The sequence below is a fragment of the Pseudomonas sp. Irchel 3F6 genome, assembly GCF_900187595.1.
GTDB classification, from domain to species: domain Bacteria; phylum Pseudomonadota; class Gammaproteobacteria; order Pseudomonadales; family Pseudomonadaceae; genus Aquipseudomonas; species Aquipseudomonas siliginis.
The window spans coordinates 170,237-227,907 of record NZ_FYDP01000009.1 but is presented as its reverse complement, the minus strand read 5'-3'; the positions used below and the strand labels follow the sequence as shown (position 1 = coordinate 227,907).

At 60.6% G+C, this 57,671-nt stretch carries 48 protein-coding genes and 1 pseudogene (2 of these 49 running past the window's edge); 34 read left to right on the top strand and 15 right to left on the bottom strand.

The features are described 5' to 3' along the window. The 4 genes from CKW30_RS25310 to CKW30_RS25295 all read left to right on the top strand — a co-directional run. Window positions 1–236: the 3' portion of a 2-dehydro-3-deoxy-6-phosphogalactonate aldolase gene (locus CKW30_RS25310; RefSeq protein WP_095182255.1), read on the top strand. The gene continues 385 nt to the left of window position 1, outside the view; only the last 236 of its 621 coding nucleotides appear in the window; its start codon lies off the left edge, out of view; the stop codon is at window positions 234–236. Between the two features lie 61 nt (window positions 237–297). Next, a complete protein-coding gene (dgoD, locus tag CKW30_RS25305) occupies window positions 298–1,446 on the top strand; it encodes a galactonate dehydratase (protein ID WP_016770960.1) in 1,149 nt (382 codons plus the stop codon). Between the two features lie 177 nt (window positions 1,447–1,623). Then, window positions 1,624–2,934, top strand: a complete 1,311-nt coding sequence (locus CKW30_RS25300; protein WP_056788291.1) for an MFS transporter — start codon at window positions 1,624–1,626, stop codon at window positions 2,932–2,934. Between the two features lie 62 nt (window positions 2,935–2,996). Next, window positions 2,997–3,800 (top strand): IclR family transcriptional regulator, encoded by an 804-nt coding sequence (locus CKW30_RS25295; RefSeq protein ID WP_016770958.1) that lies wholly within the window; start codon window positions 2,997–2,999, stop codon window positions 3,798–3,800. Window positions 3,801–3,809: 9 nt separating this feature from the next. Here CKW30_RS25295 and CKW30_RS25290 read toward each other — a convergent pair whose 3' ends face one another. Further along, window positions 3,810–4,862 (bottom strand): NAD(P)-dependent alcohol dehydrogenase, encoded by a 1,053-nt coding sequence (locus tag CKW30_RS25290; RefSeq protein ID WP_016770957.1) that lies wholly within the window; start codon window positions 4,860–4,862, stop codon window positions 3,810–3,812. Between the two features lie 190 nt (window positions 4,863–5,052). On the opposite strand from CKW30_RS25290, the gene CKW30_RS25285 reads away from it, so the two are divergent. After that, entirely contained in the window at window positions 5,053–5,943 is an 891-nt protein-coding gene (locus CKW30_RS25285; RefSeq protein WP_090288604.1) for an AraC family transcriptional regulator, read from the top strand. Between the two features lie 183 nt (window positions 5,944–6,126). On the opposite strand, the gene CKW30_RS25280 is transcribed toward CKW30_RS25285, so the two are convergent. Beyond that, entirely contained in the window at window positions 6,127–7,791 is a 1,665-nt protein-coding gene (locus CKW30_RS25280; protein WP_016770955.1) for an electron transfer flavoprotein-ubiquinone oxidoreductase, read from the bottom strand. Between the two features lie 550 nt (window positions 7,792–8,341). Between CKW30_RS25280 and CKW30_RS25275 the strand changes: the two genes are divergently transcribed. The 10 genes from CKW30_RS25275 (at window position 8,342) to CKW30_RS25230 (ending at window position 17,770) form a co-directional block, all read left to right on the top strand. Beyond that, on the top strand, window positions 8,342–9,091 hold the full coding sequence (locus CKW30_RS25275; RefSeq protein WP_007908338.1) for an electron transfer flavoprotein subunit beta/FixA family protein: 750 nt from the start codon (window positions 8,342–8,344) through the stop codon (window positions 9,089–9,091). After that, window positions 9,092–10,021, top strand: coding sequence for an electron transfer flavoprotein subunit alpha/FixB family protein (locus CKW30_RS25270; RefSeq protein WP_016770954.1), 930 nt, complete (start codon window positions 9,092–9,094; stop codon window positions 10,019–10,021). It begins immediately after the preceding gene. Between the two features lie 82 nt (window positions 10,022–10,103). Next, window positions 10,104–10,925 (top strand): ABC transporter substrate-binding protein, encoded by an 822-nt coding sequence (locus CKW30_RS25265; protein ID WP_095182254.1) that lies wholly within the window; start codon window positions 10,104–10,106, stop codon window positions 10,923–10,925. A 9-nt stretch (window positions 10,926–10,934) separates the two neighbouring features. Next, complete coding sequence (locus tag CKW30_RS25260; protein WP_038860459.1) at window positions 10,935–11,297, top strand: DUF4398 domain-containing protein; 363 nt, start codon at window positions 10,935–10,937, stop codon at window positions 11,295–11,297. Then, window positions 11,294–12,106 (top strand): OmpA family protein, encoded by an 813-nt coding sequence (locus CKW30_RS25255; RefSeq protein WP_056788304.1) that lies wholly within the window; start codon window positions 11,294–11,296, stop codon window positions 12,104–12,106. Before CKW30_RS25260 ends, CKW30_RS25255 begins: the two co-directional genes overlap by 4 nt. A gap of 201 nt (window positions 12,107–12,307) precedes the next feature. Continuing rightward, on the top strand, window positions 12,308–13,747 hold the full coding sequence (locus tag CKW30_RS25250) for a PLP-dependent aminotransferase family protein (RefSeq protein WP_041478242.1): 1,440 nt from the start codon (window positions 12,308–12,310) through the stop codon (window positions 13,745–13,747). Window positions 13,748–13,825: 78 nt separating this feature from the next. After that, on the top strand, window positions 13,826–14,299 hold the full coding sequence (locus tag CKW30_RS25245; protein WP_095182253.1) for a translation initiation factor 2: 474 nt from the start codon (window positions 13,826–13,828) through the stop codon (window positions 14,297–14,299). A gap of 163 nt (window positions 14,300–14,462) precedes the next feature. Further along, on the top strand, window positions 14,463–14,717 hold the full coding sequence (locus tag CKW30_RS25240) for a YkgJ family cysteine cluster protein (protein ID WP_071173185.1): 255 nt from the start codon (window positions 14,463–14,465) through the stop codon (window positions 14,715–14,717). A 40-nt stretch (window positions 14,718–14,757) separates the two neighbouring features. Further along, on the top strand, window positions 14,758–15,363 hold the full coding sequence (locus tag CKW30_RS25235; protein ID WP_071173184.1) for an START domain-containing protein: 606 nt from the start codon (window positions 14,758–14,760) through the stop codon (window positions 15,361–15,363). Window positions 15,364–15,676: 313 nt separating this feature from the next. Continuing rightward, window positions 15,677–17,770, top strand: coding sequence for an LTA synthase family protein (locus tag CKW30_RS25230; protein ID WP_095182252.1), 2,094 nt, complete (start codon window positions 15,677–15,679; stop codon window positions 17,768–17,770). A gap of 71 nt (window positions 17,771–17,841) precedes the next feature. Here CKW30_RS25230 and CKW30_RS25225 read toward each other — a convergent pair whose 3' ends face one another. Further along, a complete protein-coding gene (locus CKW30_RS25225) occupies window positions 17,842–17,994 on the bottom strand; it encodes a DUF3309 family protein (RefSeq protein ID WP_003183939.1) in 153 nt (50 codons plus the stop codon). Window positions 17,995–18,325: 331 nt separating this feature from the next. Here CKW30_RS25225 and CKW30_RS25220 point away from each other — a divergent pair, with 331 nt between their 5' ends. From CKW30_RS25220 to csrA, 3 genes are all read left to right on the top strand, one after another. After that, entirely contained in the window at window positions 18,326–19,141 is an 816-nt protein-coding gene (locus CKW30_RS25220) for an SDR family oxidoreductase (protein ID WP_076563780.1), read from the top strand. A gap of 63 nt (window positions 19,142–19,204) precedes the next feature. Beyond that, window positions 19,205–19,537, top strand: a complete 333-nt coding sequence (locus CKW30_RS25215; RefSeq protein ID WP_016770946.1) for a YnfA family protein — start codon at window positions 19,205–19,207, stop codon at window positions 19,535–19,537. 133 nt (window positions 19,538–19,670) lie between these two features. Continuing rightward, the gene (gene csrA / locus CKW30_RS25210; RefSeq protein WP_024013891.1) at window positions 19,671–19,856 is read left to right on the top strand and encodes a carbon storage regulator CsrA; all 186 of its coding nucleotides are present in this window, start codon (window positions 19,671–19,673) and stop codon (window positions 19,854–19,856) included. Between the two features lie 5 nt (window positions 19,857–19,861). Here csrA and CKW30_RS25205 read toward each other — a convergent pair whose 3' ends face one another. The 4 genes from CKW30_RS25205 to CKW30_RS25190 form a co-directional block, all read right to left on the bottom strand. Next, the gene (locus CKW30_RS25205; RefSeq protein ID WP_095182251.1) at window positions 19,862–20,089 is read right to left on the bottom strand and encodes a YheU family protein; all 228 of its coding nucleotides are present in this window, start codon (window positions 20,087–20,089) and stop codon (window positions 19,862–19,864) included. Between the two features lie 169 nt (window positions 20,090–20,258). Further along, window positions 20,259–21,449, bottom strand: a complete 1,191-nt coding sequence (locus CKW30_RS25200; RefSeq protein ID WP_024013890.1) for an osmoprotectant NAGGN system M42 family peptidase — start codon at window positions 21,447–21,449, stop codon at window positions 20,259–20,261. A gap of 166 nt (window positions 21,450–21,615) precedes the next feature. Then, window positions 21,616–23,364: an N-acetylglutaminylglutamine synthetase gene (ngg, locus tag CKW30_RS25195; protein ID WP_095182250.1), complete on the bottom strand. Its 1,749-nt coding sequence runs from the start codon at window positions 23,362–23,364 to the stop codon at window positions 21,616–21,618. Window positions 23,365–23,367: 3 nt separating this feature from the next. Continuing rightward, complete coding sequence (locus tag CKW30_RS25190; RefSeq protein ID WP_095182249.1) at window positions 23,368–25,140, bottom strand: N-acetylglutaminylglutamine amidotransferase; 1,773 nt, start codon at window positions 25,138–25,140, stop codon at window positions 23,368–23,370. Between the two features lie 364 nt (window positions 25,141–25,504). Here CKW30_RS25190 and CKW30_RS25185 point away from each other — a divergent pair, with 364 nt between their 5' ends. Further along, window positions 25,505–30,331, top strand: a complete 4,827-nt coding sequence (locus tag CKW30_RS25185; protein WP_095182248.1) for an NEL-type E3 ubiquitin ligase domain-containing protein — start codon at window positions 25,505–25,507, stop codon at window positions 30,329–30,331. A 3-nt stretch (window positions 30,332–30,334) separates the two neighbouring features. Here the strand turns inward: CKW30_RS25185 and mnmC are convergent, their stop codons facing one another. Next, the gene (gene mnmC / locus CKW30_RS25180) at window positions 30,335–32,314 is read right to left on the bottom strand and encodes a bifunctional tRNA (5-methylaminomethyl-2-thiouridine)(34)-methyltransferase MnmD/FAD-dependent 5-carboxymethylaminomethyl-2-thiouridine(34) oxidoreductase MnmC (RefSeq protein WP_095182247.1); all 1,980 of its coding nucleotides are present in this window, start codon (window positions 32,312–32,314) and stop codon (window positions 30,335–30,337) included. A gap of 313 nt (window positions 32,315–32,627) precedes the next feature. Here mnmC and pap point away from each other — a divergent pair, with 313 nt between their 5' ends. Next, on the top strand, window positions 32,628–34,142 hold the full coding sequence (gene pap / locus CKW30_RS25175) for a polyphosphate:AMP phosphotransferase (protein ID WP_041478254.1): 1,515 nt from the start codon (window positions 32,628–32,630) through the stop codon (window positions 34,140–34,142). 103 nt (window positions 34,143–34,245) lie between these two features. Further along, window positions 34,246–35,430 (top strand): thiolase family protein, encoded by a 1,185-nt coding sequence (locus tag CKW30_RS25170; RefSeq protein WP_016770940.1) that lies wholly within the window; start codon window positions 34,246–34,248, stop codon window positions 35,428–35,430. Window positions 35,431–35,533: 103 nt separating this feature from the next. On the opposite strand, the gene CKW30_RS25165 is transcribed toward CKW30_RS25170, so the two are convergent. Further along, window positions 35,534–35,725: a DUF6316 family protein gene (locus CKW30_RS25165; RefSeq protein ID WP_095182246.1), complete on the bottom strand. Its 192-nt coding sequence runs from the start codon at window positions 35,723–35,725 to the stop codon at window positions 35,534–35,536. Window positions 35,726–35,935: 210 nt separating this feature from the next. On the opposite strand from CKW30_RS25165, the gene CKW30_RS25160 reads away from it, so the two are divergent. Next, window positions 35,936–36,889, top strand: a complete 954-nt coding sequence (locus CKW30_RS25160) for a DMT family transporter (protein ID WP_095182245.1) — start codon at window positions 35,936–35,938, stop codon at window positions 36,887–36,889. A gap of 85 nt (window positions 36,890–36,974) precedes the next feature. On the opposite strand, the gene CKW30_RS25155 is transcribed toward CKW30_RS25160, so the two are convergent. Beyond that, window positions 36,975–38,369: a class II fumarate hydratase gene (locus CKW30_RS25155; RefSeq protein WP_056788329.1), complete on the bottom strand. Its 1,395-nt coding sequence runs from the start codon at window positions 38,367–38,369 to the stop codon at window positions 36,975–36,977. 191 nt (window positions 38,370–38,560) lie between these two features. On the opposite strand from CKW30_RS25155, the gene CKW30_RS25150 reads away from it, so the two are divergent. From CKW30_RS25150 to CKW30_RS25120, 7 genes and pseudogenes are all read left to right on the top strand, one after another. Beyond that, window positions 38,561–39,076 carry a DUF2059 domain-containing protein gene (locus CKW30_RS25150; protein WP_016770936.1) on the top strand — a complete coding sequence of 172 codons (516 nt, stop codon included), beginning with the start codon at window positions 38,561–38,563 and terminating at the stop codon, window positions 39,074–39,076. A 12-nt stretch (window positions 39,077–39,088) separates the two neighbouring features. After that, window positions 39,089–39,388 carry a BolA family transcriptional regulator gene (locus tag CKW30_RS25145; protein WP_016770935.1) on the top strand — a complete coding sequence of 100 codons (300 nt, stop codon included), beginning with the start codon at window positions 39,089–39,091 and terminating at the stop codon, window positions 39,386–39,388. A gap of 152 nt (window positions 39,389–39,540) precedes the next feature. Next, the gene (locus tag CKW30_RS25140) at window positions 39,541–40,482 is read left to right on the top strand and encodes a rhodanese-related sulfurtransferase (protein WP_041478261.1); all 942 of its coding nucleotides are present in this window, start codon (window positions 39,541–39,543) and stop codon (window positions 40,480–40,482) included. Between the two features lie 35 nt (window positions 40,483–40,517). Continuing rightward, a complete protein-coding gene (locus CKW30_RS25135) occupies window positions 40,518–41,120 on the top strand; it encodes a DsbA family protein (RefSeq protein WP_177180902.1) in 603 nt (200 codons plus the stop codon). Then, window positions 41,113–42,924 (top strand): annotated as a pseudogene (locus tag CKW30_RS25130) (ABC transporter ATP-binding protein); the annotation flags it as partial. The gene CKW30_RS25135 and the pseudogene CKW30_RS25130, both read left to right, overlap by 8 nt. Before the next feature lie 143 nt (window positions 42,925–43,067). Continuing rightward, complete coding sequence (locus tag CKW30_RS25125; protein ID WP_041478266.1) at window positions 43,068–45,527, top strand: EAL domain-containing protein; 2,460 nt, start codon at window positions 43,068–43,070, stop codon at window positions 45,525–45,527. 79 nt (window positions 45,528–45,606) lie between these two features. Beyond that, the gene (locus CKW30_RS25120; protein WP_166554491.1) at window positions 45,607–46,368 is read left to right on the top strand and encodes a TenA family transcriptional regulator; all 762 of its coding nucleotides are present in this window, start codon (window positions 45,607–45,609) and stop codon (window positions 46,366–46,368) included. A 102-nt stretch (window positions 46,369–46,470) separates the two neighbouring features. Here CKW30_RS25120 and CKW30_RS25115 read toward each other — a convergent pair whose 3' ends face one another. Then, window positions 46,471–47,397: a GGDEF domain-containing protein gene (locus CKW30_RS25115; RefSeq protein ID WP_041478268.1), complete on the bottom strand. Its 927-nt coding sequence runs from the start codon at window positions 47,395–47,397 to the stop codon at window positions 46,471–46,473. Window positions 47,398–47,554: 157 nt separating this feature from the next. Here CKW30_RS25115 and CKW30_RS27150 point away from each other — a divergent pair, with 157 nt between their 5' ends. Further along, window positions 47,555–47,773, top strand: a complete 219-nt coding sequence (locus CKW30_RS27150) for a hypothetical protein (RefSeq protein WP_143498035.1) — start codon at window positions 47,555–47,557, stop codon at window positions 47,771–47,773. Here CKW30_RS27150 and CKW30_RS25110 read toward each other — a convergent pair. From CKW30_RS25110 to CKW30_RS25095, 4 genes are all read right to left on the bottom strand, one after another. Then, window positions 47,760–48,500 carry a YciK family oxidoreductase gene (locus CKW30_RS25110; protein WP_024013876.1) on the bottom strand — a complete coding sequence of 247 codons (741 nt, stop codon included), beginning with the start codon at window positions 48,498–48,500 and terminating at the stop codon, window positions 47,760–47,762. The two genes, CKW30_RS27150 and CKW30_RS25110, sit on opposite strands and share 14 nt — an antisense overlap. Window positions 48,501–48,682: 182 nt before the next feature. Next, window positions 48,683–49,354, bottom strand: coding sequence for an N-acetylmuramic acid 6-phosphate phosphatase MupP (mupP, locus tag CKW30_RS25105; RefSeq protein ID WP_056788340.1), 672 nt, complete (start codon window positions 49,352–49,354; stop codon window positions 48,683–48,685). A gap of 4 nt (window positions 49,355–49,358) precedes the next feature. Then, window positions 49,359–50,057, bottom strand: coding sequence for a bifunctional 2-polyprenyl-6-hydroxyphenol methylase/3-demethylubiquinol 3-O-methyltransferase UbiG (gene ubiG / locus CKW30_RS25100; RefSeq protein WP_007908399.1), 699 nt, complete (start codon window positions 50,055–50,057; stop codon window positions 49,359–49,361). Window positions 50,058–50,115: 58 nt separating this feature from the next. Next, on the bottom strand, window positions 50,116–51,450 hold the full coding sequence (locus CKW30_RS25095) for a TRZ/ATZ family hydrolase (RefSeq protein WP_095182244.1): 1,335 nt from the start codon (window positions 51,448–51,450) through the stop codon (window positions 50,116–50,118). A gap of 108 nt (window positions 51,451–51,558) precedes the next feature. Here CKW30_RS25095 and mtnA point away from each other — a divergent pair, with 108 nt between their 5' ends. The 4 genes from mtnA to pheA all read left to right on the top strand — a co-directional run. Continuing rightward, a complete protein-coding gene (mtnA, locus tag CKW30_RS25090; protein WP_076563766.1) occupies window positions 51,559–52,635 on the top strand; it encodes an S-methyl-5-thioribose-1-phosphate isomerase in 1,077 nt (358 codons plus the stop codon). A gap of 423 nt (window positions 52,636–53,058) precedes the next feature. Continuing rightward, entirely contained in the window at window positions 53,059–55,713 is a 2,655-nt protein-coding gene (gyrA, locus tag CKW30_RS25085; protein WP_095182243.1) for a DNA gyrase subunit A, read from the top strand. Between the two features lie 231 nt (window positions 55,714–55,944). After that, entirely contained in the window at window positions 55,945–57,030 is a 1,086-nt protein-coding gene (gene serC, locus CKW30_RS25080) for a 3-phosphoserine/phosphohydroxythreonine transaminase (protein ID WP_095182242.1), read from the top strand. After that, window positions 57,030–57,671, top strand: partial view of a prephenate dehydratase gene (pheA, locus tag CKW30_RS25075; RefSeq protein WP_016770924.1) — the 5' portion only. It continues 453 nt past the right edge of the window; 642 of the gene's 1,095 nt are visible here — the first part of the coding sequence; its start codon is at window positions 57,030–57,032; its stop codon lies off the right edge, out of view. Before serC ends, pheA begins: the two co-directional genes overlap by 1 nt.

The following is a 57,671-nucleotide window of genomic DNA, read 5'->3' as shown; positions in this document are numbered from 1 at the left end:
TGTTTCCGGCCGAACAAATGAACCCGGCGGTCGTCAAGGCCTGGCTGGCGGTGTTGCCAGCCGGCACGGTGCTGGCGCCGGTCGGCGGGATCACACCGGACAACATGCAGGCCTTTATCGATGCCGGTGTGAAAGGTTTCGGCCTCGGTTCCGGTCTGTTCAAACCGGGCATGACGCCCGAGCAGGTGGCGGTCAATGCCAAGGCCTACGTGGCTGCCTGGAAAGCCCTGCGTTAAGACTTTTTGGCGCTGTGTGCGCTGCATCTAATAAAAGCTGCATTTACAAAAGAGAGCAGAGATGAAAATCACCAAACTCACGACCTTCATCGTTCCGCCGCGCTGGTGCTTCCTCAAGGTCGAAACCGACGAGGGCGTGACCGGTTGGGGCGAGCCTGTGGTCGAAGGGCGCGCGCATACCGTAGCTGCTGCGGTGGAAGAATTGTCCGACTACCTGATCGGCAAAGACCCACGCAATATCGAAGACATCTGGACCGTGCTCTATCGCGGTGGCTTCTACCGTGGCGGCGCGATTCACATGAGCGCGCTGGCCGGTATCGACCAAGCGCTGTGGGACATCAAGGGCAAGGCCCTCGGCGTGTCGGTCAGCGATCTGCTCGGTGGCCAGGTGCGCGACAAGATTCGCGTGTATTCGTGGATCGGCGGCGACCGTCCGGCGGACACCGCGCGTGCGGCGAAAGAAGCAGTGAGCCGTGGTTTCACTGCGGTAAAAATGAACGGCACCGAAGAACTGCAGTTCCTCGACACTTTCGAGAAAGTCGACCTCGCCTTGGCCAACGTTGCCGCCGTGCGTGATGCGGTGGGGCCGAACGTCGGTATCGGCGTCGATTTCCACGGCCGCGTGCACAAGCCGATGGCCAAGGTGCTGATGAAGGAGCTCGACCCGTACAAACTGATGTTCATCGAAGAACCGGTGCTCAGCGAAAACTACGAAGCATTGAAAGAACTGGCGCCGCTGACCAGCACGCCGATTGCCCTCGGCGAGCGTCTGTTCTCGCGCTGGGACTTTAAACGGGTGTTGAGCGAAGGCTACGTCGACATTATCCAGCCGGATGCCTCCCACGCTGGCGGCATCACCGAAACCCGCAAGATCGCCAACATGGCCGAAGCCTACGACGTCGCGCTGGCGCTGCATTGCCCGCTGGGACCGATCGCCCTGGCTGCCTGTTTGCAACTCGACGCGGCTTGTTACAACGCGTTTATCCAAGAGCAGAGCCTGGGCATCCATTACAACGAGAGCAACGACTTGCTCGACTATGTGAAGGATCCGCGCGTGTTCGACTACGACCAAGGCTTCGTGAAGATTCCGAACGGCCCGGGGCTGGGCATCGAGATCAACGAGGAATACGTGATCGAACGCGCCGCCGTCGGCCATCGCTGGCGCAACCCGATCTGGCGTCATGCCGATGGCAGCTTTGCCGAGTGGTGATCTCCTGATTCAGCACTGATCCCTGTGGGAGCGAGCCTGCTCGCGAATGCAATGTCACATCCGCCATCCATGTGACTGACCCGACGCTTTCGCGAGCAGGCTCGCTCCCACAGTTTGATCTCCAGGGAGAGGAGATCTGCGTCATGACCTCAACAAACATAAAAAGAGGCTCTCCTCATGCAAACGCATACCCTCTCCGGGCAGGCGTCTTTAGTCACGCCTAGCCGCAAGCGATTTTTCATCATGGTGTTGCTGTTCATCACCGTGGTCATCAACTACCTGGACCGCAGCAACCTGTCGATTGCCGCGCCGGCGCTGACCAGTGAGCTGGGCATCGATCCGGTTCACGTCGGTCTGATCTTCTCCGCGTTCGGCTGGACCTACGCTGCCATGCAGATCCCCGGCGGCTGGCTGGTCGATCGCGTGCCGCCGCGCATCCTTTACAGTGTCGCGCTGCTGCTGTGGTCGCTGGCCACGGTGATGCTCGGTTTCGTCAGCAGCTTCATCGCCCTGTTCGTGCTGCGCATGGCCGTCGGTGCGCTGGAGGCGCCGGCCTATCCGATCAACAGCCGCGTGGTCACCACTTGGTTCCCTGAGCGCGAGCGCGCCACGGCGATCGGTTTCTACACTTCCGGACAGTTTGTCGGTCTGGCTTTCCTGACCCCGGTGCTGGCGTGGCTGCAACATGAGTTCGGCTGGCACATGGTGTTCGTCGCCACCGGCGCGGTGGGCATTCTGTGGGCGCTGATCTGGTACGCGGTGTATCGCGAGCCGCGCGATTTCAAAGGCACTAACCAGGCGGAAATCGACCTGATCCGCGAAGGCGGCGGGCTGGTCGATATCCAGGCCGAGGCGGCCAAGGTAAAAGCCAAATTCAGCTGGACCGATCTCGGCATCGTCCTCAGCAAACGCAAGTTGTGGGGTATCTACCTCGGCCAGTTCTGTCTGAACTCGACGCTGTGGTTCTTCCTCACCTGGTTCCCGACCTATCTGGTGAAATACCGCGGCATGGACTTCATCAAGTCCGGCCTGCTTGCATCGCTGCCGTTTCTCGCCGCGTTCGTCGGCGTCCTGTGCTCGGGATTCTTTTCCGACTTCCTGATCCGGCGCGGCTACACCGTGGGCTTCGCACGCAAGTTGCCGATCATTGGCGGGCTGCTGATTTCGACCTCGATCATCGGCGCCAATTTTGTCGAGTCGACGCCGCTGGTGATTGCCTTCCTCGCCCTGGCATTTTTCGGCAACGGGCTGGCGTCGATCACCTGGTCGCTGGTCTCGACGCTGGCGCCGGCGCGTTTGCTCGGTCTGACCGGTGGCGTATTCAACTTCATCGGCAATCTTTCGGCGATTGCTACGCCGATTGTGATCGGCTTCCTTGCCAGCGGCGATTCGTTCGCGCCGGCGATCACCTACATCGCCGTGCTCGCGCTGGTCGGTGCCTTGTCCTACGTGCTGCTGGTGGGCAAGGTCGAGCGTATCGAGTTGTAGTGCTCAGCGTCGGGCGACCATAATGCCGCCCGTTCCTTCGCTCAACGGTAAAAAGGCTGGATATGCAGGAAGACGCCCCGGAAAAAACCAAGGACGCCGCGCCCACCGGCACCCAGACGCTGCTGCGCGGCCTCGGTGTGGTGCAGGCGGTGGCCAGTGGCGCGCGTGATCTCAAGGAGATCGCCCGGCTGATCGGTACCACGCGCAGCACCACCCACCGTCTGGCCAGCTGTCTGGTCGACGAGCGTTATCTGCGCGTGGTGCCGCAAATCGGTTATCTGCTCGGGCCGAAGCTGATCGAACTGGGCTTTCAGGCCCGCGAAGAGTTGCCGCTGGTGACGTTGGCCGGACCGTATCTGGATGAGTTGTCGGCGCTGACCGGCGATACCGTGCACCTCGGAATCCGCGAAGGCGACGAAGTGCTGTATCTATTGAAGAACCCCGGGCGCAACGGGCCGGAAATGCGCTCGCGGGTTGGCCATCGCATGCCGCTGGTGCGCACCGGGATCGGCAAGGCCTTGATGCTCGATGATTCGCCGCAGGATTGGCGGCGGCTGTACGACATCAGCCTGCCGGCGGGTGGCAAAAGTCAGTTCTGGCCGCAGCATCCACAGCAGTCGTGGGAACAGCTTGAGCAGCGCATGGGCGAATACGTTGCCGGTGGCTACGCGTTCGATCTGGAAGACAACGAACCGTCGATCCGCTGTGTGGCGGCGCCAATTCGTGATGCGAGCAAGGGCATCGTCGCGGCGATCAGTATCGCCAGCACCGTGCCGTACATGCCGCTGGAAAAAATGGCCGAGTTGATCCCCCTGCTCAAAGGGGTCACAACCCGGCTGTCGGCGGAGCTTGGTTTGAAGGTATAGCCCTAAGGTTTAGGCCTTCAGCGTCGCCATGTCGATGACGAAGCGGTACTTGACGTCACCGGCAATCATCCGCGCGTAGGCTTCGTTGATCTGGCGGATGTCGAGCATTTCGATGTCGCAGGTGATGTTGTGTTCGGCGCAGAAATCCAGCACTTCCTGGGTTTCGGCGATACCGCCGATCAGGGAGCCGGCCAGTACGCGACGGCTCATCACCAGTTTGCCGGCGTGCACGGGCGGGTTCACTGGCTCGATCAGGCCGACCAGAATGTGCACGCCGTCGAAACGCAGGGTGTCGAGGTACGGGTTCAAATCGTGTTGCACCGGAATGGTATCGAGCAGGAAGTCGAAGTAGCCGGCCGCGGCCTTCATCTGCTCGGCATCGGTGGAGACGATGACGTGATCGGCGCCCTGACGGCGACCTTCTTCAGCCTTGCTCGCCGAACGGGTGAACAGCGTGACTTCCGCGCCCATGGCCTTGGCGAACTTGATGCCCATGTGGCCGAGGCCACCCATGCCAAGAATGCCGACCTTGTCACCGGCCTTGACGCCGTAGTGCTTGAGCGGCGAGTAAGTGGTGATGCCGGCGCAGAGAATCGGTGCGGCGCTGGCCAGTGCGAGTTTCTCGGGGATGCGCACAACGAAGTGTTCGCTGACCACGATGCTGTCGGAGTAACCGCCCATGGTGTTGCTGCCATCGACCCGGTCCGGGGTGGCGTAAGTCATGGTCGGGCCTTCGAGGCAATATTGCTCGAGGTTCGCCTGGCAGGCTTCGCAGCTGCGGCAGGAATCGACCATGCAGCCGACGCCAACCAGGTCGCCTACCTTGTGACGGGTGACATTCGCACCGACTGCGGTGACTTTTCCGACAATCTCATGGCCAGGCATCAGCGGATAAACGGCGATGCCCCATTCGTTGCGTGCCTGATGGATGTCGGAATGGCAGACGCCGCAGTAGAGAATTTCGATCGCCACGTCGTCGGCGCGCGGGCTGCGGCGTTCGAATTTCATCGGGGCGAGGGGAGTGGTGGCCGATTGGGCGGCATAGCCGATGGCGGTGTACATGGAGGACCTCGCAAAAACAGTGACAAGTTAGGCGGTGAATTCTGGCCGTCAGACGCGGGTGCGGCCATGACGATTTCTCCGGGTCTCATGCCTAATCCTCCGGCATGCGGGTCGCAGCGGTCGCATTGGCCAGCGGATCTGCGATGATGTTTTCATCCCCTTTTCCGTGAATTTTACGAAGACCTATTCGATGCAGTTGACCCGTCATCTTGATGCCAATGCCCGGCTGGTTTCGCTGATCGAACCGCTGGCGCTGCGCGATGGCTACAGCCAGACCGGCCTGCCCGGTGTGCAGATCCTGCGCGCCAGTTGCGACGTCGCCCGTGGCCCGCACATTTACGAGCCGAGCCTGATGATCATCGCCCAGGGCAGCAAACTGGCGTTCCTCGGCCCACGAACCATGGAATACGGCGCCGGGCATTACCTGATCCAGGCGCTGCCGGTGCCGTTCGAATGTGAAACCTTTGCCTTGCCCGACGCGCCATTGCTCGGTGTGTCGGTGGCGATCGATCGCGTCCTGCTCGGTGAACTGGTGCTGGCCATGGGGCTGGCGCCGGGTCGGCATATTCCGGCGCAGACGCCGGAGTCGATGACCTCGGTGGTGCTCGACGATGGCATGCGCGGTTGTGTCGAGCGGCTGCTCAGCTGTCTGCACGATCCGCTGGAATGCCAGATTCTCGGCCCGGCGCGGGTCCGCGAGTTGTTGTTCGTTGCGTTGCGCGGGCCGCAGGCGGATGTATTGCGTGCGTTGGTCGAGCAACAAGGGCAATTCGCCCGGGTGGCGGCGTCGATCAGCCATCTGCATGCGCATTACACCGAGCCGCTCAATGTCGAGACACTGGCCAGTTGCGCGAACATGAGCGTGTCGACGTTTCATGAGCATTTCAAGCGCAGCACACTGTTGTCGCCGGTGCAGTATCTCAAGCGTTTGCGCTTGTTGAAGGCGCAGACGCTGCTGGTGGCGGAGGGGCTGGGTGTCGCGCAGGTGGCGCATCGGGTGGGGTATCAGAGCACGTCGCAGTTCAGCCGCGAGTACAAGCGTTACTTCGAACGCAGTCCGGGGGATGAGCGCGCTGCCTGATCCGCCGATATTCCCTGTGGGAGCGAGCCTGCTCGCGAAGGCGCTGGATCAGTCGACATCATCTTCATATGACACACCGCTTTCGCAAGCAGGCTCGCTCCCACAGTTGTTTTGTGGTGTCAGGGGAATTTTGGGCAACAAAAAGGCCCCCATTTCGGGAGCCTTGTTGTTCAGCGTTTCGTCTTACATGTTCGGGTAAGTCGGGCCGCCGGCACCTTCCGGCGCCACCCAGGTGATGTTCTGCGCAGGATCCTTGATGTCACAGGTCTTGCAATGCACGCAGTTCTGGGCGTTGATCTGGAAGCGCTTCTCGCCATCTTCCTTGGTAATCACCTCGTATACGCCGGCCGGGCAGTAACGCTGCGCCGGTTCGTCGTACAACGGCAGGTTTTTGCTGATCGGGATGCTCGGATCGGTCAGCTTCAAGTGGCATGGCTGCTCTTCTTCGTGGTTGGTACCGGAGATGAACACCGAGCTGAGTTTGTCGAAACTCAGTTTGCCGTCGGGTTTCGGATAGTCGATCTTCTTGCAGTCGGCCGCGAGCTTGAGGCAGGCGTAATCCGGCTTGGTGTCGCGCAGGGTGAACGGCAGTTTGCCGCCGAAGATGTTCTGGTCCAGCCAGTTGAAACCACCGCCGATGATCGCGCCGTACTTGTGGATCGCCGGGCCGAAGTTACGGCTGGCGAACAGTTCTTCATGCAGCCAGCTGTTCTTGAATGCGTCGACGTAAGTGGTCAGTTCGACGGTGCAATCCTGCTCGGCAAACAGCGCATCGGCTACCGATTCCGCCGCGAGCATGCCGGACTTCATCGCGGTGTGGCTGCCTTTGATCTTGGCGAAGTTCAGGGTGCCGAGGTCGCAACCGATCAGCGCGCCGCCCTTGAAGACCATTTTCGGCAGCGAGTTCAGGCCACCCTTGGCGATGGCGCGGGCGCCATAGCTGACGCGCTTGCCGCCTTCCAGATATTGCTTGAGCACCGGGTGATGCTTGAGGCGCTGGAACTCATCGAACGGCGACAGGTAAGTGTTGCTGTAGGACAGGTCGACGATCAGACCGACCACCACCTGATTGTTTTCCAGGTGATAGAGGAACGAGCCGCCGGTGTTTTCGGTGCCCATGATGTCCAGCGGCCAACCGGCGGTGTGCACCACCAGGCCCGGCTGATGCTTGGCCGGGTCGATTTCCCAGATCTCTTTCAGACCAATGCCGTAATGCTGCACGTCGGCATCGCTGTCGAGGTTGTAGCGCTTGATCAGTTGCTTGCCGATGTGGCCACGGCAGCCTTCGGCGAACAGCGTGTATTTGCCACGCAGTTCCATGCCAGGGGTGTACAGGCCTTCTTTCGGGTTGCCTTCACGGTCGACGCCCAGATCACCGGTGATGATCCCGCGTACCACGCCGTTTTCATCGATCAACGCTTCCTGAGCGGCGAAGCCCGGGTAGATTTCCACACCCAGATTCTCGGCCTGCTGAGCCAGCCAGCGGCACAGGTTGCCCAGGGAGATAATGTAGTTGCCTTCGTTGTGCATGGTCTTGGGCACAAAGAAGTCGGGAATCTTCTGCGCGCTGTCGGCGTTTTTCAGTACGAAAATGTCATCGCGCGTGACTGGCGTGTTCAGCGGTGCGCCGAGTTCTTTCCAGTCCGGGAACAGTTCGTTCAGGGCGCGGGGTTCGAACACCGCACCGGAGAGGATGTGTGCGCCGACTTCGGAGCCTTTTTCGACCACGCAGACGCTGATTTCCTTACCGGCGTCAGCGGCCTTCTGCTTCAAGCGGCAGGCGGCGGACAGACCAGCGGGGCCGGCACCGACGATGACGACGTCGAATTCCATGTATTCGCGTTCCACAGGCTATCTCCTACTCAAGGCTCAACAGTTTTTTTTCTAATATGGAGGTTTGATCTCGCATCCGTATTGCCTTTACGTTAACGTCAAAGGGAATATTGGCGAATCCACCTTTCTCTCTAGGCGGCGCATTATATCTACACCACTCCTAGCGTCCAATACAAACGTTTGTTTGAATCGCCTCCAGCCCTGATAAATCAAAGAAGCGCGGCTTATGACAGGGCATTTTGGCGTATTGACCAGAATGGGCGTTCCGGTCAAGATACGGGCGGTTTTGCGCTCGCCGTAGGCAGACTGGCGGTTTCAAGAGCACCTCTAAAGACAGGGCACAGGCAGTAGACGGTGATGCGCAGCGCAAGTCCGGCGCGCAGTTTACACAGCGTGAGAATGAATGACCCGACAGTCACCCCTGACGAACGGTCACCGCTCTTCGCGAAGTGAATCACCTCACATTCAAGCCGGCGTTTTTAGAGGTGCCCTTGTCGCCCGATGAGCATCATCCGCCAGGTTCGCCTAGGCGACTTTCTTTTCACCGGAGAGTAACGAGGAATCCATGAAGGTTCTTGTAGCTGTCAAACGCGTTGTGGATTACAACGTCAAGGTCCGCGTCAAGGCGGACAATTCCGGCGTCGACCTCGCCAACGTCAAGATGTCGATGAACCCGTTCTGCGAAATCGCCGTGGAAGAAGCCGTACGCCTGAAAGAGAAGGGCGTTGCGACTGAAATCGTCGTCGTCTCGATCGGCCCGACCACCGCTCAGGAGCAGCTGCGTACCGCACTGGCTCTGGGTGCCGACCGCGCCATCCTCGTCGAATCCGCTGAAGACCTGACCTCGCTGGCCGTGGCCAAGCTGCTCAAGGCCGTTGTCGACAAGGAGCAGCCTCAGCTGGTGATCCTTGGCAAACAGGCGATCGACAGCGACAACAACCAGACCGGCCAGATGCTCGCGGCACTGAGCGGCTACGGTCAGGGCACCTTCGCTTCGAAAGTCGAAGTCTCCGGCGACAGCGTTGCCGTGACTCGCGAAATCGACGGCGGCGCGCAGACCGTTTCGCTGAAACTGCCGGCCATCGTCACCACCGACCTGCGTTTGAACGAGCCGCGCTATGCGTCCCTGCCAAACATCATGAAAGCCAAGAAGAAGCCTCTCGAAGTGCTGACTCCGGACGCTTTGGGCGTTTCCACCGCCTCCACCAACAAGACACTGAAAGTCGAAGCGCCGGCTGCACGCAGCGCGGGCATCAAGGTCAAGTCGGTGGCTGAACTGGTTGAAAAACTCAAGAACGAAGCGAAGGTAATCTAAATGACTATCTTGGTTATTGCTGAACACGACAACAAAGTGCTGGCCCCGGCCACACTGAACACCGTGGCTGCTGCGGCAAAAATCGGCGGCGACATCCACGTTCTGGTAGCAGGTCAGGGCGCAGGCCCGGTGGCCGAAGCCGCAGCGAAAATCGCTGGCGTGAGCAAAGTCCTGAATGCTGACAACGCCGCTTACGCGCATCAGCTGCCGGAAAACGTTGCACCGCTGGTTGCAGAGCTGGGCGCTGGCTACAGCCACATCCTGGCTGCCGCGACCTCCAACGGCAAAAACATCCTGCCGCGCGTTGCTGCTGCGCTGGACGTTGACCAGATCTCCGAGATCATCTCGGTAGAAAGTGCTGACACTTTCAAGCGTCCGATCTACGCCGGTAACGCCATCGCCACCGTGCAATCGACCGCCGCGATCAAAGTGATCACCGTGCGTGCCACCGGTTTCGATCCGGTTGCTGCTGAAGGTGGTTCGGCTGCCGTTGAAGCTGTTGGCGCTGCGCACGACGCCGGTACTTCGAGCTTCGTCAGCGAAGAGCTGGCCAAGTCCGATCGTCCTGAGCTGACCGCTGCCAAGATCGTCGTCTCTGGCGGCCGCGGCATGCAGAACGGTGACAACTTCAAACACCTGTACGCGCTGGCCGACAAGCTCGGCGCTGCTGTTGGCGCTTCGCGCGCTGCGGTCGACGCAGGTTTCGTACCGAACGACATGCAGGTCGGTCAGACCGGCAAGATCGTTGCGCCACAGCTGTACATTGCCGTCGGTATCTCCGGCGCGATCCAGCATCTGGCCGGTATGAAAGACTCCAAAGTGATCGTTGCGATCAACAAGGACGAAGAAGCGCCGATCTTCCAGGTGGCCGATTACGGCCTCGTGGCGGATCTGTTCGAAGCAGTACCTGAGCTGGAGAAGCTGGTCTAATCCGGCGGCTTCACTTATAAAGAGCCCGGCCTGTTGGTCGGGCTTTTTTTTTGTCTTGGATTTGACTGGGGAGCGTTTTGCCATGGATCTGCGCTGCGGATGGTTGTTGGGATGGGTGCTGTTGCCAGGTCTGGCCACGGCCGCTGGCAAGTGCGAGCGCCTGGTTGTCACCGGCAGCCCGGATGCACCGCCGTACTTGTGGCAGGACCCGCAAAACCCCAAGCGCCTGATCGGCGCCAGTGCCGATCTGTTGCAGCAAGTGGCCAAGGATCTGGGCATCAAAGTCGACCTGCTCTACGCCGGCAAACGCTCGCAGGTCCTCGATGAAGTGCGTAGCGGGCGTATGGACATGCTGGCCGACGCGCCGCTGACCGTGAATGAGCTGGAAAACTTCGACTTCATTCATCCGCCACTGCTGGAAAACGACTACCTGGTGTGGACGCGCAAAGGCTCGACGCTGACCTACGGCGAGGCCAGCGACCTGAAAGGCCATGCCGGGGCGGTGTCGGAAAAGTCGCGGATGACCCAGGCATTCGGCACTTTCGCCGAACAGAATCTGACCCTGACCCGCACAGCAAACCTTACCGAGGCATTACAGAAACTGCTGTTGGGCGAGGTGGAATATGTCCTCGCCGGACGTTACTCAGGCCTGGCCGCCGCGCAGACATTGGGCATGACCAGCGATCTGTTGGCGTTCGAACAACCCATCGACCGGCCGGGTCTGTTCCTCGCGGTTTCGCATAACTCGGCCTGCAACGATCCGTGGTTGCGCGGACAGCTCGCCAAAAAGATGACAGAATTGCCCGCGTCCGGACTGACGGAAGCCGCGCTGCAACGCAACATCGAGCGCTGGAAGGCGCAACAGCAACAGCCGCCACAACCTGTCAGTGCCCCAAAACAGTAGGGATTCTTAGTGAGTATTCGACCTCTTTTCGCGGCTGTGGCCGTTCTGGCCCTGGCCGGGTGCGCATCCGATCCGGCACCCAGTGAACAAATGCGTTTGACCGAACAAGCCATCGTGCAGGCCAAGGCAGTCGGCGCCACCGCTGACGAAGTGCCGGAAATGCAACTGGCCGAAACAAAATACAACCGCGCCAAAGGCAGCATGGCCGACGAGTCCTATCGCAACGCGCGCATGCGTGCCGAGCAGGCCGAGCTGGATGCACGTCTGGCCGAGGCCAAGGTGCTGACGAAAAAAAGTGAAGAGCAACTCAATGTGCTCAATACCCGCATTGTCCGCCTGCGCAAGCAGCTGCAACTGGGGGAAGCGCAATGAGCCTCAAGTCCAACGCTTTGGGCATTCTGCTCCTCGCCGGTTGCGCCAGCCTGTACGGCTGCGCTGGCCAGCACAGCGAGGCGGCGCTGCAACAGGCCGGCGCTGATTTCCAGAAGGTCAAGGAAGATTCCAACGTCCTGCGCATTGCGCCGAAAGACGTGATCCGCGCCGGCGAATCCCTGGCCCGTGCCGATCGGCTGTCGACCTATTGGGGCAGCGGTGCCGACGTGGTGCATTACGCCTACTTGAGCCAGCGCTACAGCGAAATCGCCCGCGAGCACACCAACCAGGCGCTCAACGAGGAACGCGCAGCCAAGCTCGAGCTTGAGCGTCAGCGTCTGCAACTGGCTCTGCGCGAGTCGAAGCTGCTCAGTGTGCAGCAGCAGGGCAAGTGGCTGGAGGAACAGATCGAGGCGCTGGCCACCACTCAGACCGATCGGGGGCTGGTCATGACCCTCGGCGACGTGTTGTTCGACACCGGCCAGGCGGAACTGAAAAACTCGGCCAACCGTGTCGTGCTGAAGATCGTCCAGTTTCTGCAACTTAACCCCAAGCGCGTGGTGCGCATCGAGGGTTACACCGACAGCACCGGTGGCAAACAGGAAAACCTCAAACTGTCCCGCGATCGTGCGCAGTCGGTGGCTGACGTGCTGGTCGATCTGGGCATCGATGAAAAACGCATTCAGGTCGAAGGTTATGGCGACCAGTTCCCGGTTGACGCCAACGCCTCCGAGCGCGGCAGGGCGCAGAACCGCCGGGTGGAAATCGTGTTCTCTGACGAAAAAGGCCAGCTCGGCGCCGCCCGTTGAGGGTTGCGTCTCTGGAAAGCCCGGACTGTCATGCAGTGCCGGGCTTTTTTATGTCTGTCGATTGCTGCGCAAAACCGTACAGATGGGGCAGACACCCCACTGTACGGTCGAGTAATCTGGCAACTGTCCCAGTACACTTCTAAACTGTTCCGGTATTGTTTCACACAAGAATAAAACGCCCGTGAAATCGAGTGCTGCGTCATGACCAATCTCTTGCTCTACCAACGTATTGCTCAGCAACTGGCCGAAGACATCCGCCGTGGTGTCTATCAACCGGGGGAGCGCGTGCCTTCGGTGCGCAAGATGAGTTCGCAGCTCAACGTCAGTCATGCGACGGTGTTGCAGGCTTACGCCAACCTTGAAGATCAGGGCCTGATCCGCGCCCGACCGCAGTCGGGTTACTACGTGCACCAGACCCCAGCGCTGACCGCGCCGACGCCGGATATTGCCCGGGTCGAACGGCCGGGGCTGGTGACGCGCAGCAGCATCATTCAGCAGGTATTGGTCGAATCCCGCCGCGAAGGCGTGTTTCCGCTGGGCGCTGCGGTGCCGAGCGTCGATTATCTGCCGGTGCGCGCGCTGCATCAGCAACTGGCCAAGGTCACCCGGTTTCACAGTCCACGGGCGTTCAGCTACATGTTCAGCCCCGGCTTCGAACCGCTGCGTCGGCAAGTCGCGATCCGCATGCGTGACGCCGGCGTGGTGGTCGATCCGTCGGAAGTGGTGATTACCCACGGCTGTGTCGACGCCTTGCAGATGTCATTGCGTGTGCTGACCCGGCCGGGGGATCTGATCGCTGCCGAATCACCGACCTATTACGGCCTGCTGCAACTGGCCGATCTGCTTGGCCTGAAGGTCATCGAAATCCCCAGCGACCCCGCCACCGGCATGAGCCTGGAAGCCTTGCAACTGGCCGCCAACCAGTGGTCGATCAAGGCGCTGGTGCTGACCACGCGCCTGAGCAATCCCCTCGGCGGAACCATGCCGGAAGAGCGGCAGAAACAGTTGTTGCGTCTGGCCTCGGATTTCGACATTCAGATTGTCGAAGACGATATCTACGGCGAACTGATGTTCGAGCAGGGCCGTACCAAGGCGCTGAAGGCTTACGACAGGCTGGATCGGGTGATCTACTGCTCGAGCTTCTCCAAAACCTTGTCGCCAGGTGTGCGTATCGGCTGGATGATCGCCGGCAAATACCAACAGGAAATCCAGCGCCTGCAAACCTTCAGCACCCATTCGGCGTGCAGCGTCACGCAGATGGCGATTGCCGCGTATCTGGAAAACGGCGGTTATGACCGGCATTTACGCTACATCCGTCAGGAATACCGGAAGAACCTCAGCGCGTTCCAGCTGGCGGTTCAACAGCATTTCCCTGAAGGCACGCAGATGTCCCGGCCAACGGGCGGTTTCATCCTTTGGGTGAGCTTGCCGGGGCGGGTCAACACCCAGGAATTGCATGTCCGCGCACTGCAACAAGGCATCAGCATCGCGCCGGGTCTGATCTTCAGCAACACCGAGCAGTTCAACCACTGTATCCGCCTCAACTGCGGCATTCCGTGGAACCGCGAAGCGGAGCGCGCGCTGATGACGCTGGGTCTGTTGGCGACCCAACTGTGTCAGGAAATGGCTGGCGGATTCTGAACGAGGAGGGCGGTGGTGCTTGTCATGTGACGCACAACAAGCGAGCATGTGGCCCTCTGCCGTTAGTTCGTTGGGTCCATGAAAGCCATTGTTCCTGCCGCGTGGGTATTGCTGGGTTTGTTGATGATCGGTCAGGCACCGGGTGTCATGGCGGCCGCAGCCCAGGAAAAACCGGCAGCGACCAGTACCACGAAAAAAACCGTTAAAACCGCGGCGCCGGCAAAAAAAGCCCAGGCCAAAAAAAACGCCACGGTGAAGAAGCGCCGCCCGGTTGCCTCGAAGTCGAAATCCGCCAGCGAAGTGGCCAAGACCAAATTGCCGCCGGCAAAACTCGATCTCAGCCTGCCCAAGGATATGGTTGAAGACCTGAAGCCACAGGGCACCGTAGAACTGCCCAAACGCGAGGCGATCCTGCCGCAGATGTTTGGCGAAAAAGATAACGGCTTCCAGCTCAACGGCCGCTTGCTCAGCAATGAAATGGAGTTGCAATTGCGCAACGAAGCGCGACGCGATGTGGAAGGCGCGGCGCTGGATTTCGAATTCAAGCAATAGATGCAGGCCTCTGCGACGCGCAGAGCAGACGCTTCGTCGGAGACTGCCCGGTCACTTTTACTTATCGTTGAAAAGCCGCTTGCAGCAATTTGAAACAGCTGTTTTAGCGGTTACTCTGTTCCCCGTCTCTTTACACATCGCCCGTCGCGAGGATCTGTTCGTCATGAAATGCCGTGAAGGCTGTGGCGCTTGCTGCATTGCCCCCTCCATCAGTTCGCCGATCCCCGGCATGCCCGATGGCAAACCCGCCGGCGAACGTTGCGTGCAACTGTCGGTCGATAACCTGTGCAGCATTTTCGGCCGTCCGGAACGTCCGGCTGTCTGCTCGGGTTTCGCTGCGGATGTCGAGGTTTGCGGCAGCAGTTCGCAAGAAGCGATCAGATTGATCGGCTGGTGGGAGCAGATGACGGCGGCATGATGTGTTCACGAACGGAACTTCAACAATAAGGAATAACACTATGGGTTCGCTGCACCGTATCGCTGTGTTGTGTGGTCTGACTGCCGTACTTGCCACTTCGGTCGTCCACGCGGAAGACTGGAAAGTTGCCAAGAACGAAGACGGCATCAAGGTTTCCCTGAGCGAAATACCCGGTTCGGATTACAAGTCCTACCAAGGCGTTGCGCTGATGAAAACCACCGTTGCCAAACTGCGTGCCTTGCAGGAAGACGTCTCCGGCGCCTGCGCGTGGATTCACGAATGCAAGAGCCAGAAACTGCTCAAGCACGAAGGCGATCTGAGCTGGACCTATTCGCAATTCAATACGCCGTGGCCGGTGACCCCGCGTGATTCGGTGTTGAAGATCACCACTGTTGAGGGCGCCGATGGCAGCCTGACCCGTAATCTTGAAGGCGTGCCGACCTATCTGCCGGAAGAAAAAGGCTTCGTGCGGGTTCAGCAAGTCAAAGGCTTCTGGAAGTTCGTGCCTAAAGGCGATCAGGTTGAAGTGACTTACCAGGTGCACACCGAGCCGGGCGGTAGCGTGCCGGCCATGGTCGCCAACAAGTTTGTGGTCGATGCGCCATTCAATACCCTGAAAGCGCTGAAAGAACGCGCCGAGAAATAATCAATTGGCTGTAAGCAAAACGCCCCGATCGCTTCGGGGCGTTTTGTTTTGTCTCTAAATTGTATTTCCAGATATGCGTTGCACGAAATTTTCACAAAGTCTCCAAGACAATTCGCCCGCACTTGTTGACTGCCATTGCGTTGCCAGCCTTCGAATGAAAGTCTCGAAGGGCTGGGCAGTAATCAATGGCAATGGTGTGAACGATCGTGCAACATTTGCGCACCGCGCACGCCCCGGGGTCTGGATTGACCAATAGAGGGCATGGCGCCGCTGTATTTTTGCAACTTCAACTTCCAATGGGTCCTAAAACGACATGGCAAACCCGGACGCCCTGAGTCAGCAGCGATCTTCTGCTCGTCTGCTGCAACCGACCGTCAAATCGCATCTGGCCTACACGCTGCTGTGCGCGCTGGTCATGATGGTGATGTTTTCCGCGCTGCGCCTCGCGCTGCTGGTCTACAACCGCGAGATGATCCTCGACACCCCGGCCGCGACCTTCCTTGAAGCGTTCGTCAACGGTCTGCGTTTCGACCTGCGCCTGGTGGTCTACCTGTGCATTCCGCTGGTGCTGGCGCTGTTCAGTGCCCGGGCCATGGCCGCGCGCGGTTTCTTCCGTCTGTGGCTGACCGTCGCCTCGAGCATCGCGCTGTTCCTCGGCCTGATGGAAATGGACTTCTACCGCGAGTTTCACCAGCGCCTCAATGGTCTGGTGTTCCAGTACGTGAAGGAAGACCCGAAAACCGTAATGAGCATGCTCTGGTACGGTTTCCCGGTGGTTCGCTACGTGCTGGCGTGGGTGATCGGCACGGTCATTCTGACTCTGGCATTCAAAGGCGCCGACCGCGCCACCCGCCCGCGCGGACCGTTCAGCGGGGGCAGCGTCAGCTCCCGTCAGGTTGCGCCGTGGTACACCCGCCTGGCGGTGTTCGTGGTCTGCCTGCTGATCTGTGTCGTCGCCGCTCGCGGCACCTTGCGTCAAGGCCCGCCGATGCGTTGGGGTGACGTCTATACCACCGATTCCAACTTCGCCAACCAGCTCGGCCTCAATGGCACGCTGTCGCTGGTCGCCGCAGCCAAGGCGCGCATGGGCGAAGACCGCGACAATATCTGGAAAGCCACGCTGCCTCAGGAACAGGCGCAGCAAGTGGTGCGCGACATGCTGCTGATGCCGGACGACAAACTGGTCGATGCCGACATCGCCGCTGTTCGCCGCGACTACATGCCGTCGGCTGACAAGACCCTGCCGATCAAGAACGTTGTGGTGATCCTGATGGAAAGCATGGCCGGTCACTCGGTCGGTGCTTTGGGCGCGCCGGGCAATATCACCCCGTACCTGGACAAGCTGTCGAAGGAAGGTCTGCTGTTCGACCGTTTCTTCTCCAACGGCACCCACACCCATCAGGGCATGTTCGCGACCATGGCCTGCTTCCCCAACCTGCCAGGTTTCGAATACCTGATGCAGACCCCGGAAGGCAGCCACAAACTGTCCGGCCTGCCGCAGTTGCTCAGCGCCCGCGACTATGACGACGTCTATGTCTACAACGGCGATTTCGCCTGGGATAACCAGTCGGGCTTCTTCAGCAACCAGGGCATGACCAACTTCGTTGGCCGCAATGACTTCGTCAACCCGGTGTTCTCCGATCCGACCTGGGGCGTGTCCGACCAGGACATGTTCGATCGTGGCCTGCAGGAACTGAAGGCGCGGGAAAACGGCAAGCCGTTCTACGCGCTGCTGCAAACCCTGTCCAACCACACGCCGTACGCCTTGCCGACGCCATTGCCGGTCGAGCGCGTGACTGACCGTGGCAGCCTCAACGAACACCTGACCGCGATGCGCTACTCCGATTGGGCGCTCGGCCAGTTCTTCGAGAAGGCGCGCAAAGAGAAGTACTTCAACGAAACCCTGTTTGTCATCGTCGGCGACCATGGCTTCGGCAACGAGCGCCAGATCACTGAAATGGACCTGGGCCGCTTCAACGTGCCGATGCTGATGATTGCCCCGGGCATTCAGCAGAAGTTCGGTACCCGCGACCACACCGTGGGCACGCAGATCGACATCGTACCGACCATCATGGGCCGTCTCGGTGGCGAAGTGCGTCACCAGTGCTGGGGCCGTGACCTGCTCAACCTGCCGCAGGGCGATACCGGTTTCGGTGTGATCAAGCCATCGGGCAGCGAACAGACCACCGCCATTGTCACCGCCGACCAGATTCTGGTGCTGCCGCGTGACAAGGACATGGGCCCGAAAATCTGGCAATACCAGCTCGGCGCCAACCCGCACGCCGAAGTAGTGCCGGACGCGCCGCGCACTGCCGAACTCAAACTCAAACTTGAGGCGTTCCTGCAAACCGCGACCAAGAGCCTGCTCGATAACACCGCCGGTGTTATTCATGGCAAGCCGGACTGATCACTTCTTAAAGTCCACGCAATAAAAAAGAGGCCCTGAACAAGGGCCTCTTTTTTTACCGCTTCAAATCGTCATATCTTGCCGAGTAACAACAGCACCAGCAGCACGACCAACACCACGCCGATAATGCCCGACGGGCCATAACCCCAACTTCTTGAGTGCGGGAAGACCGGCAGACCACCGATCAGCAACAGGATCAGGATGATGATTAGAATTGTGCCCATGGGTGATTTCCTTGTTCAGAGTCTGGAAGAGTCTTGATGCTCAGTGGGCAGCTGGAGAGCAACTAAATTCCAGCCGGCTTACATGTTCCGACTTGCGCCGATGAAAAAAAATTCAATGTTTTTTTAATGTATTTGGATTGCTCGGTTATTTCCTTTCCAGCAAAAAGATCGCAGCCTCGTTGCACTCGTCAGCTCCTGCATGAGACCAACCGGAAAACAATGACGGCTGGAATCTTTTGATCCTCCATTCAGCAACTGGATGGAGCGTGGGCGAACGAAGTTCCTTCGCTACACTCGGCGCATCTCTCCCGGAACAACAAGGCTGTCCGCTATGCAAAATCGCATGATGATCACTGGTGCAGGCTCAGGCCTGGGTCGCGAAATCGCGCTGCGCTGGGCCCGTGAAGGCTGGCGGCTGGCCTTGTCCGATGTCAGTGAGCCCGGCCTGCAGGAAACCCTGAAGCTGGTGCGCGAGGCGGGCGGTGACGGTTTCATCCAGCGCTGCGACGTGCGCGATTACAGCCAGCTCACGGCCTTCGCCCAGGCCTGCGAAGAGAAGCTCGGCGGCATCGACATCATCGTCAACAATGCCGGCGTCGCCTCGGGCGGGTTTTTCAGCGAGTTGTCGCTGGAAGACTGGGACTGGCAGATCGCGATCAACCTGATGGGCGTGGTCAAGGGCTGCAAGGCGTTCCTGCCGCTGCTGGAAGAGAGCAAGGGCAAGATCATCAACATCGCCTCCATGGCCGCGTTGATGCAGGGCCCGGCAATGAGTAACTACAACGTGGCCAAGGCCGGCGTAGTGGCGTTGTCGGAGAGTCTGCTGATCGAACTGGCACAGCAGGAAGTGGCGGTGCATGTGGTTTGCCCGTCGTTCTTCCAGACCAACTTGCTCGATTCTTTCCGTGGCCCGACCCCGGCCATGAAAGCCCAGGTCGGCAAGTTGCTGGAAAGTTCGCCGATCAGCGCCGCCGACATCGCTGACTACATCTATCAGCAAGTCGCCGCCGGTGAATTCTTGATTCTGCCCCACGAACAAGGGCGCATGGCCTGGGCAATCAAGCAAAAGAATCCGCAACTGCTCTACAACGAAATGACTTCCATGGCCGAGAAAATGCGCGCCAAGGCCAAACAAAACAACGCTTGATCTTGTTCGATTCCCGCCGCGTCGTTAGGGTGGCCGCCACGGTCACCCTGTCGAGACGCCTCCATGCTCAATTACTTGTGGTTCTTCCTTGCGGCGCTGTTTGAAATCGCCGGCTGTTTTGCCTTCTACATGTGGCTGCGTCAGGGCAAGAGTGCGTTGTGGGTGATTCCCGCGTTGCTCAGCCTGACCCTGTTCGCGCTATTGCTGACCCGTGTTGAAGCGGCCTACGCCGGGCGCGCCTATGCCGCGTATGGCGGGATCTACATCGTTGCTTCGATTGGCTGGCTGGCGGTGGTCGAGCGGGTGCGTCCGCTGGGCTCGGACTGGATTGGCATGGCCCTGTGCGTGGTCGGTGCCAGCATCATTCTGTTCGGGCCGCGCTTTTCCGCTGCCTGAGGCTTTTGTGCGAAGTGTCTGACAGCCGTGGGCGTGGGCGCCTGTAGGGCAAGACTGATTTGCTCGTCGTGGATTGTGAAGACGCTGTAAGCCGCGCATCTTCAGGGTTTGCCAGTCCTGAAGGATGAATCCCATGCTTGTACTCAGCCGTGTGGTCGGTGAGTTGATTTCAATCGGAGACGACATCACCCTGCGTGTTCTGTCGGTCAACGGCTCCAGCGTGCGCTTCGGCGTCGAGGCGCCGAAAAAGGTCCATGTACACCGCGCCGAGGTCTATGACCGGATCAAGCGCAAGGAGGCTGCGGCGAAGGCTGGCTGACGGTTTCAGTCGAACAGATGCTTGGGTACGTCGTGCTTGAGCATCAGCTGGCACTGCTCGCTTTCCGGATCGAACACGATCAATGCCTGGCCTTTGGTCAGTGCCTGACGCACGCGCAGGACGCGGGTTTCCAGCGGGGTGTCATCGCCGTTGTCGGTACCGTCGCGGGTGACGAAATCCTCGATCAGGCGGGTGAGGGTGTCGACTTCAAGCGCGTCTTGGGGAATGAGCATGGGCACCTCGGTCAAATCAATGTCGGGATGCTACGGGGATTGGGTTTTGCGTGCCAGTTTTGTATCGGTCTTGCCTGCCAATTCGCGAGCAGGCTCGCTCCCACCTTTGAAATGCGATCCCTGTGGGAGCGCGCCTGCTCGCGAAAGCGGTTATCTGTTCACCGAAGGTTCAACTGTCAGAACGCTGCCCCACCAGACTGTCCACCGGCGGCACGCGGGTTTCGCTTTCCATTTGGGTGTCATGCTCAATCTGATGGCTGAAGCGATCCAGTGAAGCATTGGCTGGCGCCGCATCGCTGGCGAAGACCGGCGGGCTCAGAATGTACGCGCCGAGCAAACGGCTGAGCGCCGCCAGGCTGTCGATGTGCGTGCGTTCGTAGCCATGCGTGGCATCGCAGCCGAAAGCGAGCAGGGCAGTACGAATGTCGTGGCCGGCGGTGACCGCCGAGTGCGCATCGCTGAAGTAATAGCGGAACATGTCACGGCGCACCGGCAATTCGTGTTCATCGGCCAGACGCAACAGATGCCGCGACAGGTGATAGTCATACGGCCCGCCGGAGTCCTGCATCGCCACGCTCACCGCGTGTTCGCTGGAATGCTGGCCGGGGGCGACCGGTGCAATGTCGATGCCGACAAATTCGCTGACGTCCCACGGCAATGCCGCCGCTGCACCGCTGCCGGTTTCCTCGGTGATGGTGAACAGTGGATGGCAATCGATGTTCAGTTCCTGGCCACTGTCGACAATCGCCTTGAGCGCAGCGAGCAATGCGGCAACACCGGCCTTGTCGTCGAGATGGCGGGCGCTGATATGGCCGCTTTCGGTGAACTCCGGCAGCGGATCGAAGGCCACCACGTCGCCGACATGAATGCCCAGCGACTCGCAATCGGCCTTGGTCGTGCAGTAGGCGTCCAGACGCAGTTCGACGTGGTCCCAACTGATCGGCATTTCATCGACCTGGGTATTGAACGCATGCCCGGACGCCATCAGCGGCAACACGCTGCCGCGAATCACCCCGGTGTCGGTAAACAGGCTGACCCGGCTACCCTCGGCAAAGCGGCTCGACCAGCAACCGACCGGGGCGAGGGTCAGGCGACCGTTGTCTTTCACCGCACGCACAGCAGCGCCGATGGTGTCCAGGTGCGCAGACACCGCGCGGTCAGGGCTGCTCTTTTTGCCCTTCAACGTCGCGCGGATGGTGCCGCGCCGGGTCATTTCAAAAGGAATGCCCAGCTCTTCGAGACGCTCGGCGACATAGCGCACGATGGTGTCGGTGAAACCGGTAGGGCTGGGAATGGCGAGCATTTCCAGCAGGACTTTTTGCAGGTAAGCCAGATCCGGTTCAGGGATTTGTGTGGTCATGGTCATGGAAACTCCTGATGGGTTGAGCACATCGATGGTTTCGATGAGGAAAATTGGTGGTGACGTTCAGGGCCTCTTCGCGAGCAGGCTCGCTCCCACATTTGGAATGCATTCACCCTGTGGGAGCGAGCCTGCTCGCGAAGGCGTCAGTAGAGGCGCTTCATAATCACGAAACAGCCGGCTGACTATGCGGAAACAACAGATCGACAAAGCGTTCCGCCGTCGGCTGCGGTTCATGGTTGGCCAGGCCGGCGCGTTCGTTGGCTTCGATGAACACGTACTCGGGCTGATCCGCCGCCGGCACCATCAGATCGAGCCCGACCATCGGAATGTCCAGCGCACGCGCCGCACGCACTGCCGCGTCGATCAGGGTCGGATGAAGAATGTCGGTCACGTCTTCCAGCGTACCGCCGGTGTGCAGATTGGCCGTGCGCCGCACGAACAGATGCTCGCCGGCCGGCAGGATGCTGCTGTAGTCATAGCCGGCAGCGTGCAGCGTGCGTTGGGTTTCGTGGTCCAGCGGAATCTTGCTTTCGCCACTGGTGGCGGCTTGCCGGCGGCGGCTCTGCGCTTCGATCAGCGCACCGATCGAATGCTGACCATCGCCAACCACTTCCGCCGGACGGCGAATCGCCGCCGCAACCACTTCAAAGCCGATCACCACGATGCGCAGATCAAGGCCTTCGTGGAAGCTTTCCAGCAGCACGCGACTGTCAAACTGCTTGGCGGTTTCGATGGCCTTCTGCACTTCTTCGATGGTGCGCAGATCCACCGCGACGCCGTGGCCCTGTTCGCCATCGAGAGGTTTGACCACCACCCGTTGGTGTTCATCGAGGAAGGCCAGATTGTCGTCGGCATTGCCCGCCAGTTGCTGCGCGGGCAGTTTCAGGCCTGCGGCCTTGAGCACCTTGTGGGTCAGACTTTTGTCCTGGCACAGGGTCATGCTGATCGCACTGGTCAGGTCGCTGAGCGACTCGCGGCAGCGCACGCGACGGCCGCCATGGCTGAGGGTGAACAGCCCGGCGTCGGCGTCATCCACTTGCACGTCGATACCGCGCCGATGGGCTTCTTCGACGATGATCCGCGCGTAAGGATTGAAATTCGCCTCCGGACCCGGGCCGAGAAACAGCGGCTGGTTGATGCCGTTTTTGCGCTTGATGGCAAACGTCGGCAGGTTGCGGAAACCCAGTTTGGCGTAGAGGTTTTTCGCCTGACGGTTGTCGTGCAGCACCGACAGATCCAGATAAGCCAGACCACGACTCATGAAGTGCTCGACCAGATGCCGCACCAGCACTTCGCCGACGCCGGGGCGTGAGCAATGCGGGTCGACCGCCAGGCACCACAGGCTGCTGCCGTGTTCCGGGTCGTTGAAGGCTTTTTCATGATTGAGACCCATGACACTGCCGATCACCGCGCCGCTGTCCTCGTCTTCCGCCAGCCAGTACACCGGGCCGCCCTGATGATGTGGGGTGAGCAGCTCCTGATCGATCGGCAACATGCCGCGCGCCTGGTACAAACGGTTGATGCCCTGCCAGTCGGTTTCGCTTTGCGCACGACGAATGCGGAAGCCGCGAAACACCCGCGTGGCCTGCCGGTAATCGCTGAACCATAAACGCAGGGTGTCGGATGGATCGAGAAACAGCTGCGTCGGCTCGAGGCCGAGAATCTGCTGCGGTGCGGCAACATACAGGGCGATATCGCGTTCGCCGGGCTGCTCGTTGAGCAGCTCCTGCGCGAGCGACGCCGGGTCGGGAAAGGTATGGCCGATCAGCAGCCGGCCCCAGCCGCAATGCACGGCAATCGGGGCGGTGGCAGGCTCGCTGCCGTCTTCGGCCAGGCGCGCCTGCAAACGTTCATACGAGGGGGCCTGACCACGCAACAGGCGCTGGTTGATGGACGTGGCATGGGGTTTCATCAATCAGATTCCTTGTTCACTGAGCCACAGGTTCAGGGCCGCCAGTTGCCACAGTTTCGAACCGCGCAACGGGGTCAGTTGGCCTTGCGGATCAGTCAAAAGCTTGTCGAGCATGGTCGGGTTGAACAGGCCGCGATCCTGGCTCGGATCCAGCAGCAGTTCGCGCACCCAGTTGAGCGTGTCGCCCTGCAAGTGCTTGAGACCCGGCACCGGGAAATAGCCCTTCTTGCGGTCGATCACTTCGCTTGGAATGACCCGGCGCGCAGCTTCTTTCAGCACTTGCTTGCCGCCATCGGGCAGCTTGAATTGGCCCGGCACCCGCGCCGACAGTTCGACCAGTCGATAGTCGAGAAACGGCGTACGCGCTTCCAGGCCCCAGGCCATGGTCATGTTATCGACGCGTTTGACCGGGTCATCGACCAGCATCACCGTGCTGTCCAGGCGCAGCGCTTTGTCCACGGCAGCCTCGGCGCCGGGCTGGGCAAAGTGCTGTTTGACGAAATCGCCGGCCGCATCGTGGTCGACCAGCCATTTCGGCTGCACAGTCGCCGCGTAGTCGTCGTAGCTGCGATCAAAGAACGCATCGCGGTAGGCCGCGTATGGGTCCGCCGCGCCGTCGACCTGCGGATACCAGTGGTAACCGGCAAACAGTTCGTCTGCGCCTTGGCCGCTCTGCACCACTTTGCAGTGCTTGGCCACTTCCCGGGACAACAGATAGAAAGCGATGCAGTCATGGCTGACCATCGGCTCGCTCATCGCCCGGAACGCGGCGGGCAGTTGCTCGATGATTTCTTTCTCGTCGATGCGCAACTGATGGTGGCGCGTGCCGTAGTGCTTGGCGATCAGGTCCGAGTACTGGAATTCGTCGCCGCGCTCGCCGCCGGCATCCTGGAAACCGATGGAGAAGGTCGACAGATTCTCTACACCGACTTCGCGCAACAGGCCGACGAGCATGCTCGAGTCGACACCGCCGGACAGCAACACACCGACATCCACCGCCGCACGCTGACGAATCGCCACCGCTTCGCGGGTGCTGTCGAGGACGCGATCGACCCAGTCTTCGAGGTTGAGGTTTTTCTCGTCCTCATGCGGGCCGTAGGGCAGGGTCCACCAGGTTTTCTGCTCGGTGCGGCCATCGGCTTCAACGCGCATCCAGGTGGCGGGCGGCAGTTTTTCGATACCGGCCAGCAAGGTGCGCGGCGCGGGTACGACCGCGTGGAAATTCAGATAGTGATTGAGCGCCACCGGATCGAGGATCGGGTTGATGTCGCCGCCCTTGAGCAGCGCCGGCAGTGCTGAGGCAAAACGCAAGCGTTGGCCAGTGCGCGACAGGTACAACGGCTTTACGCCGAGACGGTCACGAGCGATGAACAGGCGCTGGGCATCACGCTCCCAGATAGCGAAAGCAAACATGCCATTGAGCTTCGGCAGCAGCGCCTCGCCCCAGGCGTGATAACCCTTGAGCAGCACTTCGGTGTCGCCACCCGAATAGAAGGCATAACCGAGTGCTTCGAGCTCTGCGCGCAATTCCGGGAAGTTGTAGATCGCACCGTTGAACGCCAGGGACAGGCCCAGTTGGCTGTCGATCATCGGCTGCGCAGAGCCGTCCGACAGGTCCATGATTTTCAGGCGTCGATGGCCCAGGGCAATTGGCCCTTGGGCATGGAAGCCCCACGCGTCAGGGCCGCGAGGGGCCAGGTGATGGGTGATTCTCTCGATCGCTGCAAGGTCTGCAGGTTGTTGATCAAAACGTAACTCGCCAGCTAATCCGCACATAAAGTCCTTACCGGTTTTTCCGTTGGGGAAGGTCAAGCCGTACCGCGCGAGAAGTGCGGGTACTCAGAAACTGACCTGTCTCGGTAGGTGGAGTTTTAGATCGATAAGTTATAAGGCGGCCACGCTGGCTCCGGCCGTAACGCTATCGGTGCGGATCGAGTCTCGGGATGTACCCCTGCGCCGTTACGCTTTTTTTGCATAAGCCCACACGTGCACGGACGTCCCGGGTGGGGTGGTGCAGGGCTGTTTTTTCCATACAAAAAAGCGTTTGATCTGCGTGGATTTTGTCCAGCATTTTGAACTGTTATCGGCTGCCCGGCAGCGCTAGGGTCAAGGCTTCAAATCGCAATAAAGGACTATTGCCATGCCCACCCAAGACAAGACAAATCCACAGATTCAGGCCTCGGTCCTGAGCACCTTGTACGCCGCGACCGGTGACCTCGATACCGCTGAAAGCCTGGAAAAAAGCCTGCCGGCGCATCTGCTCACGGCTTCTGCGGCCACGCTGAACAAGCTGGACGAAATCAATCGTGAACTGCACACCCTGCAAGTCAAAGTCGACAAGGATCTGACCCGGCTCAAACCATTGCACAGCTTCTGCATCAGCGAACTCAACGCGGCGCTGAGCGAGAAATGGCCAGCGGTCTATGACGTGAGCGAGGATCTGCTCAGCCTGCCCGGCGTCGATTGTAGCTGCGATGTGAAGGCGACGGATCAGGCCGAGATCGGCTTGGTCAGACACGCGACGCAAAGCCTGTTGCAGGCAGCCATGCAAAACTTCACCGCAGACGAGGAGCAGGCCGACGGTTTCCCCGCCGGCAGCCTGGTGCGCGTCAAGAGTGTGCCCGCTGGCGTGAAGGATCTGACGCCGGCAGCGTTCGCAGCGTTGTGCCGCAAGCTGGATCTGGGCAAGAAATACCAGGAGCATCTGCAGCAAGTGTTCGGTCTGCGTGAGGACTGCGGCAAAGTCGTGGCGACCAGTGCCATGACCCGCAATATCGCCGCATTGAAGCAATCGTTGCTGGAGCTGGACGCTCATCTTGCGGAGCTCAAGGGCGATATCACCGCAGCTGGTTTGCGCATGCTGCAGGATCTGATGCTGGCCGAAGGCGTCGCTTCGGCGCAGCACCTGCGCTACGGCAAAGACCCGATGATCATGCAGGGCATCAGAATCCTCGACAGCTGCGTTTGGGGCGTGGTGGTATTTTCCAAACGCTCCGTGGAACAACACCCTGAGGACGGATGCATGGTGTATATGCCCGGCGAGCCCGAGCGCGCCGTGTATGAGTACCCGAGTTTCAATGCGTTCAAGCGCTACCTCGCGCAACAACTCAAGAGCACGGAATATCAGGGGTATTTCGCCGGCAGCCTCGATGAAGATGACAAGGCTGACTTCTTCAAGGCGTTGGCTGAGAAACCCGATCTGGGCGTCGTCGAACAATGGCCGATCAATGTGGCGCTTTTTGATTTCATGGTGCAAAGCCATGTCGGCAAGTTGCAGATCGACGCGCGCAAACTGGCGGTGCCAACCGCTGATATCGATGAAGAGATCCGACAGAAACGCCTGTTGGATTTCGTTCAGCGCGGGGTGACTGTGGCATCGGTGGCGGGGTTGTTCGTGCCGGTCCTGGGGCAATTGATGATGGGCGTCGCGGTCGGGCAATTGCTCGGTGAAGTGTATGACGGCGTCGCGGACTGGCGCCGCGGTGATCATCAGGAAGCACTGTCACATCTGCTCAGTGTGGTAGAGAACATCGCATTGATGGGCGTTTTCGCCGGCGGTCAGAAGGTGCTGGGAACTGTGGGCAAAAAACTGCTGCGCACGCATCCGGAGTTCTTCGCGCAGTTCACCGCGATACTCGATCGGGCCGGCAAGCCACGCCTGTGGAAGTCCGATTTGAGCCCGTACGAGCATGCTTTGCCGGCCGGATTCACCATCGGTGCCGGTTCAAAGGAGTTCTACCAGATCGGCAACAAGACCATCGCCCGCTTCGAGCACCGCCTGTTGGCGGGCAACTTTGATATCGACACTCAGCACTGGCGCCTGGAACACCCCGCACGCGCACAAGCCTATGCTCCGGAACTGATCCGCCACGTCGAGGGCGGCTGGCGGTTCCCCGCTGAACAGCCCGAAGAATGGGGCAGCAGCGCCTACACGCTCAAGCGCATCGATCCGCAGTTGAGCGAATTTGCCGACAGCGACCTGGACATCCTTCGCCGGCTGAGCAACACCTCGCAGCAGACCTTGCTGGAGACCTTCAACGACAATCTGAGCCTGCCGGTACGCCTGCGCGATACCGTCGAGCGCGTGCGCATCGAGCGCCAGCTGCGTGAGTTGACCACGGAACTGGAAAACGGCGAGATCCACTCCGAGCAACCTCTGGAAGAACAGATGCACGCCTTGACGCAACTGCCGGGCTGGCCGACTGACCGATACCTTGAGGTCATCGGTCATGAAGGAGACGTCGAAACCACTTATCCTGCAAACAGCACGCTCGACGAAACCCTGGGAGTGCCGGTCACCCAAGGCCAGTTGGCACTCGGGCGCTTGCTGCAAACCGTCATCGACGGCCTCTACGAGCATGAAGTCGAGGCCTTGCTCGGCGGCAAAGTCGCGAAAAGCACGCAAGCCACCGGGCTGGCAAGAAAACTGGGTGCTGCGCTCAAATCCGATTACCGCGCGGCGTTCGAGCGGATGTACAAGCGCTATGACCACAGTGACGCGCAGGATCTGGGCAAATTGCGCCAGGTTTTCGCCGACATTCCGGCGCGCGATGGTCAAAGGCTGATCGACCGCGCTTCGAGTGTCGAGCGCCTGCACTTGCGCTCGACCGGGAGCGCGCCCTTGCGGTTGGGACAGCGGGCTCGGGCCGGTATTGCCGAGGTGCGGCTTGACCGGGCGCTGAGCGGGTTGCACTGGTCGTGGCTGGCCAATGCCGACACCGACAGGCTGGCCATGAAATTACTGCCGCGCCTGAGCGGCTGGAACGCACAGCTGCGTCTGCAAATGCGCGACAACGCCTTGACCGGACCGATACTCGAAGACATCGGCGATGCGTCGGCGACCTCGGAAAATACCGGCTATCTGGTGAAGTCCACGCAGGGCTATGAGGCGTTTGGCGGCGACAAAAAATCCTTGGGCAAGGTGGCATCCGGCCCCGACGCTTTGTACATGGCCATCCTCAAGGCATTGCCGCCACGTCAGCGGACCGCACTCGGGTTTGCCGATGCCGGACAGCTCAGTACACAACAGTTACGCAAAAAGCTGCTCAACGTTGCCCTCGACGAACGCGAGGTCACTGCGCGGGCATTGCGCGGCGGCAGTACGGAATCACTTCCCGTCGAGCCGGCCTGTGTGCAAGGCGATCAGGTCCCCGCGACAGCTCATTCACGCACACTGCTGCGCAAAGCGCGCAGGCTTTATCCGCGTCTGAGCGAGCCGCAGCTCAGTCAATTGCTCGATGCACTGGGCGATGATCCGTTGAGCCGTGCGACCCGCATCAAAGCCCTGCGTCAGGATCTGCAAACCCTGCGTGACGCTCTGTTTGTCTGGAGTGAAGATGCCGCCGCCCTGCAAGCCATTGGGGGCGATCTGGCCGAAGCGCGGCACAGTCGGAAAATGGCTGCCGAGCTGATCGAGGAAGCGTTTCGACGCTTTCATTGGGCCACCAACGAAGAGGGAAAAAACCTCTGTACCCTTGACCTTGACGGCATGCGCATCGGTAAGGTGCCGACGTTACCGTCGTCGGTGAGCTTCGACCATGTCGAGCAATTGTCGATGCGGAACATGGCGCTGGGTGATGATGTGGCGTACTTCCTCAAGTCCTTCAAACAGCTCGACTCGCTGGAACTGGGCAGCAACGCGATCACCCGGCTGCCTGAAATGTTGTCGCACATGCCGCGTCTGCAACGGCTGAGCCTGGCAAACAATCAGCTCAAGCTCACCGAGCAGACCCTGGCGAAGCTGAACAGGCTGAGCACTTTACGCTACCTGAATCTGGACAAGAATCCGTTGGGTGCCACCCCTGATTTCAGCCGAATGTCGCAACTGCGTCGCTTGTCGCTGAACGATACCGGCATCACCGAACTGCCAGAAGGCCTCGACCATTCTGCGCACATTGAACTGATGGATCTGACCGCCAACAGCATCACGGAGCTGCCCGAGTGGTTATTCGAGAAATCACGACGTTTCACCGGCGCACTCAAGCTTGGGCTGAACCCCTTTTCGGAAACGGCCAAAACGCATCTGGAGAACTATCGCGATAATTTCGGCGTTGGGATGGACTATGTCGCCGATGACATCGCACGGCTGAACGAGCAAACGGCGCGCTCGCTCTGGTTGACCAAGGTCAGTGGCGAAGAGTGGGCAGAGCAGTCGCGCATCTGGGCGGCATTGCGCAGCGAGCGGACGGCCGATGGCTTGTTCACTTTGCTGGCGCAACTGGGCGATACCGCAGACGGCAAACAGGGCAGCGCTGACATGCAGCGACGCGTCTGGGCGGTACTGAAGGCGGCGGAAGCTGACGAGCCGCTGGGTCGTCAACTGCTCGACATCGCGGCCGATCCGCTGCACTGCACCGATAACGCGGCGCTGGTTTTCAGTCGCCTTGAAGTCGCAGTGGAAGTCGAGCGGGTGAGCAGGGCTGCAAGCGGGAGCAGGGGCACTGCCAAGGCGCTGTTGGAACTGGGCCGCAGTCTGTTCCGGCTGGACAGGCTGGAAGAAATCGCCCGGGAGCATTCGCTCCGGGCGCCAAAGGTCGATGCGCTGGAAATGAACCTCGCTTACCGGATCGGTCTCACCGATGCGCTGGGTCTGCGCGGTCAACCGAAAGATATGCTGTTCAGTGCCCAGAGTGGCGTGACGGCCGCTGATCTTGAGGTCGCAAAAAATCGCGTCTTCACCGCTGAACTCTCCCCGCAATGGCTGGAATACATGCAGGGGCGAACGTTCTGGCGTGACTATCTGCGACGCATATTTGTCCGCAAGTTTGCGCTGATCGATGACCTGTACGACCCGCAAATGAGCGCACTGTTCGACAAGAAGGACACGCTGCCCTCTGGCGATTATTTGAGTCAGAACCAGGCACTCAAGCTTGAAAAGGACCAGGCTGAAGACGTGCTGTTCAAGAGCCTGACGGAAGACGCGATACGGCTGATGGATCTGGGCATCTGCGAAATGCCCGATACGTGAAATTCACTTGCCGCGAATCAACTGCCGTAAGGCGAAACGATTGGGATGGCAGGCTTCGGCCACGCTGCGTGGCAACGGCAGCGGCTCGTTGTCCAGCCACGCGGCAAGCAGCTCGCCGGACAGCGGCGCGGTGATCAGCCCGCGAGAACCGTGGCCGCTGTTGACGTACAGACCATCGAGCCACGGGCAGGCGAGGTCCGGTACTTGCCGGGCGTCTTTGCTCAACGCTGCGTAGGTCTGATTGAAGGTTTGCAGATCAGCGAGCGGGCCGACAATCGGCAGGTAATCGGGGCTGGTGCAGCGGAAAGCTGCCCGGCCCTCAAGGTTCGCAAGTGGCTGCTCGCTGATGTTGAGGCGTGTCAGCAGGTCGCTGGAAATTTCTTCGAGCATCGCCAGATTGCCTTGGTGCTCGGCAGTCGTGGGTGTCAGATCGTCATTGTTGAAGTCGAAACTGGCGCCCAGGGTGTGCTCGCCCAGACGCGCCGGGGCGACGTAGCCCTCGGCGCACACCACGGTGGCCAGCGCATGACTCTCTGCGTTTTCAGGCAGGCGCGTGATCTGCCCGCGAATGCGCTTGAGCGGCAATTCGGCGCTCTGGGCAAAACGTTTGATTTCGGCGGCTCCGGCCAGGATCACCACCGGCGCACTGGCGAGCAAACGTTCGCCGTCGAAGGCTTGCCACAGGTCTGCGACTTTGCGCAGTTCCAAAGCTTCGTGATGGCTGAGCAACTCAATGTTGGTGTGGGTCGCCTGGGCCTGACACAACGCCGGCGGATGCACCCAGCCGCCTTCGGGGTAGAACAAGCCGCCGTGGGCCACGCCGACACCGGCGCGATCCTGCGCTTGCGGCTGTTCCAGCCACTGCAAGAGATCTTCAGGAAACGCCGCCGCCAGTTGCGCGTGGCGCTCGGCTTCCTTGGCGTTGAACGCCAGTTGCAGCACGCCGCAGTCATCCCAGTCGCTGCCGCGTTGCAGGCTTTCCAGCAGGCGCCGGGTGTAACCGAAGCCGCTGACGATCAACTGCGACAACGCCGTGCCATGGGCGGACAGCTTGAGATAGAGCACACCTTGCGGGTTGCCCGAAGCTTCTTGCGCCACCGCCGCGTGACGCTCGAGCAGACTCACCTGCCAGCCGCGCGCCGCCAGGCTCGACGCTGTCGCGCAGCCAGCCAGGCCGGCGCCGATCACCAGCGCCCGGCGTTCACCGCGCAACGGAGCAGGGCGGGCGAACCAGGGTTTCGCCGGTAGCGGCGCCGCCACCTCGGCGGGCCAGCCGAGAAACTCGCCACGCAGGATTTCCCATTTGTGGCCGATGCCCGGCGTGCGCTTCATCTTGAACCCGGCAGCATTGAGCAGACGGCGGACCCAACCGGTGCTGGTGAAAGTGCTGATGGTCGAGCCCGGCGCAGCCAGCCGCGCCAGTTCGACGAACAGTTCAGCAGTCCACATGTCCGGATTTTTCGCCGGGGCGAAACCGTCGAGAAACCACGCGTCGATCTGTGCATCGAGTTGCGGCAGTTGCTCCAGCGCATCGCCGATCAGCAAGGTCAGCGTCACGCGGCCGTTGGCCAGAGTGATGCGTTGAAAGCCTTGATGAATCGCCACGTAATGCCTGAGCAACTGATCCGCCAACGGCATGAGTTCTGGCCACAGTGCCAAGGCTCGGCGCAGATCCGCAGGCGCCAGCGGGTACTTCTCGACGCTGACAAAATGCAAGCGCGCGCCGGCCACCGCGTGCTGTTCGAACAACTGCCAGGCGCAGAGAAAATTCAACCCGGTGCCGAAACCGGTTTCGCCAATCACCAGACGTCCATCCGCCGGCAGCGCAGCGAAACGCTCGGCCAGACGGTTCTGTTCGAGAAACACGTAACGGGTTTCCTCCAGCCCCGACTGATCGGAAAAATACACGTCATCGAACACCCGCGAACGTGGGCGTCCCTGGTCGTCCCAGTCGAGTTGGGCGTGGGGCATTTCGGCTTTCATGGCAGGCTCGGCAAACACAAGGCGGCCATTCTAGCCGATCGCGCCGATACTACCGATCCAGCACAAGACTCGCGGTGAAAAGAACCCTGTGGCGAGGGGATTTATCCCCGCTGGACTGCGAAGCAGTCCCAGAACCAACCACCCCGTTTTCCCGAGTTAAACCGTGCTTCCGGGATTTACGACTGCTGCGCAGCCGGTCGGGGATAAATCCCCTCACCACAAAGTTCTCATCCCGTCCTGAGTTCGTGGGAATTTCTGCCCTGCGCCCGTGCCCAATCCGCTAGTCTTGCTGAACCCTGGAAGGAGCCGTCCCATGTTTGAATCCGCTGAAATCGGTCACGCCATCGACAAAGACACTTACGAGGCGGCCGTCCCTGCGCTGCGTGAAGCCTTGCTGGAAGCGCAGTTCGAGTTGCAGCAGCAGAAGCGCTTTCCGGTGATCATCCTGATCAACGGCATCGAAGGGGCGGGCAAGGGCGAGACGGTCAAGCTGCTCAATGAATGGATGGATCCGCGCCTGATCGAAGTGCGCACCTTCGACCAGCAAACCGATGAAGAACTGGCGCGGCCACCGGCCTGGCGCTACTGGCGGATGCTGCCGGCCAAGGGGCGGATGGGCGTGTTCTTCGGCAACTGGTACAGCCAGATGCTCCAGGGCCGGGTGCACGGACTGTTCAAGGATCCGCGTCTGGACCAGGCCATCGCCGGCGCTGAGCGTCTGGAAAAGATGCTCTGCGATGAAGGCGCGTTAATCTTCAAGTTCTGGTTTCACTTGTCCAAGAAGCAGATGAAAGCGCGGCTCAAATCGCTGGCCGACGACCCGTTGCACAGTTGGCGCATCAGTCCGCTGGACTGGCAGCAATCGCAGACCTACGACAAGTTCGTCAAATACGGCGAGCGGGTGCTGCGCCGCACCAGCCGCGATTACGCGCCGTGGCATGTCATCGAAGGCGTCGATGCCAATTACCGCAGCCTGGCGGTGGGCAAGATTCTCCTCGAAGGTCTGCAAAACGCGCTCAAGCGTGCCGACGTCAATCCACACGAAGTCAGTGCCGCGCCGCTGGGTACGCCGGTCGATCAGTTGAATCTGCTCGACAGCCTCGACCTGACGCAGCGTCTGGACAAGAAAGACTATGAAGAACAACTGATCACCGAGCAGGCGCGCCTGTCCGGGCTGATGCGCGACAAACGCATGCGTCGCCATGCGCTGATCGCGGTGTTCGAGGGTAACGACGCGGCGGGCAAGGGCGGGGCGATTCGCCGCGTGGCAGCGGCGCTCGATCCGCGTCAGTACAGCATCGTCCCGATTGCCGCACCGACCGAAGAAGAGCGCGCACAACCGTATCTGTGGCGGTTCTGGCGACACCTCCCGGCGCGGGGCAAATTCACCGTGTTCGACCGCTCCTGGTACGGACGGGTGCTGGTCGAGCGGATCGAGGGCTTCTGCACCCCGGCCGACTGGCTGCGCGCCTACGGCGAAATCAATGACTTCGAAGAGCAACTGGCCGATGCCGGCGTCATCGTGGTCAAGTTCTGGCTGGCGATCGACAAGGACACGCAGATGGAGCGCTTTCAGGAGCGCGAGGAGATTTCCTTCAAGCGTTTCAAGATCACCGAGGACGACTGGCGCAATCGGGAAAAGTGGGACGACTATCGCCGGGCGGTCGGCGACATGGTCGATCGCACCAGCACCGAGATCGCGCCATGGACGCTGGTCGAAGCCAACGATAAACGCTGGGCACGGGTGAAAGTATTGCGCACGATCAACCGCGCGCTGGAAGACGCGTTCGAGAAATCCGACAAGAAGGCCAAGAAGCACAAGGACTGAAGCGATGGCCGCGCATACGCCGGGTGAATGATCCTCGCGGTCGGCAAGAAGGTGGACTTATGCTCAAGTCCACTTTCAACCGACAACAACAATGAGGTATGCCATGCGTGAAGTGGTGATCGTCGACAGCGTGCGGACCGGCCTGGCCAAATCCTTTCGCGGCAAGTTCAACCAGACCCGCCCCGATGACATGGCGGCCCACTGCGTCAATGCGCTGCTGACCCGCAACGATATCGACCCGGCCAGCGTCGAGGACTGCATCGTCGGCGCCGGCTCCAACGAGGGCGCGCAGGGCTACAACATCGGCCGCAACGTCGCGGTACTGTCGCGCCTGGGCACCGGCACTGCCGGCATGACCCTCAACCGTTTCTGCTCGTCGGGTTTGCAGGCGATCGCGATTGCCGCCAACCAGATCGCCTCCGGTTGCAGCGACATCATCGTCGCCGGCGGCGTCGAGTCGATCAGCCTGACCCTGAAGAGCGTCAACACCGATCACCTGATCAACCCGCTGCTCAAGCAACAGACTCCCGGCATCTACTACACCATGGGCCAGACCGCCGAAGTGGTGGCACGACGTTATGGTGTCAGTCGTGAGGCGCAGGATCGCTATGCGCTGCAAAGCCAGATCCGTACCGCTCAGGCCCAGGCTGCCGGTCTGTTCGACGATGAAATCGTGCCGATGGCGGTGAAATATCGGGTCGAGGACAAGAACAGCGGTGAAGTGCAGATTGTCGACGGCGTCGTCGAGCGCGACGACTGCAACCGCCCGGACACCACCTACGAAAGCCTTGCCGGACTGAAACCGGTGTTCGCCGACGACGGTTCGGTGACGGCGGGCAATTCCTCGCAGCTGTCCGACGGTGCGTCGATGACACTGGTGATGAGTCTGGACAAAGCGCTGGAGCTGGGGCTCAAGCCGAAGGCGTTTTTCCGTGGCTTCACCGTCGCCGGTTGCGAGCCGGACGAAATGGGCATCGGCCCGGTGTTCTCGGTGCCGAAACTGCTCAAGGCCAAGGGCTTGCAAGTGGCGGATATCGATCTGTGGGAATTGAACGAGGCGTTTGCTTCGCAGTGCCTGTACAGCCGCGACCGGCTGGAGATCGACAACGACAAATACAATGTCAATGGCGGCTCGATTTCCATCGGCCACCCGTTCGGCATGACCGGCTCGCGCCAGGTAGGGCATCTGATCCGGGAATTGCAGCGGCGCAACCTGCGCTACGGCATCGTCACCATGTGCGTGGGTGGCGGGATGGGGGCGAGTGGGTTGTTTGAGGCGGTGCGCTAAAGGATTGGTTGCCCGTTCAGGCCCCTTCGCGAGCAGGCTCGCTCCCACAGGTGATCGCATTCCCCTGTGGGAGCGAGCCTGCTCGCGAAGGCAGCGCCACGGTTCAGCGGCTGGAATCCCGCCGCTGCATCCGCGCTATATATGCCTGAATCTCCCGCTCGATCACCTGACCTTCAAACGGCCCCTCAAGGGTATTTTCCCGGGTGCTGAAATACAGCTCGCCATTGACCCGGCACACGCGGTCGCTGCGAAAACGGGTGGCGGGGGCGCTGTCCTCGGCGCGCATGGCGTACATGTCGGTCTCCCTGATCAATGCGTTGAAAAGTCTGCAATCAGCTTATGCCTGAAGCACTTGGCGCGCCTGCCCGGCCGATCAACGGCGGCGCGCCGGTTTACTGCTGCGACCTGCACAGTTTCATTCGCGGCCTGGCGGCAACTGTCCCTGTGTTGCACGGGACAGGGCGCCTAGAATGCAGGCTCTTGTCAGCAGGCTTTTGGGGTTCGCATGCACATTTCATCGGGGCGCTGGGTGTACGGATTGTTCCTGGCGCTGCTGACCGCGTTTCTGTGGGGCATCCTGCCGATCAAGCTCAAACAGGTGTTGCTGGTGATGGACCCGGTCACGGTGACCTGGTTTCGTCTGATGGTTTCCGGCGGCTGCCTGTTCATTTATCTGGCTTCGGTCAAGCGCCTGCCAAGTCGCAAGGTGCTCGGGCCAAAGGGCGGCTGGCTGGTGCTGATGGCGGTGTTGGGGCTGGTCGGCAATTACGTGCTGTACCTGATGGGCCTCAATCTGCTCAGCCCCGGCACCGCGCAACTTGTGGTGCAAATGGGTCCGATCATGCTGCTGATCGCTAGTCTTTTCGTGTTCAGGGAACGCTTCAGCATCGGTCAGGGCCTCGGCTTGCTGGTGCTGTTGATCGGCTTCGGCCTGTTCTTCAATCAGCGCCTGGCCGAACTGCTGACTTCGCTGTCCGATTACACCGCCGGCGTGTTGTTGGTGCTGCTGGCGTCGACGGTCTGGACCTTCTACGCGCTGGGCCAGAAGCAATTGCTCACGGTGTGGAATTCGTTGCAGGTGATGATGGTGATCTACCTGTTCTGCGGGCTCTTGCTGACGCCGTGGGTACATCCACTTGAAGCGCTCAACTTGAGCCAGTTGCAGGGCTGGCTGTTGCTGGCGTGCTGCATGAACACCTTGATCGCCTACGGCGCATTCGCCGAAGCGCTGGCGCACTGGGAAGCCTCGCGGGTCAGTGCGACGCTGGCGATCACGCCGTTGGTGACGTTTGTTGCGGTGGCGATTGCGGCGCGGATCTGGCCGGACTTTGTGCATGCCGAGCAGATCAATGCGCTGGGCTATGGCGGGGCAGTGCTGGTGGTGCTGGGTTCGGCGCTGGTGGCGTTGGGGCCATCGTTGATTGCCGGGCTCAGGGCGCGGCGGATGCGCATGGCCTGAAGATCAAAAAATCGCAGCCTGCGGCAGCTCCTACAATTGGAATGCGTTTCCCTGTAGGAGCTGCCGAAGGCTGCGATCTTTTGCTTTAGCCCTTGGCCCCGGCCTCGATCATGTTCTCCGGGCGCACCCAGGCATCGAACTCTTCATCAGTGAGATAACCCAGCTGCAACGCAGCCTCACGCAAAGTCAGCCCTTCGCTGTAAGCCTTCTTGGCGATCTCCGCCGACTTGTCATAACCGATGTGCGGGTTCAGCGCGGTCACCAGCATCAGCCCACGTTCCAGATGCCTGGCCATGACCTCCGCATCCGGCTCGAGCCCGGCGATGCAGTGCTGCTGGAAGTTGCTGCAACCGTCGCCGAGCAGACGGATCGATTGCAGCAGATTGTGAATGATCACCGGTTTGAACACGTTCAACTGCAAGTGCCCCTGACTGGCGGCAAAACCGATCGCCACGTCATTGCCGAGCACCTGGCAGGCGAGCATCGACAGCGCTTCGCACTGGGTCGGGTTGACCTTGCCGGGCATGATCGAACTGCCCGGTTCGTTGGCCGGCAGCTTCACTTCAGCAAAACCTGCGCGAGGACCTGAGCCCAGCAGACGCAGGTCGTTGGCGATCTTCATCAAGGCCACAGCGAGGGTTTTCAGCGCACCTGAAAGCGTTACCAGCGGTTCATGACCGGCCAGCGCGGCGAACTTGTTCGGCGCGGTGACGAACGGCAAGCCGGACAGCGCGGCCAGCTCGGCGGCAATCGCCTCGCCGAAGCCGTGCGGCGAATTCAGCCCGGTGCCGACCGCAGTGCCGCCCTGCGCCAGTTCGCAGACCGCCGGCAGCGCGGCGCGGATGGCGCGCTCGGCATAATCCAGTTGCGCGATGAAGCCGGACAGTTCCTGACCGAAGGTGATCGGCGTCGCGTCCATCATGTGCGTGCGCCCGGTCTTCACCAGTTTCATGTGCCGCGCCGCCAGTTCGGCAAGGCCGCCGGACAGCTCGGCGATCGCCGGCAGCAGTTGTTCCTGCACCGCTTTGGCGGTGGCGATGCTCATGGCGGTGGGGAAGCAGTCGTTGGAACTTTGCGAGCGATTGACGTGATCGTTCGGATGCACCGGCGACTTGCCGCCGCGCGGGTTGCCGGCCAGTTCGTTGGCGCGACCGGCGATCACTTCGTTGACGTTCATGTTGCTCTGAGTGCCGCTGCCGGTCTGCCAGACCACCAGCGGGAACTGCTCGTCATGCTCGCCGGCGAGCACTTCATCGGCGGCCTGTTCGATCAGGCGAGCGATGTCGGCGGGCAGGTCGCCGTTGCGGTCGTTGACCCGTGCGGCGGCTTTCTTGATCAGCGCCAGGGCGTGCAGCACCGGTAGCGGCATGCGTTCCTGACCAATGGCGAAGTTGATCAGCGAGCGTTGCGTCTGAGCACCCCAGTAAGCGTCGTCCGGGACCTCGATCTGGCCCAGGCTGTCGGTTTCGATACGGCTCATCGTGCACACTCCTGTTGGTCTGTTGGCGCAATTTAGGCCGGCATCGGCCCGGGTGGTTCCATCGGCTCGATTGTTGACCGCAAAACCCCGCCAATCAAGCGCGGCAAGGGCCGGGGGTTGAGCCATAGCGATTGTTAGGCGCAGAATGGTCGCCCTTGGGGTTCGACCTCGCTTTGCTTAAAGGAAACTCGATGACTCGTCTTCGCGCCATCTGTACCGCGGTTGCACTGGTTTGCGCCAGCGGCCAGGTGCTTGCCGATACCGCCAGCCACAACGCCAGTGCCGAAGCTTTCCTGACGCTGGCTCACGCTGACAAGCTGGGTACCCCGGTGTACATGCAAGTGCAGCAAATGTTCGCCCAGCGCTTTGAACAGACCAAAGCCCCTGAGTCGAAGAAAGCCGTGCTCGAAACCTACCAGGCCAAGGCCAACGCCGCGCTGGACCAGGCCATCGGCTGGAACAAGCTCAAGCCCGACATGGTCAAGCTCTACACCAGCAACTTCAGCGAATCCGAGCTGAAGGATCTGGTTGCCTTCTACCAGTCGCCACTGGGCAAGAAAGTCCTGGAAAAAATGCCGCAGCTGACCCAGCAGTCGGCGCAGATGACCCAGGGCAAACTGGAAAGCGCGGTGCCTGTGGTCAACAAGCTGCTCGACGACATGACCAAAGAGCTGACCCCGGCCGCGGCGCCAGCCAAGAAGAAGTAAGCGGAGTTCGTGATGACCATGCAACAACGCATCGAATCGACGCTGGCTCTGTTACAGCCTGAGCACCTGCAAGTGCTGGACGAAAGCCACATGCACAGTCGCGGGTCACAGACCCACTACAAGGCGGTGGTGGTCAGCGCGCAGTTCGAAGGCCTGAACCGGGTCAAGCGCCACCAGAAAGTCTACGGCACGCTCGGCGAGCTGATGGGCGAGTTCCATGCGTTGGCGCTGCACACCTACACCCCGCAGGAATGGGCAGAGATCGACGGCGCCCCGGCGTCGCCGACCTGTGCCGGCGGTAGCAAACATTAAGATCAAAAGATCGCAGCCTTCGGCAGCTCCTACAGGGCACAGCCGCAGGCGGTGATGTTTTTTGCTAGAATCCGCAACGCGCCGCTTAGCCGGCGCGTTTTTTATTGAATCCGGTTCACCCTTTGCGAGGGTAGCCACCTGGAGAAATACCCATGACACAACCGATTGTCGTGGCGGCACTGTACAAGTTCGTCACCCTCGAAGATTACGTTGACCTGCGCGAGCCACTGCTGCAAGCGATGGTCGACAACGGCATCAAAGGCACTCTGCTGATCGCCGAAGAAGGCATCAACGGCACGGTTTCCGGCAGCCGCGAAGGCATTGACGGTCTGCTCGCCTGGCTCAAGAACGATCCGCGCATGGTCGACATTGACCACAAGGAATCGTACTGCGACGAACAGCCGTTCTATCGCACCAAGGTCAAGCTGAAGAAAGAGATCGTCACCCTCGGTGTCGAAGGCGTTGACCCGAACAAAAAGGTCGGCACTTACGTCGAGCCGCAAGACTGGAACGCGCTGATCAGCGACCCGGAAGTGCTGCTGATCGACACGCGCAACGACTACGAAGTGTCGATCGGTACCTTCGAAGGCGCCATCGATCCGAAAACCACCAGTTTTCGCGAGTTTCCCGACTACATCAAAGAACACTTCGACCCGGCCGTGCACAAGAAGGTCGCGATGTTCTGCACCGGCGGCATTCGCTGCGAGAAAGCCTCGAGCTACATGCTCGGCGAGGGTTTCGAAGAGGTTTACCACCTCAAGGGCGGCATCCTGAAGTACCTCGAAGAGGTGCCGCAGGAAGAAACCAAATGGCGCGGCGACTGCTTCGTCTTCGACAACCGCGTCACCGTGCGTCACGACCTGACGGAAGGCGACTACGATCAATGTCATGCCTGCCGCACGCCGGTCAGCGTTGAAGATCGCGCCTCCGAGCACTACGTCGCCGGCATCAGTTGCCCGCATTGCTGGGACAAGCTCAGCGAGAAGACCCGGCGCAGCGCCATCGATCGGCAAAAGCAGATCGAACTGGCCAAGGCACGCAATCAGCCGCACCCGATCGGCTACAACTATAAGCAAGCATCTTCCGAGGCTTAATCATGTCTGCGCGCCTGCTCTATGTGATGGATCCGATGTGTTCATGGTGCTGGGGGTTTGCTCCGGTGGCCAAGGCACTGGTCGAGCAGGCGCAGGCAGCCGGAGTCGAGCTGCATCTGGTGGTCGGCGGGTTGCGCACCGGCAGCGGTTCGGCGCTGGAGCCGACCACGCGGCGCTACATCCTTGAGCACTGGCAAGCGGTCACCGAGGCCACCGGCCAGCCGTTCAAGTTCGACGGCGCGTTGCCTGACGGTTTTGTCTACGACACCGAGCCTGCCTGTCGCGCCATTGTCACCGCGCGCAGTCTGGCGCCGGATTGCGCGTGGACATTGGTCGGGCTGATCCAGCAGGCGTTTTACGCCGAGGGTCGCGATGTCACCCAGGCCAGCGTGCTGGTCGAGTTGGCGGAGCAGGCCGGTGTGCCGCGTATCGAATTCGCGGCGTTGTTCGATCATGCCGATCAGCACAAGGCGACCCAAGCCGACTTCACCTGGGTGCAGGACTTGGGCATCGCCGGTTTTCCGACCCTGCTGGCCGAGCGCAACGGGCAACTGGCGCTGCTGACCAACGGCTATCAACCGCTCAGCGAGCTGTCGCCGTTGCTCGGCCGCTGGCTGGAGCGCGCGGCCTGTGTCTGATCGCGCCGATGACACGCCAGCCGTAGAGCGTGTCGACCGGCTGAGCTGGGCTGAAGTCCGGCGTCTGGCACTGCATCACAAAAAATCCCTGTGGATCGCCAACGGCGTGGCCGTGCTGGCGACGCTGTGCAGCGTGCCGATCCCGTTGCTGCTGCCGTTGCTGGTCGACGAAGTGCTGCTCGGCCACGGCGATGCCGCACTGAAAGTCATGAATCATTTTCTGCCAAGCATGTGGCAGCAGGCGGCGGGTTATATCGGCCTGATGCTGGTGGTGACCCTGACCTTGCGTTGCAGCGCCCTGTGTTTTGGCGTGTTGCAGTCGCGGCTGTTTGCGCGCCTGGCCAAGGACATCGTCTACCGCATTCGCGTACGCCTGATCGAGCGGCTCAAGCGCATTTCCCTTGGTGAATACGAGAGCCTCGGCAGCGGCACAGTGACCACGCACCTGGTCACCGATCTGGATACCCTCGACAAATTCGTCGGCGAAACCCTCAGCCGCTTCCTCGTCGCCATGCTGACCCTGGTCGGCACCGCCAGCATCCTCATGTGGATGCACTGGAAGCTGGCGCTGCTGATTCTGCTGTTCAACCCGTTGGTGATCTACGCCACGGTGCAGCTCGGCAAACGCGTCAAACACCTGAAAAAACTCGAGAACGACAGCACCTCGCGCTTCACTCAGGCGCTGAGCGAAACTCTCGATGCGATTCAGGAAGTGCGCGCCGGCAATCGTCAGGGCTATTTCCTCGGGCGCCTCGGTGTGCGCGCGCAGGAAGTACGCAACTACGCAGTCAACTCGCAGTGGAAAACCGACGCCTCGAACCGCGCCAGTGGTTTGCTGTTCCAGTTCGGCATCGACATCTTCCGCGCGGCGGCGATGCTCACCGTGCTGTTTTCCGATCTTTCGATCGGGCAGATGCTCGCGGTGTTCAGCTACTTGTGGTTCATGATCGGCCCGGTTGAACAGCTGCTCAATCTGCAATACGCCTACTACGCAGCGGGCGGTGCGCTGACGCGGATCAATGAACTGCTGGCGCGTGCCGACGAGCCGCAGTATCCCGGCGGCGTCGATCCGTTCAAGGGGCGAGACACCGTCGGCATCGAGGTGCAAGGCCTGAGCTTCGGTTATGGCGACGAGCTGGTGCTGGATCAGATGAACCTGTCGATCCTGCCCGGCGAAAAAGTCGCGATCGTCGGGGCGAGCGGCGGCGGCAAAAGTACCTTGGTGCAGTTGCTGTTGGGCCTGTACACGCCAGCGGCCGGGACCATCCGCTTCGGCGGATCGACCCAGCAGGAGATCGGCCTAGAGACGGTACGCGAGAACGTCGCGGTGGTGCTGCAGCATCCGGCGCTGTTCAACGACAGCGTGCGCGCCAACCTGACCATGGGCCGCATGCGTAGCGACGAAGCCTGCTGGCAGGCGCTGGAAATCGCGCAAATGGCCGCGACCATCCGCGCGCTGCCCGATGGCCTCGATAGCATCGTCGGGCGTTCCGGCGTGCGTTTGTCCGGCGGCCAGCGCCAGCGTCTGGCGATTGCGCGGATGATTCTCGCCGAGCCGAAAGTGGTGATTCTCGACGAAGCCACCTCGGCCCTCGACGCTGCCACCGAGTACAACCTGCACCAGGCGATGGCGAAGTTTCTCCATGGCCGCACCACGCTGATCATTGCCCATCGCCTGTCGGCGGTGAAGCAGGCCGACCGCGTACTGGTGTTCGACGGCGGGCAGATCGCCGAGGACGGCGACCATCGCCAACTGATCGCCGACGGCGGTCTGTACGCCAAGCTCTACGGCAACTTGCAACAGCACTGGTCGAAACCCTTGCCGACCTGTCAGAGGTTCTGCGCGCGGTGTAACGCCGCGCCTTGCCTTGAACGAGAACCCCACCTAGTCTCGTCATAGCGAATTCGCCCGGAAGGCGAGCGGGCAGTGCTCATGCAAGGAATCTCATGAAGCAAAAGCAGACTCTGGGAACACCACGGTTGTTGGGTATCGTCTGGCCCTTTATTGCTGTCGTGGTGTTCCAGGCATTACTGGGGGGCGTGAGCCTTTACGTGCTTTCGGCCGTGCGTGGCTACGTAGCTGGCGAAAGCCTGTGGTCCAAGGGCCAGAAAGACGCCATCTATTACCTCAACCTCTACGCCGATAGCCGTGACGAGGCGATCTACCGCAAATATCTGACGGCGATCGCCGTGCCCCAGGGCGGGCACCAATTGCGCCTGGCACTGGATCGTCAGCCGCCGGATCTGCAAGCGGCGCGCGAAGGCATTCTCAAGGGCGGTAATCATCCAGACGATGTCTCCAGCGTCATCTGGCTGTACCTCAATTTCCGCCACTACAGTTATCTGGAAACCGCGATCGATCGCTGGACGATTGGCGATGCCTATCTCGACCGATTGCACGAAGTCGCGCAGGAGATGCATCAAGGCATTGCGCAGAACCAGGCCAGCCCCGGCGATGTGCAGCGCTGGAAGTTACAGATCTTCGCCATCAACGATGCAGTCACCCCAGCCGCCAGAGCCTTCAGCGATGCCTTGGGCGAAGGCTCGCGGGTGATCATGCGCCTGCTGTTGTTCACCAACCTGGCCACCGCGCTGGGTCTGATCGCGCTGGCGCTGTGGCGCACGCACAAACTGCTCAGGCAACGGCATGAATTTGCCCAGGCGCTGCAACTGGAAAAGGATCGCGCGCACATCACCTTGCAATCGATTGGCGATGGCGTGATCACCACCGACGTCAACGGCGCGATCGATTACATGAACCCCGCCGCCGAGGCCATGACGCACTGGAAGGCCGAGCAGGCGGCGGGGCTGCCGTTGTCGGCGCTGTTCAACCTGCTTGACGATAACGCTCAGACCGAAGGGCTGACGTTGATCGAGCACATTCTCAGTGGCCAGCTCAGCGGCGGCAGCGAACATTCCAAGCTGATCCAGCGGCTGGACGGCAGCACCCTGTCGGTGACCCTGGTCGGAGCGCCGATCCGCAATGCCGGCAACGTCAGCGGCACAGTGCTGGTGCTGCACGACATGACTCAGGAGCGGCAATACATCGCCAACCTGTCCTGGCAGGCGACCCACGATGCGCTGACCGGTCTGGCGAACCGCCGCGAATTCGAATATCGCCTCGAACAGGCCTTGCACAACCTGACGCGCCAGCCCGGCCGGCATGCCCTGATGTTCCTCGATCTGGACCAGTTCAAACTGGTCAACGACACCTGCGGGCACGCGGCGGGCGATGAATTGCTGCGGCACATCTGCACGCTGCTGCAATCAGACCTGCGCGAGGGCGATACCCTGGCGCGACTGGGCGGCGACGAATTCGGGATTTTGCTCGAGAACTGCCCGCCGGACATCGCGGAGAAGATTGCCGAAAGCCTGCGTCAGACCGTGCAGAATCTGCATTTTGTCTGGAAAGGACGGCCGTTCCTGACCACCGTCAGTATTGGCCTGGTGCATGTCGCACAGAATCCGACCACCCTGGAAGCCTCCCTGCGTGCGGCGGACATGGCTTGCTACATGGCCAAGGAAAAGGGCCGCAACCGCGTGCAGGTCTATCATGCGGACGACTCCGAACTGTCCATGCGCTTCGGTGAAATGGCTTGGGTGCAAAGGCTGCACATGGCGCTCGAAGAAAACCGCTTCTGCCTTTATGCCCAGCAGATCGCGCCGCTCAAGCCGCAACCCGGCCAGGCCGGACACATCGAAATTCTCCTGCGCCTGCATGATGAATCCGGGCGGATGATTTTGCCTGACAGCTTTATTCCGGCGGCGGAGCGTTATGGTTTGATGACCCAGTTAGATCGCTGGGTAGTTCAAAACGTTTTCAAGGTTATTGCCCAGTGTATTGAACAGGAACATGAACTTCCTTTGGCAATGTGTGCGATTAATCTGTCAGGCATTACTATAGGAGATGACGCGTTTTTGCACTTCCTGCGGGAACAGTTTGTTAACTACGCTATACCGCCTGAAATGATTTGTTTTGAAATTACCGAAACCAGTGCAATTGCAAACCTTGGCAGTGCAATTCGTTTTATCAATGAACTCAAAGGCTTAGGTTGTCACTTTTCTCTGGATGACTTTTGTGCCGGAATGTCTTCATTCGCTTACTTGAAACATTTGCCTGTAGACTTCCTGAAGATCGACGGGAGTTTCGTAAAGGATATGCTGGACGACCCGATTAATCGGGCAATGGTCGAAGTGATCAATCACATCGGTCATGTTATGGGTAAGCAGACAATTGCCGAGTTTGTTGAAACTAACCAGATCGAACAGGCGTTGCTTGAAATAGGTGTGGATTACGCTCAGGGGTATGTCATCGAGCGTCCGCAGTTGTTTACCTGTGACAGTTTGCAAAGTCGTCCTGCCAGACCGCAGCCGTTGTTGTTCAAAGCGCCTGGCACGTTCCGTTGAAGTCTCTCGCCGATCCTTGCCATCACAACTCAAAAGGAGCCGAACAGTGATCGACACATTCAACCGAACCGGACCCCTCATGGAAGCTGCAAGTTATCCTGCCTGGGCGCAACAGCTCATCAAGGATTGCAGCGAGAGCAAGCGCCGGGTTGTCGAACATGAACTTTATCAGCGCATGCGCGACAACAGACTCAGCGCGAAAACCATGCGCCAGTACCTGATCGGTGGCTGGCCGGTGGTCGAGCAGTTTGCCTTGTACATGGCGCAGAACCTGACCAAGACCCGCTTTGCCCGCCATCCCGGCGAAGACATGGCGCGGCGCTGGCTGATGCGCAACATCCGCGTCGAACTCAATCACGCCGACTACTGGATGCACTGGAGTCGCGCCCATGGCGTCAGTCTCGAAGATCTCCAGGCCCAGCAAGTGCCGCCGGAGCTGCATGCTCTGAGTCACTGGTGCTGGCACACCAGCTCGGCGGATTCGCTGATCGTGGCGATTGCCGCGACCAACTATGCGATCGAAGGGGCGACCGGGGAGTGGTCAGCGGTGGTCTGCTCGACCGGGGTCTACGCCGCGGCGTTTCCGGAAGAAGATCGCAAGCGCGCGATGAAGTGGTTGAAGATGCATGCCCAGTACGACGATGCCCATCCGTGGGAAGCGCTGGAAATCATCTGCACCCTGGCCGGCATGAACCCGAGCAAGGCCTTGCAGGCCGAGCTGCGGCAGGCGATCTGCAAGAGTTATGACTACATGTACCTGTTCCTGGAGCGGTGCATGCAGCTGGAGACTTCGGAGCGCTTGCTGGTCAACCGCGAGCGCCGGACCGTAACCGAAAGCTGATCGAACTGTGGGAGCGAGCCTGCTCGCGAAAGCGGTGGGTCATTCAACGAATCGTTGTCTGACACTCCCTCTTCGCGAGCAGGCTCGCTCCCACAATGATTTTTAGCCGGCCATCGCCAGCCGGTTCCGCCCCTCGCGCTTTGCGACATATAACGCACTGTCGGCCCGGCGCAGCAAGCTGTCTGCCGACTCGCCCGGCAACAACGTCGAGCATCCCAGGCTCACGGTGATCTCGATCAATTGGCCATCGGCAAAATATTCCTCTGACTGCGTCGCCTGGCGCAAACGCTCGCCAACCATTGCCGCTGCTTCGCGACCGGTGTTGGACAGCAGGATCAGAAACTCTTCGCCGCCATAACGGAACACCATGTCGACATTGCGCAGTTGCGCCTTGATCGACGCGGCAATGGCTCTGAGCACGTCATCACCGGCGCCATGCCCGTGGTCATCATTGACCCGTTTGAAGTGGTCGATATCGAGCATCAGTACCGACAGCGGCTGCGCATGGCGGCGCGACATGTCGATCTCGCGCTGCAAGGTCTGCTCCATGGCTACCCGGTTGCCAGCACCGGTCAACGGGTCGCGCAAGGCACTTTGCGTCGCGGCGCGATAGAGCAGGGCGTTGCGCATCGGGTACAGCAGGCAGGACAGTAGCGACTCGAGGTCGCCCTGTTCCTTGTCGTTGAAACGCTGATTGCGGCGGAAGACCAGCTCGCCCATGTGCTCGCCTTCGTGGCTCAGGGTGTAGCTGACCGAGTGGTGGCCGCGTGTGCCGAACTCCAGGCGCAAGTCACTGGCCTGATGCACATAGCTCAGCGCGTCCAGCGGCACCAGGCGTTGAATTTCGCGAAAGAACAGGCCAAGGATGCGCTGTGGCTCAAGGCTGGTTTGCAGTTGCAGGCTCATTTGCTGACGCAGTTGCGCCAGGCTGGTCGGGCGCTCGATCAGCGCCGGTAGTTGACCGAAGCCCAGGCGCTGCAATTTGGCACTGTCGAAGTCAATTGCATGGGTCTGGGAAGGAGATTTCATATGGCGTGAGCCCCTAAGCAGTAAGTCTGTCTTACAGGCTGGGTGAGAGCGGCTATGGGCTGCGCGTCGTACTGATCCATCAGTCCCGTAGGACGTTTGGCGTAAGTTTAGTCTGCCGCAAGACGATCAGTCAGCTATCGAAATCGGCGTTTGCCCCATGGCCATCACACGGCATGTTTTGAGGGAATTTAGAGCGAAAGGCGTGCCATTCGGTTCGATTTTATTTAAAGCTTTTCGAATCAATGACTTGCTGGCGAATGCCAAGCAGCCGCGCTGGGTTATTGGCGGCTTTGTGACGGTTATGAGCGACAATGGCTTGCCGCGACAGCATTCTGCCGCGGCAACAAATGCGACGTATGGCGTTATTGGGCGTTGAACGCCTGGCCATTAACGCCTGCGCTGTCGGGGCCCATCAGGTACAGATACACAGGCATGATCTCTTCCGGTGTCGGGTTGTTCAGCGGATTTTCCCCCGGATACGCCTGCGCGCGCATGCTGGTGCGCGTGCCGCCCGGGTTGATGCTGTTGGAGCGTACCGGCGCAACGCCTTCCACTTCATCGGCCAGGGTTTGCATCAGGCCCTCGGTGGCAAATTTCGACACACCGTAGGCGCCCCAGTATGCGCGACCCTTGCGCCCGACGCTGCTGGAGGTGAACACCACCGAAGCATCCTGGGACAGCTTGAGCAACGGCAGCAGGGTGCTGGTCAACATGAACATCGCGTTGACGTTGACCTGCATGACACGCATGAAGTTTTCGCCGGAGAGTTGCTCGATCGGCGTGCGCGGGCCGATGATCGAAGCGTTGTGCAGCAGGCCGTCGAGGTGGCCGAACTCGGTTTCGATCATCGCCGCCAGCTCATCGTACTGATGGGGCAGGGCGGTCTCGAGGTTGAACGGGATCACCGCTGGTTGCGGATGACCGGCAGCCTCGATTTCGTCGTAGACCTCCGTCAGATTGGCTTCGGTCTTGCCCAGCAGCAGCACAGTGGCACCGTGGGCGGCATAGGTTTTCGCCGCAGCTGCGCCAATGCCACGGCCGGCACCGGTGACCAGAATGACCCGATCCTTGAGCAATTCAGGGCGAGCGGTGTAATCAAACATAAAAACCTCATAGTCCATTTCATGAAGACCTGCTTCACCCAGTGGCGAGGGGATTTATCCCCGTTCGGCGGCGAAGCCGTCGCAAAACCTGTGTGTCACATCGCCTGGATAAAAGCGGGGGCCGCTTCGCAGCCCAGCGGGGATAAATCCCCTCGCCACACAGGGAATTTGCAACAGTCAGGTCAGCAGCTGCACAGCGCGCTGTCGAGCACCTTGCGCAACTCCAGCGGGTGGTCCACTACCACGTCCGCACCCCAATGCCGTGGGTTGTCGTCCGGGTGGATGTAGCCGTAGGTCACCGCAGCGGTTTTGGTGCCGGCATCGCGGCCCGATTCGATATCGCGCAGATCATCGCCGATAAACAGCACGGTCGACGGATCCAGATCAAGCATCTTGCAGGCGAGGATCAGCGGCTCCGGATCCGGCTTGCTGTTCTTCACATGATCCGGGCAGATCAGCAGCGCCGAACGCTCGGCCAGCCCCAGACGCTGCATGATCGGCTCGGCGAAACGCAACGGTTTGTTGGTGACCACACCCCAGATCAGGTTGGCCTTTTCGATGTCAGCTAGCAGTTCGCCCATGCCGTCGAACAGCTTGCTGTGCACTGCGCAGCCGACCAGATAGCGCTCGAGAAACTCCAGACGCAGCTCCTCAAAGCCCGGCGATTCCGGATCCATCGAGAACGTCACCGCGACCATGGCCTTGGCGCCGCCGGAAATTTCGTCGCGGATGTGCTTGTCGTTGATCGGCGGCAGACCGCGATCGACGCGCATCGCCTGGCAGATGGCGATGAAGTCCGGCGCGGTGTCGAGCAGGGTGCCGTCCATGTCGAAAAGTACCGCTCTGATGGCCATCGGCTTATTCCTCGCGCAGGGTCTGGATCATGTAGTTGACGTCAACGTCGTTGGCCAGCTTGTAGTGCTTGGTCAACGGGTTGTAGGTCAGGCCGATGATGTCCTTGACGGTCAGGCCGGCCATGCGGCTCCACGCGCCGAGCTCGGAGGGACGGATGAATTTCTTGAAGTCGTGAGTGCCGCGCGGCAGCAGCTTCATGATGTATTCGGCGCCGATGATCGCGAACAGATACGCCTTCGGGTTGCGGTTGATGGTCGAGAAGAACACCTGGCCGCCCGGCTTGACCATGCGGAAACAGGCGCGGATCACCGAGGATGGATCCGGCACGTGCTCGAGCATTTCCAGGCAGGTGACCACGTCGAACTGCTCGGGCATTTCCTCGGCAAGGGCTTCGGCGGTGATCTGCCGGTATTCGACGCTGACCCCGGATTCCAGCTGATGCAGTTGTGCGACCGCCAGCGGCGCTTCGCCCATGTCGATGCCCATCACCGTGGCGCCGCGTTGGGCCATGGCTTCGCTGAGGATGCCGCCGCCGCAGCCGACGTCGAGGACTTTCTTGCCGGCCAGATTGACTCGCTCGTCGATCCAGTTGACCCGCAGCGGGTTGATGTCGTGCAGCGGCTTGAATTCGCTTTCACGGTCCCACCAGCGATGGGCAAGGGCCTCGAATTTGGCGATTTCGGCGTGGTCGACGTTGCTCATGTTCAATTCCTCGAAAAACCTGAAAAGGGCTGTAGCCGCGGATATTGCGCCGCGGTGTTTACGATTCGGTGTGGCCGCTGATGCGCTGGCCCCAGTGGCGGGCGGTCTCGCCCAGTTGTTGTTCGTCCATGCGGGTCAGGCGCCGGTCGTCGAGCAGTTGCTTGCCGGCAACCCACAGGTGTTTCACGCAATCACGCCCGGTCGCATAGATCAGCTGCGACACCGGGTCATACACCGGTTGCTGCGCCAGGCCGGACAGGTCGAAAGCGACGATGTCTGCGGCTTTGCCGATCTCCAGCGAGCCGACCTGCGCCTCGATCCCCAGCGCACGGGCGCCATTGAGGGTGGCCATGCGCAAGGCGCGATGAGCGTCCAGTGCGGTGGCAGAACCGGCCACGGCTTTGGCCAGCAGGGCGGCGGTGCGGGTTTCACCGAGCAGGTCCAGATCATTGTTGCTCGCCGCGCCATCGGTGCCGACGGCGACGTTCACCCCAGCCTGCCACAAACGCTCGACCGGGCAGAAGCCGCTGGCCAGTTTGAGGTTGGACTCCGGGCAGTGGATCACGCTGCTGTTGCTTTCTACCAGCAGCGCGAAGTCTTCATCGCTGATCTGGGTCATGTGCACCGCCTGGAAGCGCGGGCCGAGCAGGCCAAGGCGACCCAGGCGCGCCAGTGGCCGTTCGCCGGTCTGCTCGACCGCCTGCTGCACTTCAAACGCTGTTTCATGCACATGCATGTGGATCGAGGCGTCAAGCTCCTCGGCGATCACCCTGATTTTCTCCAGGTTCTCATCACCAACGGTGTAGGGTGCGTGAGGGCCGAAAGTAATCTTGATGCGTTCGTGATGCTTGAGATCCCCGAACAATTCGACGCCCTGACGAATGGCTTCGTCGGCACTGCTGGCGCCGGGGATCGGGAAATCGAGGATCGGAATGGCGATCTGCGCGCGGATACCGCTGTTGTGTACGCGCTCGCTGGCGACTTTCGGGAAGAAATACATGTCAGAGAAGCAGGTGATGCCGCCCTTGATCTGCTCGGCGATGGCCAGATCGGTGCCGTCGCGGACGAAATCCTCATCGACCCATTTGCCTTCGGCCGGCCAGATGTGGTTTTCCAGCCAGGTCATCAGCGGCAGATCGTCAGCCAGGCCACGGAACAGTGTCATCGCCGCGTGGCCGTGGGCATTGATCAGTCCCGGCGCCAACAGAACATCCGGCAGTTCACGGATTTCTGTCGCGTTACACTTCAACGCTTCGGCGCGCGGGCCGATAAACACGATGCAACCGTCACGGATGCCCAGGCCGTGCTCCTTGAGCACCACGCCTGCGGGTTCGACGGGGACCAGCCAGGTCGGCAGCAATAACAGGTCGAGCGCAATGGCAGGTTTCGGCATCGAGGGTCGGTTCCAGTGCTTTTGTAAAGGATGGCGAAGTATACCCGAGCGTCTTCGCGGGGGGATCGCTATAATCGGCGGCTTTTGTTCATGAGTGCGGGGTGTGGGATGCGCGATCGACTGTTGGCTGCGGAGAAAGTAAAGGCCATCGATTGGCGTGATGGCGCGCTGCACCTGCTGGATCAGCGTATTTTGCCGTTCGAGGAAAACTGGATCGCCTACACCAGCGCCGCCGGCGTGGCCGAAGCGATTCGCTCGATGGTCGTGCGTGGCGCGCCGGCTATTGGCATCAGTGCGGCTTATGGCATCGTCCTCGCGGCGCGGGCGCGGATTGCCGAGGGCGGCGACTGGTACGCGGCGCTGGAAGAGGATTTCGCGCTGTTGGCAGATTCGCGTCCGACCGCGGTCAATCTGTTCTGGGCGCTGGGCCGCATGCACGATCGCCTGGATCGCCTGAAAAGCAACGCCGATCCGCTGGCGGCGCTGGAAGCCGAAGCTATCGCCATTCATGAAAGCGACCGCGAGGCCAACCTGACCATGGCGCAGCTTGGCGTCGATCTGATTCGCAAGCATCAGGGCAACGCTCAAGCCATCCTGACCCACTGCAACACCGGCGCGCTGGCCACCGGTGGGTTCGGAACTGCGCTGGGAGTGATCCGCGCGGCTTATATAGAAGGCATGGTCGAACGCGTCTATGCCGACGAGACCCGGCCGTGGCTGCAGGGCTCGCGGCTGACCGCGTGGGAACTGGCCAACGAAGGCATCCCGGTGACCCTGAATGCCGACTCCGCCGCCGCGCACATCATGAAAACCAAAGGCGTGACCTGGGTGATCGTCGGCGCTGACCGCATCACCGCCAATGGCGACGTGGCGAACAAGATCGGCACCTATCAACTGGCGGTCAACGCCATGCACCACGGCGTGCGCTTCATGGTGGTGGCGCCGAGTTCGACCATCGACATGAACCTCGCCAGCGGCGATGACATCCCGATCGAAGAGCGTGATGGCGCCGAACTGCTTGAAGTTGGCGGTAAACGCGTCGGTGCCGATGTTGAAGCGTTCAACCCGGTGTTTGATGTCACCCCGGCGGATCTGATCGATGCGATCGTCACCGAGAAAGGCATCGTCGAGCGCCCGGACACCGCGAAAATGGCCCAGCTGATGTGTCGCAAACGCCTGCATTGAAGGACTATTGCGTCTGAGCGGACCCCATCGCTGGCAAGCCAGCTCCCGCAGGTTTTGTGCCCGGCATTGAACCTGTGGGAGCTGGCTTGCCAGCGATGAGGGCTTGAATGTCAATAAACAACTGTAAATCTGCCCCAGATTTCACATTCAAAGAAGCTCAGAGCTTCTCTCGTCCCCCTCAAGCCTGTCATCGGTCAACTAACTATGCTCCATGCGCATCTGGGGGATAGGTGCGTGGCGGCCTTTGTGATAACATCCGGCGTTTTCCGAGGCGGCTCCACGGAGCTGTCTTTACTGCGCAAATCCGCGATCCAATGTTGATTTGTCGTAAGTCGGCGCATGGCACTCGGCCGGCCCCGACGAGCTTCGTTGCTCCCACATGGATATGACGAAGTTTCACCAGAAAAAGGAATCAGGCTTCTCATGGGCGAACTGGCCAAAGAAATCCTCCCGGTCAATATCGAAGACGAGCTGAAACAGTCCTACCTCGACTACGCAATGAGCGTGATCGTCGGCCGTGCACTGCCGGATGCGCGCGATGGCCTCAAGCCCGTGCACCGTCGCGTACTGTTCGCGATGAGCGAGCTGGGCAACGACTACAACAAGCCGTACAAGAAATCTGCCCGTGTCGTCGGCGACGTGATCGGTAAGTATCACCCGCACGGTGACACTGCCGTATACGACACCATCGTTCGTATGGCCCAGCCTTTCTCCCTGCGCTACCTGCTGGTCGACGGCCAGGGCAACTTCGGGTCGGTCGACGGCGACAACGCTGCGGCCATGCGATACACCGAAGTGCGCATGACCAAGCTGGCGCACGAGCTGCTGGCTGACCTGCACAAGGAAACCGTAGACTGGGTGCCGAACTACGACGGCACCGAACTGATCCCGGCGGTCATGCCGACCCGCGTACCGAACCTGCTGGTCAACGGTTCCAGCGGTATCGCCGTGGGCATGGCGACCAACATTCCGCCGCACAACCTCGGTGAAGTCATCGACGGTTGCCTGGCCCTCATCGACAATCCCGAGCTGACCGTCGATGAGCTGATGCAATACATTCCCGGTCCGGACTTCCCGACGGCCGCGATCATCAACGGTCGTGCCGGCATCATCGAAGCCTACCGCACCGGTCGCGGGCGCATTTACATGCGTGCCCGCTCGATCATCGAAGACATCGACAAGGTCGGTGGCCGTCAGCAGATCGTCATTACCGAGCTGCCTTACCAGCTGAACAAGGCGCGTCTGATCGAGAAGATCGCCGAGCTGGTCAAAGAGAAGAAGCTCGAGGGCATCACCGAGCTGCGCGACGAGTCCGACAAGGACGGTATGCGTGTCGTGATCGAACTGCGTCGCGGCGAAGTGCCTGAGGTGATCCTCAACAACCTCTACGCCCAGACCCAGCTGCAATCGGTATTCGGCATCAACATCGTCGCGCTGATCGACGGCCGCCCGCGCATCCTCAACCTCAAGGATCTGCTGGAAGCCTTCGTCCGTCACCGTCGCGAAGTGGTCACCCGTCGTACCGTGTTCGAACTGCGCAAGGCGCGCGAGCGTGGGCACATTCTCGAAGGCCAGGCCGTTGCCCTGTCGAACATCGACCCGGTGATCGCCCTGATCAAGGCTTCGCCAACGCCGTCGGAAGCCAAGGAAGCGCTGATCAGCACGCCTTGGGAATCCTCGGCTGTGGTGGCGATGGTTGAACGTGCCGGTGCCGATTCGTGCCGTCCGGAAAATCTCGATCCGCAATACGGTCTGCGCGAAGGCAAGTACTTCCTCTCGCCAGAACAGGCGCAAGCGATTCTGGAATTGCGCCTGCACCGCCTGACCGGTCTGGAGCATGAGAAGCTGCTGGCCGAGTACCAGGAGATCCTCAACCAGATCGGCGAGCTGATCCGCATCCTCAACAGCGCCGTGCGCCTGATGGAAGTGATCCGCGAAGAACTGGAAGTGATCCGCGCCGAATACGGCGACGTGCGTCGCACCGAAATTCTCGATGCCCGTCTCGACCTGACCCTGGGTGACATGATCCCGGAAGAAGAGCGCGTCGTGACCATCTCCCACGGTGGCTACGCCAAGACCCAGCCGCTGGCTGCTTACCAGGCTCAGCGTCGTGGCGGCAAAGGCAAATCGGCCACCGGCGTCAAGGACGAGGACTACATCGCTCACCTGCTGGTTGCCAACAGCCACACCACGCTGCTGCTGTTCTCCAGCAAGGGCAAGGTGTACTGGCTCAAGACCTACGAAATTCCGGAAGCATCCCGCGCGGCCCGTGGTCGTCCGCTGGTCAACCTGTTGCCGCTGGATGATGGTGAATACATCACCACCATGCTGCCGGTCGAGGAATACACCGAAGGTCACTACATCTTCATGGCCACCGCCAACGGCACCGTGAAGAAGACCCCGCTGGAATCCTTCAGTCGTCAGCGCAGCGTCGGTCTGATCGCGCTGGAGCTGGACGAAGGCGACGTGCTGATCTCTGCAGCTATCACCGATGGCGAGCGCGAAGTGATGCTGTTCTCCGACGGCGGCAAGGTCACCCGTTTCAAAGAGTCCGACGTGCGTGCCATGGGCCGCACCGCTCGCGGCGTACGCGGCATGCGTCTGCCGGAAGGGCAGAAGCTGATTTCCATGCTGATCCCGGAAGAAGGCAGCCAGATCCTCACCGCTTCCGAGCGTGGTTATGGCAAGCGCACCGCGATCACCGAGTTCCCTGAGTACAAGCGTGGCGGTCAGGGCGTGATCGCCATGGTCAGCAACGAGCGTAACGGCCGTCTGGTCGGCGCGGTACAGGTGCTCGACGGCGAAGAAATCATGCTGATCTCCGATCAGGGCACCCTGGTGCGTACCCGTGTCGGCGAAGTGTCGAGCCTGGGCCGTAATACTCAGGGCGTGACGCTGATCAAGCTGGCCAAGGATGAAACCCTGGTCGGCCTGGAACGGGTTCAGGAGCCTTCGGAAATCGAAGGCGAAGAGCTCGAAGGTGAAGAGGGCGAGGAAATCGCAGGCACCGTCGGTATCGACGAGGCCGCAGACGACCAGCAACTCGACGCCGCAGCAGACGAAGAACCGCAGGAATAAGCGGACAAACGAGGGGGCGGATGAGAATTCGCCCCCTTGTTATTTGTCCGGTATGAATTTTCGACATCATGGAGATCCCCTGTGGGAGCGAGCCTGCTCGCGAAAGCAGGCGCTGCGGTACCTCTGAAGCACCGCGGTGATGCATTCGCGAGCAGGCTCGCTCCCACAGGGCCATGTTGATCGGTAGTGTGATTTATTGCGTGATACCACCAAATCAGAGCGAGATTGGATGTGAGCAAGCGAGCCTATAACTTCTGCGCCGGTCCGGCGGCGCTGCCTGAAGCTGTCCTGCAGCGCGCCCAGGGTGAACTCCTTGATTGGCACGGCAAGGGTCTGTCGGTCATGGAAATGAGCCATCGCAGCGATGAGTTCGTGTCCATTGCCACCCAGGCCGAGCAGGATCTGCGTGACCTGCTGAATATCCCGTCGAACTACAAAGTGCTGTTTCTGCAAGGCGGCGCCAGCCAGCAGTTTGCGCAGATCCCGTTGAACCTGTTGCCTGAAGGCGGCTCGGCCGACTACATCGACACCGGTATCTGGTCGCAGAAAGCCATCGAAGAAGCCTCGCGCTATGGCCACGTCAACGTTGCTGCCACTGCCAAGCCTTACGACTATTTCGCCATCCCAGCCCAGAACGAGTGGAACCTGTCGAAAGACGCCGCGTACGTTCACTACGCGCCGAACGAAACCATCGGTGGTCTGGAATTTCAGTGGATCCCGCAAACCGGTGACGTACCGCTGGTGGCGGACATGTCTTCGGACATCCTCTCGCGCCCGGTCGATATTTCGCGTTTCGGCATGATCTACGCTGGCGCGCAGAAAAACATCGGCCCGAGCGGCATCGTCGTCAACATCATCCGCGAAGACCTGCTCGGCAAAGCGCGCTCGCTGTGCCCGACCATGCTTAATTACAAGGTCGCGGCCGATAACGGCTCGATGTACAACACCCCGCCGACCCTCGCCTGGTACTTGTCCGGTCTGGTGTTCCAGTGGCTGAAAGAGCAGGGCGGCGTCGAAGCGATCGCCAGGCTCAACGACGTCAAGCAGCGCACCCTGTACGACTTCATCGACGCCAGTGGCCTCTACAGCAACCCGATCAACAAGTCGGATCGCTCGTGGATGAACGTACCGTTCCGTCTGGCTGATGATCGTCTGGACAAGCCATTCCTTGCCGGTGCTGACGAGCGCGGTCTGCTCAACCTCAAGGGTCACCGTTCGGTGGGCGGTATGCGCGCCTCCATCTACAACGCCGTCGACATCACTGCGGTCAACGCGCTGGTGGCGTACATGGCGGAATTCGAGAAGGAACACGGCTGATGTCCGAGCAAGAACTCAAGGCACTGCGCGTTCGCATCGACGCTCTGGACACCAAAGTCCTCGAGCTGATCAGTGAGCGTGCGCGTTGCGCCCAGGAAGTCGCCCGCGTGAAGATGGCCTCGCTGGCCGAAGGCGAAGTGCCGGTGTTCTATCGTCCTGAGCGCGAAGCTCAGGTGCTCAAACGGGTGATGGAGCGCAACCAGGGGCCGCTGGGCAACGAAGAGATGGCGCGGTTGTTCCGCGAAATCATGTCGTCGTGCCTGGCGCTGGAGCAGCCACTGAAAGTGGCTTATCTCGGTCCTGAAGGCACCTTCACCCAAGCGGCAGCGATGAAGCACTTCGGTCACGCGGTGATCAGCAAGCCGATGGCGGCGATTGATGAAGTGTTCCGTGAAGTCGCCGCCGGTGCGGTGAATTTCGGCGTGGTGCCGGTGGAAAACTCCACCGAAGGCGCGGTCAATCACACGCTGGACAGCTTCCTCGAGCACGACATGGTGATCTGTGGCGAAGTCGAGTTGCGCATCCACCATCATCTGCTGGTCGGCGAAAATACCAAGACCGACAGTATCAGCCGCATCTACTCCCACGCGCAGTCGCTGGCTCAGTGCCGCAAGTGGCTGGATGCGCATTACCCGAATGTC

Excerpts from the sequence above, each read along its gene's own strand:
- dgoD (WP_016770960.1), top strand. The coding sequence starts at position 298 with ATGAAAATCACCAAACTCACGACCTTCATCGTTCCGCCGCGCTGGTGC.
- CKW30_RS25300 (WP_056788291.1), top strand. The coding sequence starts at position 1,624 with ATGCAAACGCATACCCTCTCCGGGCAGGCGTCTTTAGTCACGCCTAGC.
- CKW30_RS25295 (WP_016770958.1), top strand. The coding sequence starts at position 2,997 with ATGCAGGAAGACGCCCCGGAAAAAACCAAGGACGCCGCGCCCACCGGC.
- CKW30_RS25290 (WP_016770957.1), bottom strand. The coding sequence starts at position 4,862 with ATGTACACCGCCATCGGCTATGCCGCCCAATCGGCCACCACTCCCCTC.
- CKW30_RS25285 (WP_090288604.1), top strand. The coding sequence starts at position 5,053 with ATGCAGTTGACCCGTCATCTTGATGCCAATGCCCGGCTGGTTTCGCTG.
- CKW30_RS25275 (WP_007908338.1), top strand. The coding sequence starts at position 8,342 with ATGAAGGTTCTTGTAGCTGTCAAACGCGTTGTGGATTACAACGTCAAG.
- CKW30_RS25270 (WP_016770954.1), top strand. The coding sequence starts at position 9,092 with ATGACTATCTTGGTTATTGCTGAACACGACAACAAAGTGCTGGCCCCG.
- CKW30_RS25265 (WP_095182254.1), top strand. The coding sequence starts at position 10,104 with ATGGATCTGCGCTGCGGATGGTTGTTGGGATGGGTGCTGTTGCCAGGT.
- CKW30_RS25255 (WP_056788304.1), top strand. The coding sequence starts at position 11,294 with ATGAGCCTCAAGTCCAACGCTTTGGGCATTCTGCTCCTCGCCGGTTGC.
- CKW30_RS25250 (WP_041478242.1), top strand. The coding sequence starts at position 12,308 with ATGACCAATCTCTTGCTCTACCAACGTATTGCTCAGCAACTGGCCGAA.
- CKW30_RS25245 (WP_095182253.1), top strand. The coding sequence starts at position 13,826 with ATGAAAGCCATTGTTCCTGCCGCGTGGGTATTGCTGGGTTTGTTGATG.
- CKW30_RS25240 (WP_071173185.1), top strand. The coding sequence starts at position 14,463 with ATGAAATGCCGTGAAGGCTGTGGCGCTTGCTGCATTGCCCCCTCCATC.
- CKW30_RS25235 (WP_071173184.1), top strand. The coding sequence starts at position 14,758 with ATGGGTTCGCTGCACCGTATCGCTGTGTTGTGTGGTCTGACTGCCGTA.
- CKW30_RS25230 (WP_095182252.1), top strand. The coding sequence starts at position 15,677 with ATGGCAAACCCGGACGCCCTGAGTCAGCAGCGATCTTCTGCTCGTCTG.
- CKW30_RS25225 (WP_003183939.1), bottom strand. The coding sequence starts at position 17,994 with ATGGGCACAATTCTAATCATCATCCTGATCCTGTTGCTGATCGGTGGT.
- CKW30_RS25220 (WP_076563780.1), top strand. The coding sequence starts at position 18,326 with ATGCAAAATCGCATGATGATCACTGGTGCAGGCTCAGGCCTGGGTCGC.
- CKW30_RS25215 (WP_016770946.1), top strand. The coding sequence starts at position 19,205 with ATGCTCAATTACTTGTGGTTCTTCCTTGCGGCGCTGTTTGAAATCGCC.
- csrA (WP_024013891.1), top strand. The coding sequence starts at position 19,671 with ATGCTTGTACTCAGCCGTGTGGTCGGTGAGTTGATTTCAATCGGAGAC.
- CKW30_RS25205 (WP_095182251.1), bottom strand. The coding sequence starts at position 20,089 with ATGCTCATTCCCCAAGACGCGCTTGAAGTCGACACCCTCACCCGCCTG.
- CKW30_RS25200 (WP_024013890.1), bottom strand. The coding sequence starts at position 21,449 with ATGACCACACAAATCCCTGAACCGGATCTGGCTTACCTGCAAAAAGTC.
- ngg (WP_095182250.1), bottom strand. The coding sequence starts at position 23,364 with ATGAAACCCCATGCCACGTCCATCAACCAGCGCCTGTTGCGTGGTCAG.
- CKW30_RS25190 (WP_095182249.1), bottom strand. The coding sequence starts at position 25,140 with ATGTGCGGATTAGCTGGCGAGTTACGTTTTGATCAACAACCTGCAGAC.
- CKW30_RS25185 (WP_095182248.1), top strand. The coding sequence starts at position 25,505 with ATGCCCACCCAAGACAAGACAAATCCACAGATTCAGGCCTCGGTCCTG.
- mnmC (WP_095182247.1), bottom strand. The coding sequence starts at position 32,314 with ATGAAAGCCGAAATGCCCCACGCCCAACTCGACTGGGACGACCAGGGA.
- pap (WP_041478254.1), top strand. The coding sequence starts at position 32,628 with ATGTTTGAATCCGCTGAAATCGGTCACGCCATCGACAAAGACACTTAC.
- CKW30_RS25170 (WP_016770940.1), top strand. The coding sequence starts at position 34,246 with ATGCGTGAAGTGGTGATCGTCGACAGCGTGCGGACCGGCCTGGCCAAA.
- CKW30_RS25165 (WP_095182246.1), bottom strand. The coding sequence starts at position 35,725 with ATGTACGCCATGCGCGCCGAGGACAGCGCCCCCGCCACCCGTTTTCGC.
- CKW30_RS25160 (WP_095182245.1), top strand. The coding sequence starts at position 35,936 with ATGCACATTTCATCGGGGCGCTGGGTGTACGGATTGTTCCTGGCGCTG.
- CKW30_RS25155 (WP_056788329.1), bottom strand. The coding sequence starts at position 38,369 with ATGAGCCGTATCGAAACCGACAGCCTGGGCCAGATCGAGGTCCCGGAC.
- CKW30_RS25150 (WP_016770936.1), top strand. The coding sequence starts at position 38,561 with ATGACTCGTCTTCGCGCCATCTGTACCGCGGTTGCACTGGTTTGCGCC.
- CKW30_RS25145 (WP_016770935.1), top strand. The coding sequence starts at position 39,089 with ATGACCATGCAACAACGCATCGAATCGACGCTGGCTCTGTTACAGCCT.
- CKW30_RS25140 (WP_041478261.1), top strand. The coding sequence starts at position 39,541 with ATGACACAACCGATTGTCGTGGCGGCACTGTACAAGTTCGTCACCCTC.
- CKW30_RS25135 (WP_177180902.1), top strand. The coding sequence starts at position 40,518 with ATGTGTTCATGGTGCTGGGGGTTTGCTCCGGTGGCCAAGGCACTGGTC.
- CKW30_RS25125 (WP_041478266.1), top strand. The coding sequence starts at position 43,068 with ATGAAGCAAAAGCAGACTCTGGGAACACCACGGTTGTTGGGTATCGTC.
- CKW30_RS25120 (WP_166554491.1), top strand. The coding sequence starts at position 45,607 with ATGGAAGCTGCAAGTTATCCTGCCTGGGCGCAACAGCTCATCAAGGAT.
- CKW30_RS25115 (WP_041478268.1), bottom strand. The coding sequence starts at position 47,397 with ATGAAATCTCCTTCCCAGACCCATGCAATTGACTTCGACAGTGCCAAA.
- CKW30_RS27150 (WP_143498035.1), top strand. The coding sequence starts at position 47,555 with ATGGCCATCACACGGCATGTTTTGAGGGAATTTAGAGCGAAAGGCGTG.
- CKW30_RS25110 (WP_024013876.1), bottom strand. The coding sequence starts at position 48,500 with ATGTTTGATTACACCGCTCGCCCTGAATTGCTCAAGGATCGGGTCATT.
- mupP (WP_056788340.1), bottom strand. The coding sequence starts at position 49,354 with ATGGCCATCAGAGCGGTACTTTTCGACATGGACGGCACCCTGCTCGAC.
- ubiG (WP_007908399.1), bottom strand. The coding sequence starts at position 50,057 with ATGAGCAACGTCGACCACGCCGAAATCGCCAAATTCGAGGCCCTTGCC.
- CKW30_RS25095 (WP_095182244.1), bottom strand. The coding sequence starts at position 51,450 with ATGCCGAAACCTGCCATTGCGCTCGACCTGTTATTGCTGCCGACCTGG.
- mtnA (WP_076563766.1), top strand. The coding sequence starts at position 51,559 with ATGCGCGATCGACTGTTGGCTGCGGAGAAAGTAAAGGCCATCGATTGG.
- gyrA (WP_095182243.1), top strand. The coding sequence starts at position 53,059 with ATGGGCGAACTGGCCAAAGAAATCCTCCCGGTCAATATCGAAGACGAG.